The organism is Nisaea sp. (genome assembly GCF_039990255.1).
Classification (GTDB): domain Bacteria; phylum Pseudomonadota; class Alphaproteobacteria; order Thalassobaculales; family Thalassobaculaceae; genus Nisaea.
This window is the reverse complement of record NZ_JBDXGG010000018.1, coordinates 1-56,420: the sequence shown is the minus strand read 5'-3', so window position 1 is coordinate 56,420 and position 56,420 is coordinate 1. Positions and strand designations below refer to the sequence as shown.

Here is a 56,420-nt window from a genome sequence, read left to right as displayed (position 1 = left end):
CCCGGCCATATAGCAGAGGTAGAACGGGACGATCGGAAGAATGCAGGGGGTCAGGAAAGATGCGAGCCCAGCAAGGAACGCGCCGCCAATCCCTATGTCGAAGCCCATTTTGAGCCCACTTTCTTATATTTTCGGTACGTTTCCCCGACCGTACTTGCGGCCAACACATTCTCACATTAGAATTTGTTATTATGTTCCATGCTCCACGGCGACAAAGCAAGAAATTGTTGGCGGCTGCCGCAATGTTGGCGATCACCTGGATTACTGCGGGTGGGGTCGGACAAGTCAAAGCCGCGACCGAGCTGCTGATGGTTGAGCAGGCAGGGTGTGAATGGTGTGCGATCTGGAATGAGGAGATCGGCGGCATCTATCACCTGACGGATGAGGGCAAGCGCGCGCCGCTGCGCCGGCAGGATCTGTTCGATGCCTGGCCGACCAACATCTTGATCAAGGGACAAGTGCATTTCACGCCGACTTTCATCCTGCTCGAAGACGGAACGGAGACCGGCCGTATCGAAGGCTATCCGGGCGAAGATTTCTTCTGGCCGATGCTCGTCCGGCTGCTCGACAAAAACAGGCGGACAAAACCGCCAAAGGAAGGAAACAACTGATGAAAAAGACCATTCTTGCATGTGCCGCCCTAGCCACCTTGCTGGCGCTTACCCCCTTCCATCCGTCAAAAGCACAGAATGCCGAAGCGCTCGTCACCTACGTATCGATGAAGCCAGAGGTCGCGCTTGACCTTGCTAAGTCTGCGCTGAAGATCTGCCGTGAGGCTGGTTATCAGGTAGCCGTCACGGTTGTTGATCGCGCGGGAATGACCCAGGTTGTCTTGCGCGACCGTTTCGCCGGGCCACATACAGTCTCGACCGCGACCCGCAAAGCTTGGACCGCTGTGAGTTTCCGTTCCTCGACCCTGGAATTGTCTTCGCTGGTACAGACCGATGCCGTCATGGCGCAGCTGCCGAACATCACCAACGCCCTCGTCCTCGGCGGCGGCGTCCCGGTTCTGGCCGCTGGCAAAATAGTCGGAGGGATCGGGATCTCCGGTGCACCCGGCGCCGATCTGGATGATGACTGTGCTCAAAAGGCTATTGAAACCATCCAGGAATTCCTAGATTTCTAACGCTGCCGACACTGGAGCCAACCTATGCCTTTGCCTGTTTTGGACAAAACCGCTACCGACGCTGAGATCGACGCGATGATCGAGAATGCGACGCGTGCGACCGAGTTCATGAAAGCACTGGCGCATGAAGGCCGACTCCTCATTCTTTGCCAGCTGGCCACGGGTGAAAAAACTGTGACTGAGCTGGAGGAACTGCTCTCCTCTCGGCAGGCCGCCGTTTCTCAGCAATTAGCCCGTCTCCGTCTGGAAGGCATGGTCAATCACCGCCGTGAAGGCAAAACGATCTATTACAGCCTTAAAGACGACCGGGCCATCCGTATGCTGGAACTCCTCTACGACATGTTCTGCAAGGAAGAGCTCGCCACCGAAGCCTAGGCATTCGGGCTCGGTACACCGCAGCAAAAGCTCAGGTCGACACCGGAAACGCGAAGCGCCACACTCACCACATGTTTGCTCTTTCCGATACGGTCGCCGTAACCCTGGTCGGCTTTGCAACCGGCGCAATTCTGGGCCTTGCCGCCCGGATCCCGCGCTTTTGCACACTGGGTGCGATCGAAGACGCGCTCTATGGCGGGAACCGCGACCGGATAATGATGTGGCCGATGGCTATCGGAATTGCTGTCGCGGCAACAGCCATATTCGCGGCACTCGGGTGGGCAAGGATTGAAGATTCCGCTTATCTCAGGTTCGAGTTCAGCCTCACCGCATCCATCGTCGGCGGCCTGATGTTCGGGGTCGGCATGGCGCTAGCGGGAAATTGCGGTTTCGGTGCTTTGGCGCGGGTGGGAGGCGGCGATATCCGCTCGGTTCTCATCGTCCTGGTCATTGGCATTGCCGCCTATCTGGCCGCAGTCGGCCCTCTGTCGGAACTCCGGACAGCACTGTTCCCGAGGGTCGAAGCGGAGAACCCCGGCGCAGTTTCCATTGCCGGTTTCATCGCGGAACATACTGGCATTCCCGTGCTCTACGCCGCGTTGGCCCTCGCCGTTTTGCTAATTGCGCCCGCACTCATCGACCCGCATTTCATCGGCAATCGCTCTACCGTCATCTGGTCCGTTCTGATCGGGCTGTCCTGCAGCGCGGCCTGGCTGGGCACCAGCTACATTGCACAAACCGGGTTCGATCACGTTCCTGTTGAGTCCCACAGCTTCACCATGCCGCTCGGCGAAATCGTCTTGCAGGCCATGGGGGTCGGCGGTCCGCTCGGCGGGTTCTCTGTCGGATCAGTAACCGGTGTCCTGTGCGGCGCCCTGCTCGGCGCCCGCATACGACACCAGTTCCACTGGGAAGCCTGCGACGATGCGGGCGAGCTACGCCGCCAGATCTTCGGCGCAATCCTTATGGGCTTCGGCGGTGTGATCGCACTCGGCTGTTCAGTCGGACAAGGCATTTCCGCATTTTCAGTCCTGGCATGGAGCGCACCGATAACCATCGTGTCGATCGGGATCGGAGCGGTGATCGGCCTTCGCTATCTGATCGAGGGTCAACGGCCCTTGGACGTTGCTCTCGGCTCTCTCAACTCACTATCCCGCATGGTCACGCGGCGACCGGGATCACACTAGAACGATAGGCTGACCGGTTCCGAAAAAGCGGATCAAACTGCCAACACATCACCAGCGACAAATCCGGACGATTGTCGAGCCCAGAGTTCCGCATAGAGTCCACCATTGGCAATCAGCTCATCGTGCCTGCCTGACTCGATGACCTGGCCTTGGTCCAAGACCAGCAACCGGTCCATTGCGGCAATGGTCGAAAGCCGGTGGGCAATCGCGATCACCGTCTTTCCGGTCATAAGATTGAACAATTGCTCCTGGATCGCCCCCTCCACGGCGCTGTCCAGAGCCGAGGTCGCCTCGTCGAGGATTAGGATCGGCGCATTTTTGAGCAGCACGCGGGCGATGGCGATCCGTTGCCGCTGACCGCCACTGAGTTTAACACCGCGCTCGCCGACATGGGCCTCAAACCCGCGCCGTCCCTCCGGGTCTTCCAAATCGAGGATGAACTCATCGGCATGCGCCCGTCGAGCCGCCTCCATCGCATCCTCAAGACTGGCTTCGGGCCGCCCGTAACGAATATTGTCAAGAACAGAGCGGTGCAGCAGGGAAGTATCCTGCGTCACCATGCCAATGGCCGATCGCAGGCTCTCCTGCCGCACCTGGGCTATGTCCTGACCGTCAATCAGGATCCGCCCTGCCCCCACGTCATGGAAGCGCAGCAGGAGATTGACCAACGTCGACTTCCCCGCACCGGAGCGACCAACAAGCCCGACCTTTTCACCCGGTGCGACAGTCAGTGTAAGATCGCGGATGACGGGTCCGGCCATATTCTTGCGGTCGTAGTTGAAAGCCGTGTGCTCGAATTGGATCTCGCCGCGATCAACGGCAAGCTCCGGCGCGTCCGGCACATCGGTGACGGCATGCCTGACCGCAATCGTGTCCGCTCCGTCTCGAACCTGTCCGGCATTTTCCGCGATCTCCGAGGCAACGAACATCACCCAGTGCGACATGGTGATCACGCGCATCACCAGCGCGAGCGAGGCGGCCGCGGCACCGACGCTGACCTCGCCAAGGCTCCAGAGCCAGAGCGCGAGAGCGCCGTGCCCAAGCAACAGGCCGGCGTTCATCAGAGTGATCAGAACCTCCATGTTGGAGACCTCGGCCATAACCCGGAAACTCGCCTCACGGTGCTCCTCAATACCAGCGCGGGCAAAATCGTCCTCGCGCGCGGCATGACCGAACAGCTTCACCGTCTGGATGTTGGTATAGCTATCGACTATGCGGCCGGTGAGACGCGAATGCGCTTCCGAAGCGGCAGATGCACGTGTCTTGATTCGCGGCACGATGAAGCGCAACGCGATGCCGTACAGGATCAGCCAGATCAGCAAAGGCGGCACCAGCCGGGCATCGAAACTGGCGAGGATGCCGAGACCGGAGACCCAGAACACAGTGACATACCAGACTGCATCAATCATCTCGCCAACAGAGCGGCGCAGCGACATGCCGGTCTGCATCACCTTCTGGCTCAGCCGTCCGGCGAAGTCATTGCTGAAAAACCCCATGCTCTGGCGCAGCATGTACCGGTGGCTCTGGAAGCGGATCAGGTTGGTGAAAGCCGGCACGATCGACTGATTGAGGATCGCCAGATGCAGGCCGAGCAGCAACGGCTCCAACACCAGGGTTGCAATACCCGCGAGCGCCATCAGCCAACCATACTCAGCAAAGAAAGCGGCCGGTTCCGCAGCAGTCTGCATGCCATCGATCAGAATGCCGATGACAAGGAAAAGCGCGGCGCTGATCATCGCCAAAAAGCCGCCGGTGACCGCTACGCAGGCGAAGAGCGGCCAAACCTGACGCAAGAAATGCCAGTAGAAGGCGAACAACTCTCGGGGAGGCTGTTCCAGACGATCCGAACGGCAGGGATCGATCAGGCTAGGGGTTTGGTGATACACGGGTCAGCTCCACGCGAAACGGTTCGGGACGTCGAAGGGACGGTACCGAAAACGCGTAAAAGCCGGGATTTAGTGGAGACAGTTCTCCGGGGACCGGGAGGTTGTGCGATTCGGCAATCAGGCCAAATAGGCCGATGGATTTATCGACATTCGCATATGACGCTCCATAGTTCCCAATACCGCTTCGGATGAATTCCGCAAGCGCGCCACAACCTGCCATCGCAGCCCGAATTTGTGGAGTCGGAATCCATGCCGCTGCTCATAAATCGTCCTGTTGTGCTATTTTTACCACGCGGTCACGTCGCTGCTGCATGGGCTCAGTATTAAAAAAAGAGGGCGAGCCGCATCATCTCGCTGCTTCATATTTGAATTGTTAAAGATTTCCTCGTACCTATGCAGATCGGCTCGATAAAGCCCGCTCGCATCCCGAACCTGGACGGTCCGGATCGGAGGGCCGGGTGAAGCAAAACGCACTTTGCGAAAGTTAGTTACCTCAAGCCGCCGGAAAACAGAGACGGGTTGGAATGAGCCGGACAGCACTGGCCACCCATTTTCTAGAGAGAGAATAGTTTTAAATCATGAAGCTCCGCCGCTGGCAGCAAAGTGTTATCGACGACTTCCAGTCCATACGCCAAAGCTACAAACGATTTGTTCTCAAAGCGCCGACCGGGGCCGGAAAAACGGTCCTTGCACGCGAAATTATCGACCGGTTCTACGAAGGCAAAAAGGTCATCATCCTATGCCACCGGTTGGTTTTGCTGGACCAACTTCAAGCCGCATTGACGAAAGGGCGTCGCGTAAAAACGCTGAAGGTCTCGGATAAGGGGGAGGCTTTCACAGATTACGATGTCCTGCTGTCAACCAGCATGCGTGCGCGCGACGTACTCGAAGACGCGATCCCGAAAGCAGACCTGATCATCGTGGATGAGGCACATCGAGTCTCTCCGAACGGAAGCGGATACAAACGCATCATCGATCTGTTCCGCGACAAGGGAAAGGCCAGCGCTCACTTTATGGGCCTGACGGCTTCGCCAGAGCGGCGGACCGGAGACCAGCGAGACCAACTGAGCGCGGCGTTCGATGCGATCATCGACTGCGCCGATATTCAGGACCTGATTGCGGAAGGCATCTTGGTGCAGCCGAGATACCGGCCGCATTTCGTTCATGATCTCAATCTCGATGGTATCGAGGTCAGTTCCGGCGAGTACCCCGTGTCCCGGCTGACAGACGAGATCATCAGGTCATCAATGCTCGACTACGCAACGCAGGCCTATCTGGAAGAGCGTGAGAACATTCAGCCGCTCCCGATTTCAGCCTGGTTTTGCCCTGACATAAAGGTTGCCGAATTCACCGAGGGACGGCTTCGCGCCATCGGGATCAATACGGCGATTATAACCGCCGGCACGCCTATGGGAGAACGGCGCCGCATCCTTGCAGCGCATGACAAGGGTGATATCGAGGCGCTTATCTCTGTCGGCGTACTGATCGAAGGATGGGATAACCCCGAGTGTAATATCATCGTCCATATGCGGCCCACGCTCTCAAAAGTGTTGTGGGGCCAGTCGATTGGGCGCGGCCTTCGCTCTTCGCCGAACAAAGCCGAGTGTGTCGTCATTGATGTCAGCTCAAACTGGACGACATTTGGCCCCGTCGAGAAATTGAAATGGACGCTCTGGAGCCCTCCCCGCTCGTTCCTGCAGTTTCAAAACCGGTTCAACTGGATTGGTCAGCAACAGGACGACGAGGACAATCCCGAGACCTATCTGCTCTGCAAAAACGAGACGGACCGTGGGAAATCATGCTCCCACATCTACAAGAAAGGCCATTTCGAGGGCGATACATGCCCTGTCTGCAATAAGTATGCGGCCGTCGATATCTATAAAGCGCAGAAACTGGATTTAACGCTTAACGACAACAAGCTGCATCGCATTTTCTTCTCCAGAGTGCCGGAGATTTTTGCCAGCCTGAATACCTCGATCTGGGGAACCCTCGAGGGCAGCGCATGGCGCACGGCAAATGAGAGGGAATTGGTTTATCTCGTCTTCTGCCTGGCTTTCGTAAAGTCATCCTCCGACGTTGCCAGCACCGAAGGGCTCTATTGGGAAGACACTCTCAGGACAGAAGCGGAGATACGCCGCGAGCTGATCGACAATAAGCGCTTTGTTACCAAAAAAATGGAGTTCGAACTCGGCTGGCTTGCAGATGGTCTGGATACACGTCGTCAGGTGCGCACGCTGCAAGCTGATTATGGCGTCTCGATCATGGGCCCGCTCCTGAACGACCTCTCCCGCGCCGAATGCGAGGCTAAATACCAACGTGCCATCAAAATAACAGAACGGATCGTCACGCTGGGATGTTCGGCCAAGGACGATCTGCCGTACTTCGTTGCTTAGTGATTCGTATTGCCCGAAGCGCTCCGATAGAGCCGGACCATCAGCTCGCCAAAATACCAAAATAGACGTTGGTAGCGGAGACCTGCGACCGAAAGGACACACATTCGTAGGAATTGCCTGCTGACCATGATCATGGTGGCAATGCGGCACCTAGAGAATTTGTAAAAAAATGGTAGCGGAGGAGGGACTTGAACCCCCGACACGCGGATTATGATTCCGCTGCTCTAACCAGCTGAGCTACTCCGCCCCATGAGGCTCGCGAGGGGATGGCCGAGACCGTCTTGTCCGCGCGGAAGCACGCATATAGGCGAGCCGGGCGGGGCTTGTCAACAGAGGGGTGCCCTGCCCGGCTGAATTCTTTACCGGCTCTCCCCCCCGGCGATCAGCTGGCGCCGCAGCCAGCTTGAGGCACCGTCCATCATGAACACCATAATGATGATCAGGCTGATGATATAGAAGGTATTTTCCCAGTCCCGCGAGGTCCGCATGGTCTCCACAAGGACAAGGCCGATGCCGCCGGCGCCGAGCGCGCCGATCACCGTGGCCGAGCGGGTGTTGGATTCCACGTAATAGAGGAACTGGGAGGTGAAGACCGGAAGGATCTGCGGGATCACGCCAAAACGATACCGCTGCCAACGGTTCGCGCCCGTGGCGCCGACACCTTCTACCTGCTTGCGATCGATATTCTCCAGTGCCTCCGAAAACAGCTTGCCGAGCGACCCGGTGTCGGTAAAGGCGATGGCCAGTGAGCCGGTCAGCGGGCCCAGACCGAAGGCTCGAATGAAGATCAGAGACCAGATCAACATGTCGATGCCGCGGACGAAATCGAACACCCGGCGCACAACGAAGCGGACGGTGCTGTTCGGATTGAAGTTCGAAGCCGCCAGGAAGGCCAGCGGCAGGCCGCAGGCCGCAGCCGTGACGGTGCCCAGGACAGCCATCAGAATGGTCTCGAACAAGGCCACGGCGACATGGCCGTGCTGCCACTCCGGATTGCCCCAAAAAGTACTCAGGATGTACTGCAGGTTCGACTGATCCGGGTTGAGCCGGTCACCGGATGTGACGAGCGACGTCAGCTCACCGAAGCTCTTGCCGTGCAGCTCCGAGGTGAAGGGGAACCAGAAGTTCTCCCAGCCATACTGGAATTTGTGGATCTCCAGCTTGGCCCGGGTGAATTGCATCCTGCGGTCGAATGTCGGCCGGGCATCGAGCTTCACATCGCGGATTTTAAGCCAATCCGGCACCGGACCGTCAGGCAGCGTGGTGACGATCTTCCCGCCCACCAGTTCCGACCGGATGATACCATAGTCCGGCACCTCGAAAGCAACATTCCCGCCATCGACCCGGACGACATAGCCCTCATTGAGATCGACGGTAAATTTATCTGCATCACCCGTCACCCAGTCCGGCAACGTCTTGAAGGTCGCATGCCGCTCCCCCTCAATGGCAACTTCGAAATCGCCCCGGCGGAAGTTCTTGGTTACGTGGGTCTTGTAGGCGACCGCGTCGGAAATCAGCAGCGCCCCCTTGGAGAGCTGGGCACGGGCAAGCAGAGCCGTGATATCGAACGCAGTCCAAGCATAGAACATGTAGAGCACGACGCCGACCAGCAACAGCATGGGGACGGCAGAGGCCTTCTTCACCGAGATACGAACCGGCTCAGCCATGACAGCAGCGCCCTGATCGGAAATAACAGCCATACTCGCCTCCTCTAGCTGAAATTCTCTGAGCCGACGAAATGCCGGCGCAAAAATGTTGACAGCTGGTCAATGGCGACGATCGACAGGAACAGCATGAGGAACAGCGCAGCAGTCTCGGAACCGGCTCCCCAGCCGATGGCCCGGGAAAGTTCGGTACCGATGCCGCCAGCGCCGACGAAGCCAAGAATTGCAGAGGCGCGCACATTGATCTCGAAACGCAGCAGGAAGTAGCTGCTGTAGTTCGGCAGAACCTGCGGGATGACCCCAAAGCGGACACGCTGCAGCCAGTTACCTCCGACTGCCTTCAGGCCCTCAAGCGGCTTCACGTCGATATTCTCGTTCACCTCGGAGAACAATTTGCCGAGCGCACCGGATGTATGAAACGCGACCGCGATAGCTGCCGGTACCGGGCTGGCCCCGAGGACAAAGATCAGGAACAGGGCGATGATCAGCTCTGGGAAGGCGCGCATAATGTCCATGATGCGGCGGACAAAGGGTATGACAGCCGGAGGAACTTCCAGATTGCGGCTGGACAGCAGCGACAGGATCATGGCGAAGACAGCGCCTATAATCGTTGCGACAGCGGCGATGTTCAGTGTCTCGATCAGGGCTGGCAGGAACTTCGGGAACAGAGCCCAAAAGGCCCATCCCTGATCCCAGGCCTGAGAGACGATCTGCGCCGGGTAATCAAAGAACTTGGACAAACCTTGCAGGAAACCACCGGAATTGAGAGCCGATGCCTCGCTGTATCCGGAGAGCACGACGGCGAGCAGCAGCGCCAGGGAAAGCCCGGTATAAAGACGCCGGCGCCCTTCGAGCGCGAGCACTTCCTGGCGCATCACTTCGACCATGGGGAATGTCCTGAAATTTGGAAACTGGAAATTTTGGGGCTGGGGCCCGGAACGTGGCCGGGACCGCGCATTGGCGATCCCGGCTAACGTTTTGTCAGTAAGGCTGGGCCTTACTTCATCTTCCGCTTGCGCGCTTCGATGATGACTTCGTAGGTCTCGTGGGAAACCGGTGCCATGCCCTTAATTTCACCGGCCATGAAGCTGTAGGCGCATTCCGGATCAAGGGAAGAGAGACCGGCGATCAGGCCCGTCACCTTCAGTTTAACATCGGACGGCAGATCCTTGCGGAGCACGACCGGGCCTTCCGGAATGACCTTGGATTTCCAGATCTGGACGAGCTCTGTCATGTCGACGAGACCGGCATCCGCAGCTTTGCGCAGGGCACCACTGTTGTAGCCTTCTTCCCAGGCGCCGAGGCCGTCGGCCCAGGTCACGCCGGCATCGATGTCGCCATTGGCAACAGCGACGATGGTCTGCTCGTGGCCGCCGGTGAAGACGACTTCACCGAAATACTTGCCGCTTTCCATCGGAAAACCGGCAGCCGGGATTTCGATGGACGGGATCAGATAGCCGGAGGTCGAGTTCGGATCGCCGAAACCGAATTTCTTGCCCTGCATGTCGTCGAGGGACTTGATGTTGCTGTCGACGCGGGCGAAACCGATGGAGTGATAGCCCATGGACCCGTCGACATTGATCTTAACCAGAACCGGCTCAACAGCATCCGGGTCCGTGATGTAGGTCTTGGCGTAACCGGACGCACCGAGCCATGCCATGTCAAGGTTCCGGCCGATAAGGCCTTCGATGACACCGTTATAGTCGGCCGGCGCGAAGATCTTCGTGGGCACGCCAAGCAGCGCTTCAACCTTGCTCCGGACGCACTCGTTGGAGCGCATGCGGTCGGACTGGTTCTCACCACCGAGCACGCCAATGCGGAACTCGGAGATCTTGTCTTCGGCATGGACGGAAGCGGCGCCAAACGCCGTCATAGCGACAGCTGCGGCCACCGCGAAATTGCGAACAAAATTCATCCCTAACTACTCCCTAGGTTGGAATTGCTTCCACGGAAAATCGGCGGTAGCCGTACTTCAGGCCGTGGCTGCATTCGCCTCAGCGACAGGAGCCACGTGGCCCGGCACTGAGGGATTGGACTTGGCCTGCGCGGATGCGCCGGCTGAAATGCTTGTCGAGGTCACTGCCTCGTTCAGGGCCTCGTCGGCGCCATAAATCTCGCGTGCGGCTTCCGGGGTCAGCTCATCGGCCGTGCCGTCGAAAACCACCTTGCCCTGGCTCATGCCGATAACCCGGTCGCAATAGCTGCGCGCCGTATCCAGCGTGTGCAGATTGCACATCACAGTGATGCCGTCCCTGTCGTGGATTTCACGAAGCGAGCCCATCACAACTTCAGCGCTCAACGGATCAAGCGAGGCGATCGGCTCGTCGGCAAGAATGATCTTCGGCGCCTGCATCAGACCGCGGGCGATAGCCACACGCTGCTGCTGACCGCCAGACATGGTCTCCACGCGCTGCAAAGCCCGCTCGGCCAAGCCGAGCCGGTCGAGTGCGGCCAGAGCATCGTCGATATCCTGCTGTGAGAAGATCTTGAACATGGAGCGCAGCGTGCCCTGCTGGTTCAACCGGCCGAGCATCACGTTGGTGACGACATCGAGGCGCGGGACCAGGTTGAACTGCTGGAAAATCATCGCGCAGTCCTTCTGCCAACGCCGCTTGGCGTTGCCTTTCAGACTGAGCACGTCGGTGCCATCGACGAGGATCTGCCCGGACGTGGCCGAGGTCAGACGGTTGAACAGGCGCAGGAAGGTCGACTTCCCGGCGCCGGAACGGCCGATAACCCCGATCATCTGTGGTTTGTCGACAGTGAAAGTCACGGAATTGACCGCAACCATGTTGCCGAAAGCCTTGGTAACGTTTTTGAATTCGATCATGCCCCACCTCTGAGTCTCGCGCCGTGCAGGGCTGTGAACAGCCCTCCTGGACCGGTCACAAGGGTGACCGGCAGTTCGGACAACACGGTTTGAACGGGTCACACCGCGCGAGATCCGACTGCAGCGTTGGTATCAATCGAGAGGGTCGTTCTCGTGACGCTTTTGCTTCACTTTCATGAAGCCCTTAGAACGAGGTTGGGGTCAGTTGCTGGCGACGGACAGGGAAATGCGCTTTTGGTCGGCTGCGATGAAGGCCTCGTAATCCGCATGGGTGACGGGGAACAGGCCTGTAACCGGCAGACCGAAAGCCATTGCGAGGCAATCTGGTACGGTCGCACCGACAGTAGCGATCCGGTTGATCACTAGCTTCTTCGCCTCTTCTGAAAGCGCCCTACGCAGAACAACAGGGCCGTTCGGCATCAGCGACGAGCGCCAGAATTCAACAAAATTCGCATGCGAGGTGACGCGGAAAAGCTGCAGCGGGCTATCCCCTGACACGGAATCGGAACCGGCATCAGAGCGCCATGTCAGCGCCGCATCAACGGCACCGCTTTCCAGCGCTGTGAGCGTGGCGTGATAGCCACCACCAAACTGAATTGAATTCAGATCCCGCTCGGTATTCAGTCCGGCCCGTTCCAGAGCAACGAATGGCACGAAATAGCCTGGCATGGACCGCCGGTCCGCGAATCCGATATTCTTGCCTTTCAGGTTCTCGACCCCGGCGATCACCGCATCGGAACGGGACAGCGCCACGGCGCGGTATCCCATCGAGCCATCGCGACCGATCGTGGCCAGTACCGGCTGTGCCGCACCCGGGCTAGACTGCCAGAGCGCGCTGTACGCCCGCGTTGACAGCACAGCCAAATCGACCGCGCCGACGCTCAGCGCCTGCCGCAGCGCGCTGTCGGATGGCAGGGCAAGGATCTGCACAGGCATTTCAAGACCGTCGGCGAGTTCTTGCGCGAGGCATTTCTGAGCCGCGAAATCATCGGAAACGGCCTGACCGCCGAGCACCCCAAACCGAAAGGGGTCGGCTGAAGCTGCCGAAATCGAGAACGTAACGCTGGCAAATACAGCAATGCCAACCGCCGCAGAAACTCGTCGCAAATCAATCAGCCGCATCGTTCAATCCGTTCCGTTCACAAGCCCACATATATCGCCGGCTATTCGAAACACACCTCGCACACGCCGATCATTCTATAGAGGGAGCTTGACCGTTTGATGACGGCCAAAGATCTGCCGCGTCAGACCGCGTTCCAGTCGTCCACAGCAGCGATCTCGCTTTCGATGACTTCAATAAACGACCGGGCTTTTCGAGACAGGTGACGGTTGGCGAGATAGAGCAGAGAAACCGGCAAGCGGCGCTCCTCAAAAGACTCAAGAATCGCCTCAAGCCTACCGCTCCGCAAATCGTCAGTGATCACGTAACTCGGCACGATTCCGACCCCCAGCCCAGACAGAAGGAGAGTCCTGACAGCAGGAGCACTGTTTACACGAACGCTCGGCCGAATGGTCACTGTCAGTAATTTATCACCATCCAGAAATGTCCACTGCCCAGAGCTTCGTCTGTTGGTATCGAACACACAGCGATGGGACATGAGATCTTTCGGGTGTGCAGGACGTCCGGCCTCATCAAGATATGACGGAGCTGCGCAGGTGATCAGGCGAATCTCACCCAGCCGTTTTGCGATCAGTGTAGAATCTTGCAGAAAACCTATACGAACAGAGAGATCGACACCCTCGTCGATCAGTGACAGATACCGGTCGCTCAGCCGGAGGTCGATGGTGACGCGCGGATTTGCATCCAGAAATTTCTCAACAACTGGCATCAGGTATGTTTCGCCGAAGAGCACCGGCGCCGTTACGACAAGGTTTCCGCTAGCATCCTCGCCCTCGTCTCGCATCACGGAACGCAGATCGTCGAAATCATCGATCAGGCGGTTGCACCGCGGCAGATAGGCCCGCCCGCTTTCGGTCAGTGTAACGACCCTAGTCGTCCGATGAAGCAACAGAAGGCCGAGCGAGTCTTCCAGTGACCGGATGTTTTTACTGACATTCTGAGCACTGGTGCCCAACCGCTCTGCAGCTTTCGAAAAGGAATTTGTCGCAGCAACCGCCGCAAAAATCCGCATTTGCTCTATGGAATCCATATTATCAACATAACGTTTACATTCATTAAATTGAAGGCCCTCTTATGTTTCTAATAGAGCGAAATTAGGTTTCCCGGTCAGGCGGCGCGACGTGCCGTAAATAATCCGGAATGAAAGGATAAAACGGATGGTCAACGAATCGACGGCGCCTTATGCCGCGCTCATCCTCCGCATATCGCTCGGCGTGATGTTCATCGCCCATGGCGCTCTCAAGGTTTTCGTATTCACGCCCGCCGGCACAGTCGGCTTTTTTGGCAGCATCGGACTGCCGGCCATCTTCGCCTACCTGACAATTATCGCTGAAATCGGCGGCGGTGCCGCGCTTATCGCAGGTTTCGCCACCCGGCTGGTCTCAATCGCCACCCTGCCAATCCTGCTCGGCGCAATCTTCCTTGTGCATGGCGCAAACGGCTGGCTCTACTCAAACCCGAATGGCGGTTGGGAATTCCCGGCATTCTGGGCAGCCGCCCTCGTTGTTCAGGCCCTGCTCGGTGACGGCGCCTATGCTATACGGACTCCGAAAATCCTTTCCCTGACACCGGGAAGCTTTGCCCGGGAAAGCTAAGTCAGGACGCCGGGTACAAAGGCCCGGTGCCTTCTGATTCTGAACTAAGCTCGCCCGGAAGCCCGTTTCAGGGCCTTTCGGGCGAGCGACCAACGGTGCACCTCGGACGGTCCGTCATAGATCCGGAAGCCGCGCACCTCGCGGAAGATCCGTTCGACCGGCAAATGGGCGCTGGTGCCCGCTCCGCCGAGGATCTGCACCGCATTGTCGACAATGCGCCAGATCGCCTCCGAGCATTGCACCTTGGCCATGGAACTTTCTTCGGCCGCAGTCTCCCCCTGATCAAGCAGCCAGGCCGCCTGCATCAGGGACAGCCGTGCAGTGCGGATATCCATCTCGTTATCCGCCAGCATGAAGCCGACACCCTCGTGGCGTCCGAGCTTCTGGCCAAAAACTTCCCGGCGGTTCGCATAGTCGAGCGCCGTGTCATGCGCCCGCCGGGCGGAGCCGAGCCAGCGCATGCAATGTGTGAGACGGGCCGGCGCAAGCCGGACCTGGGCCTGCCTGAACCCTCCACCGGGTTCCCCCAACACATCGTCCTGATCGACCTTGAGATCCTCGAAGCGCATTTCCCAGTGTCCACCGGCAAAAGAGCTGTCGAGTGTATCCATCTGCTTTTCCAAGCGGATACCTGCCCGGTCGCTCGGCACAATGAACATCGTCGCACCACCGTCAGCCGGGCCGCCGTCGATTTTCGCCATGATGATAACGAAAGCGGCGCCCTCAGCCCCGGTGATGAACCATTTCCGGCCGTTGATCACATAGCCGTTGCCATCCACCTTCGCCGTGGTGGCGAGCAGAGAGGGATCAGCCCCGGCGCCGTCCGGCTCCGTCATCGCGAAACACGACCGCGCGCCCTTTGCGAGCGGCGCAAGAAACTGTTCCCGCTGGGCCGGGCTGGCCGCAACATCCAGCAAATGGGTGTTGCCCTCGTCCGGTGCGCCACAATGAATAGCGGTCGGACCGAGCAACGAATAACCGGCTTCCTCAAAGACAAAAGCACGCTCCAGATGCCCGAGGCCAAGGCCGCCGAATTCCTCGGGCGCATGCGGGGCAAACAGTCCCGATGCCTTGCCGAGATCCGTCAACTCCCCGCGCAACGCCTCGGTCGGGCCGTGACCGGTCCAGCGCGGATCACTTTCGAACGGGATAATTTTCCCGGCGATAAAGGCGCGTGTCCTGTCCGCCAGATCTGCGATATGCGGCGGTGTCGAAAATTCCATGGCTCTTGTTCGTCCTCCCCGGGTGCCTCAACTGGCGGGCCACTTAGCAATTTAAGTACGCTTCACCGTAAATGCCTGACTGTGCGGCATGCTCGAATCCGCAGCACTATAGCGTGAGAAAACCGGACAGCGCGCCGCAGATTTCATCCGCAGCTTCCTCCGGGATGAAGTGCCCGCTGGGCATAGGCGCGAAGTAAGGTTTTGTGCACCAGCGGCGCCAAACAGCCTGCATGTCGAAATGCCGATTGGCCGGGCCTTTCTCACCCCACGCGATGAGCGTCGGGCAGTCAATCGTACGCCCAGTCTCCCTGTCCGAGCGATCATGCTCCAAATCAGTGTAATAACCGGCTCGAAAGCAGTCGCACGTCGCTCGTATCGCTTCAGGTGTGCTTGCAGCAGCGAGATAGACGTCGAGAATCCGGGGCTCGTAAAAATCTGTCTCATCGGAAAGCCCAAGCAAAATCTGACGCATGAACCGGTGCGGGTCTCCCTCGATTAGTCTTTCCGGCAACGGGGCCGGCTGAGTCAGGAAATTGAAGTAGAAATAGTCCTGAGCAAAAGCAGCCGTGTATCCCTCATAGAGGTCCAGTGTCGGAACGATATCGAGAATAGCCAGCCTTGAGACGGCCTGTGGATAATCCAATGCCAGGCGCTGTGCGACACGAGCACCCCGATCATGTCCGACAAGATCGAACCGGGAGAAACTGAGATACTCCATAACCTCACACTGCTCGGCGGCCATTGCCCGCTTCGAATAGGCCTCGGGATTTGTCAAAACCTCAGGCTTGTGGCTTTCGCCACGGCCTCGAAGGTCAGTGATTACAACCGTGCGGGTCTTGGCAAGATGCGGTGCAACATGGTGCCAGCAGAGGTGGGTCTGCGGATCGCCGTGCAGCAGTAGAACAGGTGGCCCCTCACCGCCAACGAGCGTCCGCACCGGATTTCCATCAACCTCGACGAACATGCGTTCAAAGCCTGGCAGGAATTCAGCATCGAGCGCTTCAAAGGGTATCATGCAGCCATTCCTTATAGTCCCGAATTCCGTCTTCATTTCTGGTGAAGTAAGACCAGCGCCCGATGTTGCGAACAGAGAGAAAACCTGCGCGTTTCAGCAGTTCCAGATGGCGGCTGACCGTAGGCTGGCTCAGCCCCAGTTTTGCTGTCAGCAAGGTGACGCAGACGCCGATCTCCGCCGGGTCCCCCGCCTCCTGGTGCGCGAAATGAGGACGTGGCTCTTTCAGTAAATCCAGGATCGACAACCGTGCCGCGCTCGCCAGCGCTTTTGCTTGTTCAAGACGATCATTCATGATTTTATTAAATAGTTAAATAGCTATTAGTCAATATGATATTCAACAAACACCTGGAAAGGCAGTGGAGAAACAAAAAGAAAGGCGGCCCGAAGACCGCCTTTTCAAGAAGTCGTAAGTGGGCCGATCACCCCGGCCCCTTACGCATGTTCTCCGGCAGCCAGGTCGCGATTTCCGGGAACCCGATCAGCACAAACACCATCAGCACCATGATCAGGAACATCGGGATCGCGCAGCGGGCGATGAAACCCATCTCGTGCTTTGTCATACCTTGCAGCACGAAGAGGTTGAAGCCGATCGGCGGCGTGATCTGCGCCATCTCGACCACTACGACGATGAAAATACCAAACCAGAGCAGGTCGATGCCTGCCTGCCGGATCATCGGCTCCACCACCGCCATTGTCAGCACCACCGACGAGATACCGTCGAGGAAGCACCCGAGCACAACGTAGAAAACCAGCAAGGCCATCAGCAACTCGAACCGGCTGAGATTCATGTCCGCTATCAAATTGGCCAGCCCGCGCGGCAAGCCGGTGAACCCCATCGCCAGAGACAGGAAAGATGCACCTGCCAGGATCAGCGCGATCATGGCAGAGGTCCGGGTTGCCCCCATCAGACTTTCAAGGAAAGTCTTCCAGCTGAGAGACCCCTGGCTTGCCGCCAGGATGAGCGAGCCGATGACACCGAAGGCCGCTGCTTCAGTGGCCGTCGCGAGGCCGAGATACATCGAGCCGATAACCACAGCGATCAAGCAGAAAACCGGGATCAGGAAGCGCGAGTTCTTCACCTTGTCGACGAAGCTCATCCCCTTCTCTTCGTCAGGGTTATAGTCCTTCGCGACTTTCGAATAGATCGCGACATAGGCCATGAACATGCCAGCCAGCACGATGCCCGGAACAATTCCCGCGATGAACAGCTTGGTGATCGATTCGTTGATCGTCACGCCATAGACGATCAGGGTCAGCGAGGGCGGAATCATCAGGCCGAGCGTCGCCGCACCGGCCAGCGTGCCGATCACCACCTTCTCGGGGTAGTTCCGTTTGCGCAGCTCAGGGATCGACATCTTACCGACCGTGGTCAGCGTGGCGGCTGAGGAGCCGGAAACAGCCGCGAAGACAGTACAGCCGACGATATTGGTATGGATAAGCCCGCCAGGCAGCTTCGCCAGCCAAGGGGCCAGCCCCTTAAACATGTCCTCCGACAAGCGCGTGCGGTAGAGCACCTCCCCCATCCAGATGAACAAAGGCAAGGCAGCCAGTGTCCAGGACGACGAGTGCGTCCAGACGGTTGTGATCATCACATCACCGACCGGACGCGTGGTGAACAGCTCCATGCCGACGAAGGCGACCCCAAGCAAGGCCAGCCCGATCCAGACGCCCGAGCCCAGAAGCAGAAACAGAACGAACAGGAACAGGGCGATTACCGAGATATCTTCCATGTGCCCTACTCCGGGTGGGATTCGACCGCTTCATGCACAATCCTGTGCCGACCGGTGAAGACCATGTGAATGAGAAAATCTGTCAGCGAGATCGCCAGAATGATCGCGCCGATGACCATGGATGTCTGCGGTATCCAGAGCAGCGTGGCATCCTGCCCCTGACTGATATCTTTGAACTTCCAGGACCAGTAAACAAACTTCACCGCATACCAGACGAAGTACCAGCCGAGCGCCGTTCCGATTGCAAAGCACCAGACTTCAAGCACGCGCCGGACACCGGCCGGAATCGCATTCAGCAGCATCGAGACGCGGATATGCGCACCACGCTGCAAGGTATGCGCAAAAGCGAAGAACGATGCGGCGGCCATGCAGTAGCCGACATATTCGGTCGCACCCGGAAACACCTCACCGGTCCAGCGCGCCAGCATCTGCAGGACAATCAGACTCAGAATGGCGATCAGGAACAGCGCGCCGAGAGCGCCGGAGACGAGATAAAGCCGGTCCAGCCCGGCCCTGAGTTTTGCCAGAAAAACCATAAGGTCTCCTCGGGAGGTGACGCACCACCCGTCCGGTTTGAACGGGCTGAGGCATCAGATCGACAGACAATCCGGGGGCGGAATGACACCGCCCCCGGCCGCTCAGAGAGGAGTTACTGCATCGCCTTGAAAGAATCGACGATGGCTTTGCCTTCAGCACCGGCGGCATCCAGCCACTCTTTGGTCATTGTCTCACCGATCGCGCGCAGCTCGTCCTTGAGGCCGTCACCTGCCGGTCCGACGGTCATGCCGCCTGCCTTGAGGCCATTCAGGGTGAACTGGGTATATTCAACAGCACGCCATGTGCCGGCATATTCGGCAAGCTCCGCACAGCCACGCAGGACACTTTTCTTCGCATCGTCGAGACCGTTCCATACGTCGCCGTTCACCATCACATAGTTGCGCGGGAGCCAGGCATCGACTTCGTAGAAATGGGTCAGGCTTTCCCAGACCTTGCGGTCATAGCCGGTCGCGCCGGAGGAAATCATGGAGTCGGCGACGCCGGTGGCGAAAGCCTGGCTGATTTCGGCCGCTTCGATCTGCACCGGCAGCATTCCGGTCAGTTCCGCCAGACGCGCGGTGGCATTATTGTAGGAGCGGAACTTGATCCCCTTCATATCGGCGACCGCGTTCACTTCCTTCTTGAAGTAAAGCCCCTGTGGCGGCCACGGAACGGCATAGAGCAGAACCAGGTTTTGCTCGGTCAGGATCTTCTCAAGGGTCGGCTTCGCGGCCTTGTAAAGCTTCGCCGCATCGTCAAAAGACGTGGCGAGGAACGGAATGGAATCGTAACCGAAGATCGCGTTCTCATTCTGGTGACCGGACAGCAGCCGCTCGCCGATCGGCGCCTGGCCAGTCTGGATGGCGCGCTTTATATCCCCGCCCTTGAACAGCGATCCGGACGGGTGCGTCACGATTTCAATGTCACCGCCGGTACCTGTCGTCACGCATTTCGCGAACTCGGCGCCGGTGGCGGAATGGAAGTTGGAAGCGGAATAAGCCATCGGCATATCCCATTTTTCCGCCATCGCACCGGCGGACCCTGCAACCGCGAACGCCGCAGCGGCAATAACTGTCGAAAGTTTCTTCATCTCAAGTCTCCCAGTTTGTGACCCTGTTCGGCCAATCACCCCCCTCACCCCGCGAAGCGTGAAGCGTGAAGGAGAGTAACGCGTTAAATCTATGTTCGGCTTTTTTCCGCCGATGAGTTGGGCAAGGATACGCCCTGTTTTCGGTCCTCCCGTAAGACCGACATGCTGGTGTCCATAGCCAAGGAAAGCCCCCTTGGTCCCGGGAACTTCCCCGATCACCGGAATAGAGTCCGTTGTCGCCGGCCGGTGCCCCATCCATTCTGTTTCTTCTTTGAATGTAAGGTCTGGCATTGCATTGCGCACCGCGCGCCGCAGCAACGCAAACGGTGCTTTGGACGGTCCGGCCTCAAGTCCGCCAAACTCGACCACTCCGGCGGCCCGCAGGCGGCCTTCCATCGGCGTCAGCACGAACTTGCCAGACGCGACCATGATCGGCGTCTTCGGCATCGCCGACGGCTCCCAGAACTCAAGATGATAGCCACGCTCGGATTCAAGGGGGATATCCATCCCAAGCAACTTAGAAAGCTTCCCGGACCAAGCCCCCATGGCAACCACCACCGCATCGCCCGATATAGTCTCGCCACCGGCGCGCACACCCGTCGCCACACCGTTCTCGCGGACAATGTCAGTCACGTCAGCCTGCACCAGCTTTCCGCCACCGGCCACGACGTGAGCCGCGAGCGCTTTCACGTAAGCCCCCGGATCTGAGATCCGCCCGTGGTTCAAGACCCGGACACCAAACTTGATCTCGTCGCTCAGGGTCGTTTCCTGCTCAAGCAGAGCTGCACCCTCCAGTTCCTCGAACTGGATGCCGTGCTCGCGCCGGATCGACCAGGCGAAGGCGTCGCCCGCGTAATGCGCCCGGTCATTGTAGGCGACCAGGTATTCCTGTGGTTTGATCCACTGCTCCGCGCCCGTACCGGCTGCCAGAGCCTGATGATCTGCCACGCTGTCACCGATAATGTCGAACAGAGCGCTGGCGATCCGCTTGGTATCCGCAGCATTCGCGTGACTCAGATACTTGAACAGCCAGGGCAGAAGTTTCGGCAGGTAGGACCAGCGCAGAAACAGCGGCTGGTCCGGATTGAACAACATCTTCGGCGCCTTACCGATCAACCCGGGCCCGGTCACTGGAACGATGGAACCGGAGGCCAGTAGCCCTGCATTACCATAGCTCGTTCCGGCCGCCGGCCCCTCCCGGTCAACCAGCGTGACCTGATGACCATCGCGCTGCAGCCAGATCGCGGTCGAGACACCGACGATACCGGCTCCAACAACAATCACATGTTTCTTCTCGTCACTCACTTATCCGCCCCCACGGTCGACCGAACTGCATAGTGCGCCAGCTTTTCGGTATCCGGAAGTATTCCAAGACCGGGTGTGTCGGGAATTGTGACAACACCGCCCTGGCTCGGGAAGCTTTCGGCCAGAATGTCGTCCTTCAGGTAATATTGCGCCTGATAAAACTCACAGCCGAACCGGATTTCCGGTGTCGCCGCAATCATGTGCGCACCGGCCAGATGGGCGAGCCCGCTCTCGAACATATCCCCGCCATAGGCGGACAGACCTGCCGCCGCCGCCATGCGGGCAACCGTCTGCCCCCGGCGCAATCCACCGGCCTTCATGATCTTAATGGAAACCCCGTCGCAGATCCCTTCGGCAACGGCCCGGCTCATGTCCTCAGGGCCAAAGACGCTTTCGTCGGCGATCAGAGGCACTTCGATAGAGGCGCGGATCTCCGCCATCAGGTCGAAATGGTGATAGGCCACCGGCTGCTCGATAAAAGTTGGCTCAAAGCTCGCGACATCCCGCACCTTGGCGACAGCGCCCTCGACGGCGAGGCCCTGGTTGAAATCAACGCGAATGTCGAGATCCGGCCAGCCCGCGCGGATCTTCTCCAGCCGCATGATGTCGAATGCATGGTCCTTGAAACCCGCCTTCATCTTGACGATCCCGACACCGTCCCCGGCGAGCCGTTCAAGCAGCGCCAGGTCGGCATCGAAGTCCGGATCGGCAAGCGAGACGGAGAGCGGAATCGTGTCCCGAGCCTTGCCGCCGAGCAGCGCCCAGACCGGCACGCCCGCAATCCTCCCGTTGAGATCCAGCAGCGCGCTTTCGAGCGCAGCCTTCGCTTCCGTGCAATGGGCCACCGCCTTGGCGGCAACCTCCATGATCGCCGCGACGTCACCAACCCTTTTGCCGACGACATGCGGGCGGATATACCGGTCGAGCGCGGCATAGCTCGCCTCGGGCGAGCCGGTGAAGACGGACCAGGGCGATGCCTCGCCATAGCCGACAGCCCCGTTTTCAGAAGTCAGCCGGACGACGACGATTTCGATAGCACCTTCCACTGACCCGATGCCGTGATCCCGGCGGGAAAGCACCGGCAACGCGAGATGCCATAGGTCGAGACCAGTGATTTTTTCGTCAGCGCTGAACATGATCAGGCAATCCACTCCGAGACCGGTGCTGCGGCTTCGTGCAGCGGCTGGGAGATGACATCGACCAGTGTCGGACCATCATGCTCCAGCGCCTGTTTCATTACCGATTTGAATTCCGCCGGGTCTTCCACCGTCCAGCATTTCACGCCGAAGGCACTGGCGACGGCGGCATGGTTGGTGCGGGAGAAATCGACATTATAGAAACGCTTGCCGAAACCGGAATCCTGCCCGGCCTTGATCCAGCCGAAGACCGAGTTGGAGAAGACGATACTCTTGATCGGCATTTTCTCCCGCACGATGGTCTCGAACTCGCCACAGCAGAAATTGAACGAGCCGTCTCCCATGACCGCGAGGGTCTGGGAAGACGGACGGCCGATATAGGCGCCCATCGCGGCAGCCAGCGAATAGCCAAGCGCACCGTGCGCCCGGTTGGTGATGAAATGTCGGCCTGCTTGGGGCCAGCGATAATGGGCGGAGAAGTAAGGGCACGGCGTACCCGGATCGGCGACAATGGTGGCATCGTCATCCAGCAGGTCCATCAGGTCGCCGATCACCCGTTCGGGCCGTATCGGACGTTCCATTGTTGTCGCAAGCGGCAGGAAGTTCTTCAGCTTGCCTTCCCAGGCGGACGCGGCGCGGGCTTTGCCGTTTTGCATGTTGCGACCGTCAATCGCCGCGACTTCCACATTCAGCGCCTCAAGCGCCAGCCGCGCGTCGGAAACGATGGAAACGGCGGTGTTGTAATTGGCACCGATCACCATCGGGTCGCTGTCGATATGGATGATGGTCTTATCCTGCGCGGGCGAGCGCCAGCGTTCCGTGGTCACGGACCCGGCCCGGCAGCCGATGAAGAGTATCACATCCGCCTCGTCCGTCACCGCGCGGGAGGTTGGCACGCCTCCGTTGGAGCCAACGACACCGATTGCGTTCGGGTCGGTCTCGGCAATGGCGCCCTGACCGGAAACACTGGTCGCAATAGGCAGGTCGAGCAATGCAGCCAACTGCCCGAGGGCTTCGGTCGCCCCCGCAATCACCGGCCCACCGCCGCAGACGGCCACCGCAGACTTAGCCGAGGCAAGGATCTTCGCCGCTTCTTTCACAGCCACCATGTCAGGTCCGGAGGGCTCCGCCGGATAGGTGCGATGCCCCGGATCGGCCCAGATCTCGGCATCGTCTACCGCCCCCTTCTGGGTGTCGAACGGCAGCGCCAGGTGAACCGCACCGGGACGGCCCGTCGTCATGGCCCGGAACGCGGTGCGCATCATCGCCGGGAGACGCGATGCATCGTCCAGCGAGGTGTTCCATTTGGTCAGCGGCCGGAACATCGCCACCTGATCAAGCTCGGTCAGCGGATAGCGCCCCCGCGCCGTCGTCGAGACGTCAGTGGTGATCGCCATGATCGGCACGGAGCTTTCATTCGCCTCGACCACGCCCGGAAGAATATAGGTCGCCCCACCACCGGACGGCCCCTCGCAGACACCCGGGCGCCCGGTCACGCGGGCATAGGCGTCGGCCATATAGGCTGCATGACGCTCGTCACGGGTCAGAATGTGCTCGATCCCGTGATCGAGCCGCGCCATCGCGTCATAGAAGGGCAGCGTGGTATCGCCGCAAAGCCCGAACATGTGCTTCACACCATGGGCTTCAAGCATACGGACCATAGCTTCTGCCCCGGTCATCCGGTTGCCCATCGACTTGTCCATCTTATCAATTTCCTCGGGTGACGCGCGGAATGCGCTGGTGGGATATACTTGAACACAGTACTGTATACAGGCCTGCATGTTGTAAAAGGGCAACGCTGGAGTCAAGGCGCATCGGTAAGAAACTGTTCGGATGAAACACCATGAGTGAAGGCCGTGTGGAAGAGGCCTATGTGCGGCTGAAGGAACGTGCGGTGAATTTCCAGTTCCGGCCGGGAGAGCGGATCAACGAGATCGGCCTTTCGCGCGAGCTGGCGGTCAGCCGCACGCCGCTGCGTGAAGCGCTGAACCGCCTCGTCACGGAACAGCTGATCGATTTCAAACCAGGGCTCGGGTTTTTCTGCAGGGAGCTGGACCCGCGCTCGGTTTATGAGCTTTACGAGCTGCGCGAAATTCTGGAGCTGGCCGCCGTCCGCAAGGCCTGCGAAAGCGCTAGCGATGCGGAACTGAAAGCCCTGAACGACGACCTTCTGGCGAACGGCCTTACCTATGTCGGCAACACTGTGCGCGAAGTAACCGAACGGGACGAGGCCTTTCACGTCGCCATCGCAGAGCTTTCCGGCAATCACGAACTCGCGCTGCACCTCCGGCAGATAAATCAGCGCATCCGATTTATCCGCTGGCTCGACATGTCATCACGGGTCAAAGAGACCAAGGGTGAGCACAAGGCGATCATGGAAGCGATGCTGGACCGCAATGCGGACCGGGCCGCCGAGATCCTCGGCAAGCATATCCGCCGCCGGATGGATCAGATCGTTGCGTCGGTGAAGGAAAGCTTCTCGAACATCTACATGGCAGGCCCCGAAGAGCTGTTCGACCGGCAGTTCGAGCCCCATGAAGACTAAAGACCAGGAAGACTGACGATCAGGAGAACGGACATGAAAGCACGCGGCGGGAAGGCGATTTACGGCGCCTCAGTCGGCATTCTCATGCTGGAAGCACAATTCCCGCGCATTCCGGGCGACATGGGCAATGCGCTGACCTGGGATTTTCCAGTGCATTACCGCGTGGTCCGCGACGCTTCTCCGGACCGGGTGGTGCGGCGCGGCGCCAAAGGCCTGCTAGATAATTTCATCGACGCAGCCAAAGGTCTGGTCGCCGACGGTGTAGACGGCATCACCACCAATTGCGGCTTTCTTTCGCTCTTTCAGGAAGAACTGGCGAGCGCAGTCGGCGTTCCGGTCGCAACATCCTCGCTGATGCAGGTGGATATGGTGAACCGGCTGCTGCCCGCCGGAAAGCGGGCTGGCGTCCTCACCATCTCGGCCTCGACCCTGACCCCAGCGCACCTTGAAAAAGCCGGCGTGCCCGAAGGCACACCAATCGGCAGCACCGAAGGCGGCCGGGAATTCACCCGCGCAATCCTGAACAACGAGCTTGAACTCGATGTCGAAGCCGCGCGCGCGGACAATGTGGAAGCAGCCCTGAAGATGCAGAGAGACCATCCGGAAATCGGCGCGCTCGTTCTCGAATGCACCAACATGCTGCCCTATGCCGCCGATATCCGGGACGCCACCGGCCTGCCCGTCTACTCGATGCTGAGCTTTGTTTCCTGGTTCCAGTCGGGCCTCGTCCCGCGCCGGTTCTAGATCCGCCCCTGGGCCAGGCGTCATTCACCGCGGCAGCCGCAACCGGGCCTACTCGACGATAATCACTTGCCCCGTGATCGCGCCTTCGACGCTCTTTGCATAAGCCCTTCCCACACGCTCCGATGAAACCGGATCGTGACCGGGAAACCACTTTCCATACCGCGGCACGGAGACTTCCAGCAGACCGGGGCTGACGACGTTGATCCTTTGTTGGCGAGGCATCTCAATGGCCGCTCCAACAACAAAACCTCCCAGCGCGCCATTTGCCGTCGCAGCACCCGCCCCCATACGAATTGGATCGCGATCGAGCACGCCGCTTGTCAACGTGAAAGATCCGCCAGGACCAACTGAATTGAACCCGGCAAGGACAAGATTGATCTGCCCCATAACTTTCTGCCCCAAACCGAGCATGAATGTTTCGTCTGTATGATCCTCCAGTGGCCCGAAATGCACATCCCCCGCTGTCGAGACCACAGCATCAACCGGACCTACAAGCGCATACATCTCGTCGATCGAGGCGCGGTCAGAAATGTCGACCCGGATATCACCACATGATCTGCCAACCCGGACCAAATCGTGGCGCCTGCCCAGTTCTTCGCAGACCGCCTTACCGATATCCCCAGCGGCTCCGACAACGATGATCTTCATAATTTCCCGCCAAGTATCTCGTCATAGAGCCCAAGCTTGTGGTCGAGCAGCGTTCGGCATCTGGACAACCGCGACTGTTGCAATTCCAAATGCTTCTGATGATCCCGAAGCATCTCTTTACGCTCGCAAACGGTTGCGTCTCCGCGCTGATAGAGATCGGCAAAATGCTTCATCTTCCTGTTCGGCATTCCGGTCTCGCGAAGCGATGCGAGCAAGATCAGCCAGTCCAGATTTTCCTGAGAAAAGCGGCGCTTTCCATCCGACCCACGCTGGATCGCGGTGCAAATGCCTGCCTTCTCATAATATCGTATTGTGTCGATGCTCAGACCGCACCTGGCGGCTACTTCTGCAATTTTCATTGAAACACAGCCCCCAAATCTCTCTTGCTCAGGAGCCTAAAGATCTGGAGTGACTCCAGGTCAAGGAGATAATCTCCCAGCAACCGGCTGTTTCAACTCATTAGGATTGAGTGGGTTCGAGCGCGCGCGCAACCGCATCTTCGTTTCGTCTTCAATCATTCCCGGAAGTTTCACATGGCGGTGACAGCAGCGTTCGAACGATGGTGATACCCAACCCTCCTCACGTAACGAGGAGGGTTGAGAGCCGTGAACAAGTCTGCCCGGGAAGCGCCAAACCCCTTCAGATCGGCGCGCCCATATCTTCTTTTGCTACCGGCGTTTCTCTGTCTCGCCGCCTTCACTTATTGGCCGATGCTGCAAGTCCTGCTGGCCTCGCTCTCGGACAAGAAGCGGGTCGGTGACAGCGGCGCATTCGTTGGTGCAGAAAACTATTTCCGGATATTCCAGGACGCGCATTTTCTCGGCGCCTTGGCGAACAACGCGCTCTATGCCGCTGGCACGGTAATCCCGAGTGTGCTGTTCGGCTTTCTGTTCGCGCTGGCGCTCCGCGAGACGACGAACTTGTCCGCCATCCTCCGCTCCATCCTGTTCTTCCCGACATTGGTGCCGCTGGTCGGTGCCGCGGCGATCTTCATCTTCGTCTTCATGCCGGATATCGGCCTGCTGGACTATTACCTCGCCAAGCTCGGCATCTCCGCCACCAACTGGCTCGGCAATCCCGATCTCGCTCTCGTCTCCCTGATGGCGCTGACCACCTGGAAGAATGCCGGCTATTACATGCTGTTCTTCCTTGCCGGCTTGCAGGGCGTACCTCAGGACGCAGAGGAAGCGGCGAAGATCGAGGGCGCGAACTGGCTGCAGCGGCTCTACTTCGTGATCATCCCGATGCTCGGGCCGACCTTCGCCTTCGTTTTGGTCATCGCTTTGATCAGCGCGGTCAGCCAGATCGACCATGTTATCGTCATGACCGATGGCGGGCCGAACAATTCGACCAACCTGCTGCTCTATTACATCTATCAGCAGGCCCATGAATTCTACGATCTGGGCAAGGCGACCGCGGCCACCGTCGTCACCCTGATCGCCCTGCTGACACTCTCCTTCCTGTCCATGCGCACCGTCGAACGCAAGGTGCATTATGAAACCTGATTTTAAACAATGGTTCGCTCCCGGCGCGCTGGTCGCCGCCGTCATGTGTGCCGTGGTCTTCCTCTGGTCGACGCCGTTTCTCTGGATGCTGATCGCCAGCTTCCGCCCGGACGCAGGCGGCGGGCTGGGCATGGCCTCGCTCATCCCGGATTTCGTGCCGACGCTGCAGAGCTACCGGTACGCCATCGAGGATGGCTACTGGCCGCTCTGGTTCCTGAACTCGACGATCCTGGTCATCGGCACGCTGGTGGTGCAACTGGTGACCATCAGCCTCGCCGGTTATGCGTTCGCGCGGATCAACTTTCCCGGCAAGGAAGTGATCTTCTACATCTTCCTGCTGCAGCTGATGCTGGCGCCGCCGGTGCTGATCGTGCCGAACCTGACGACGCTGGTGCATCTCGGCCTCTACGACAGCCTGATCGGCGTTATGGCGCCCTATTGGGGCTCGGCCTTCGGCACCTTCCTGATGCGTCAGACCTTCCGCACCATCCCGAAGGATTTCGAGGAAGCCGCGATCATCGACGGCGCCTCCTGGTGGCAGGTGCTGCGCCACGTCCTGATCCCGCTCTCGCTGCCCGGGCTCACCGCCTTTTCCATCGTTTCGGTGGTCTATCACTGGAACGAATTTCTCTGGCCCCTGATGGTCATCAACGATCCGGACAAGATGGTTCTGACCGTGGGCCTCGTCAGCTTCGCGCAAGGCGCGGAGGGAGCGTCGGACTGGGGGCTGATCGCCGCCGGGACGCTCTTCATCATGGCGCCGCTGTTCATCGCTTTCACGGCGTTCCAGCGGCAATTCGTCAATAGTTTCATGTCATCCGGCGTGAAATAAGGAGCTTAGCAATGTTCTTCAGATCTGCGATTGGCGCTCTCTGCGCCGGTCTGATCGCCTCGTCCGCCGGTGCGGCCGAGCGTATCGAATTCATGTTCCCGGCCCCGGTACAGGGCAAGCTGTCCCGCGAGATGCAGAAGCTGGTAAAGGAATTCAACTCCTCCCAGGACGGCGTCGAAGTGGTCGGCGTCTTTACCGGCAGCTATGACGACACCAAAGTGAAATCCCAGGCGGCCGCCGAAGCGGGCAGGCCGCCGGCAGTGGTGCTGATGAGCGCCAACTTCGCCACCGAACTGGCGATGAACGACCTGATCGTTCCGATGAAGGAGCTGGCGGGCGACACCGATCTCGACGGCCTGATGCAGGAATTCTGGCCGGCCGTGCGCCCGAACGCCTATTTCAACGGCGACGTCTATTCCATCCCGTTCCAGAACTCGACCCCGATCCTTTACTACAACAAGGAACATTTCAAAGAAGCCGGCATCACCAAGGCTCCGGAAACCTGGGCCGAGTGGGTCGATGCAGCAAAGAAGCTGACCAAGCCGGACGGAGAGCGTTGGGGTATCATGATGCCGTCCAACTATGACTATAACGGCTGGCTGGTGCAGGCCCTGACCATGGCCAATGGTGGTCAGTTCTACAATTCGGTTTATCCGGGCGAGATCTATTACAATCACGCTTCCACCCAGGGCGCGCTGAAGTTCTGGCGCGATTTCGCGCATCAGCACAAAGCGATGCCGACGGGCGTGACCAACTCCAAGCAGGTATCCACCTCCTTCTTCTCCGGCAAGGCCTCGATGATCGTGCTCTCCACCGGAGCGCTCACCTTCGTCCGCGAGAACGCGAAGTTCGACTATGACGTCGCCTTCATGCCGCGCAATATCCGTAACTCGGTTCCGATCGGCGGCGCCTCCCTGGTCTCCTTCAAAGGCACGACAGACGCCCAGAAAAAAGGCGCCTGGGAATTCATCTCCTGGCTGACATCCCCGGAGAAAATCGGCCATTGGTCCCGCTTCACAGGTTACTTCGCCCCGCGCCAGACCGCCTACGACCTGCCGGAAATGAAGAAATTCACCGCCGAGCACCCGGACGCTTTGCGCGCCGTCGAACAGCTCGCCTATGCCGGTCCGTGGATCGCGACCTACAACACCGTCGCCGTCCGCAAAGCCGTGGAAGACGAGATGCAGGCCCTGCTCTCCGATCCGGAGCTGACCTTCCGTGAAGCAGCCGCACGGGCCCAGAAGAACGCCGATGCCGTGCTGGCGCCTTATGCCGAACAGACTGCTCTGACACTGAAATAAACAGCGCCGACATACTCGAAGAGAAAGCCCCGCCGGGACTCTGGCGGGGCTTTCCATATCCAGCACATGCAGCAGCATCTGGCCGGCACACACCTCATCTGAAACAGAAGATCCCAGCTAAAGACAAACATGGTCCCCAGTTGGGGATATTTCCGTTGAAGCCTGTCCCGTATCTTTTCGCCAACAAGAGAAAAGGAGGACATCATGCTTCGAACAATTGCGCTATCACTGCTGATCCTGCTGTCACAAGCAGAACTATCGCGGGCGGAAACGATGACCTTCGGGGTTGTTCCGCAACAGTCTGCGAGCCGCCTTGCGAGGGTCTGGCTCCCGGTCCTGGCCGATCTGGCAAAAGACACGGGTATTCAGTTCAAGTTTGCTACGGCAAAAGACATTCCTACATTCGAGGCCTGTCTCTCCAAGGGCGTGTACGACATCGCATACATGAACCCTTACCATTATGTCGTATTCCACGAACTCAGCGGCTATCAGGCGATCGCCAAGCAGAGCAAAAAGAAGCTAAAGGGAATCCTCGTCACCCGGAAAGATTCCCCCATAAAAGGGCTCAAGGATCTGGACTCGCAGCGTCTCGCCTTCCCCTCGCCAGCGGCTTTCGGTGCCAGCGTTCTGCCGCGGGCGGAGATGAGCAAAAGAGGCATCGCGTTCACGCCGGTCTATGTGAAGTCCCATGACTCTGTCTATCGGGCGGTCGCGGACGGCTTGCTCCCCGCTGGTGGCGGCGTGCTCCGTACCTGGAACACCGTGGCACCGGATGTGAGGGCAAACTTGCGCATTTTCTATGAGACCGACGGCTATACCCCGCATGCTTTTGCAGTCAAAGGCAGCCTGTCCGACGAAGCACGTGCCAAAGTCAGCGCGTCCCTGCATACTCTGTCCCAGCGCAATCCGAAGGCCTTCAAAGCTCTGGGGATGACCGGTATAGATATAAGCTCGGACAAGGATTGGGACGACGTCCGCTCCTTGGGCCTTTCGAAATCCCAGACCAAGGTCGTTAATGCGGCGGCGGGCACATGTCATTCAGACTGAAGACAGTCCTTGGCATTGCTGCTATCGAGATACTGCTCCTCGCGGTTCTGGTACTAAGCGGTCTGTACTATATCCAGACGTCAAACGAAGAGCGGATCTTCCGCGAAGCTCATACGGCCGCCGATCTGCTCGCGACGATGACCACGGATGCCACCGTCGCTCTCGATCTGGCGACGCTGGATGAGTTGGTCCAGCAAGCGGCCCGAAACCCCGGCATCGTATATGCCCGTATTAGATCTGCGGAAGGGCAGGTCCTTTCCGAGAACGGGGTTCCTGCCGCACTGGCCCGCGACTTCAAGGAAGATAGCTCGACCGAGAGTGCGCTTGAAGATACCGTCCTCGATGTGGCGGCGAAGATCAGGATTGGGGACCACATCTTCGGACAGGTCGAGATCGGCTTGTCGACCGAAGAACTTTCCGCGACCCTGAAACAGGCACGGGACTGGATGCTGAGTATCGCCGCAACGGAGATCGTCCTGGTGGCGATCTTCGGCCTGATACTCGGCCAAATTCTCACTCGTCAGCTGGTCAGGCTGCAAACAGCCGCACATCGCGTCGCCAGTGGCGACTTCGGATTTCAGACTGTCGTCTACGGCAAGGATGAACTTGCGCAAACGGCCTCAAGCTTCAACGAGATGTCGAATGCTCTCAGTTCCTACAAACAGAAATTCGAAGAGGCTCTCGAGCGCGCTGAAGACAAGCGCGCGAAAGCGGAATCCCGGCTCTATGCGGCGATAGAAGCTCTGCCACTCGGTATCGCCTTAGTCGACTCCGAAGACCGAATTCTGCACGTGAACCAAGGTTATCGCCAACTGCATCAGCTTTCCGACGCAACGACCGCAGAGGGGCAAAATTTCGAGGCCGTTATCGCCGAACAATCTGGCCACATTCTAGAGCTTTCGCATGCGGCGACATCCATTCCGGACAGCGATAGCGCACTATCCACCACCGACATGTTGGCGGCCCGCCTGCACATCCACAGAAGCCAGGCGCCCTACGAGACGAGCGAAGTTAAACTCGCAAATGGCCGCATCATTCTCTCGACACAACAAAGAACCCCTGACAGCAGTCTTATCCTGGTCGATACGGACGTCAGTGAACTACATGAGAGCGCAGAGCGCACACGGCGCCTGGAAGCAAATCTTCTGCAAAAACAGAAGCTCGAGTCACTGGGAACACTCGCCGGCGGAGTCGCACACGAGATCAATACCCCGGCTCAATTCGTCAACGACAATCTGCGTTTCCTTCAAGAAGCCATAGCCGATCTCTTCACTTACGCGAAGACTCTGGCCGATGACCTCTCGGGCACCGACAAGAGTGATAATCTCGCAGTATATCACCAGCAGTACGATATCGATTTCCTTGAAGAGGAACTCCCGACCTCAATCCGTCAAGCTCTTGAAGGAACGACAAGAATCCGGGACATCGTTTCCGCAGTGCAGACCTATGCCCGCCCGGAAGACACAATGCAAACGGATGTGAATATCAACGCGACCATCCGCAACGCCATCGCGATAACAGAGAGTGAATGGAAGTGCGTCGCATCTTTAGACGAGGATCTGGACGAAACCCTTCCCCAGACAGTGGCAAATTCCGGTCAGTTGGGGCAGGTGATCGTCAATCTTATTGTCAACGCGACAGATGCGATTTCCGAGATTTGGAAGCCGTCTGAGTCAGACGTTCAGGGAAGAATTGGTGTTCGGTCTCGTGCGGACAAAAACTCCGGTATCTGGATTGAGGTCTCCGACAACGGACCAGGAATTCCTCCGGAAATCCGGGACAGGATCTTCGATCCATTCTTCACGACCAAAGAGGTTGGCAAAGGGACAGGTCAGGGGCTCTCTTTGTGCCAGTCGATCATTTGCGACACGCACAAAGGCAAGCTGATCGTCGAAGATAAAGCCGATGGCGGGACGAAAATCCGGATCTGGCTGCCTGTCTCGGAGACCGGATGATCGGATTGACCGGGTCTGAACCGGTAATTTTCCGTCCTCATGGTGCCCGCCGACCAATCCGGAGTCTTAGAGTATCAATGCCGTAATAGCTCCGCGTGCCTGTCAAACCGCGTTGACACTAAAACAGGCGCAGTCATACCCAAAGGAAAGCCCCGCCGGTCATGGCGGGGCTTTCCTCGTAGGAACAATCAGCGACCTTTAATTCAGATGCCCGTCTGGTCCGAACAAATCGTCCAGCAAGCCGTCCCGCGCCAATAAACCGGCTGGGCGCAACGGTCGCTTGGCTTCCTGAATCAAGCGCGCAAAAACTACGCTCCCATCGGAATGTTCAGCCCAGCCAACGAACCAGCCAAAAGGCTTCCCACGCAGCAACCGGTCTGCCTTATCCCTCGGTAATCCGGTTCCGGTCTTACCAAAAACAAGCCAACCGCCTGGCTGTGGCTCATGCTTCAGGAGCGTCGCCGTATTGCGCACCGCACCGTCGCTGACCGGTAACTCGCGGCGTACCAGCTTCCGCAGAAACCCGACTTGCTCCAGCGGGGAAATTCTCAAAGAGGAACTGAGCCAGGCTTCCGTCAAACCATTACCGTTACCCGGACCCCCGGAGACGTCCCGATTGCCGTAGCTGAAACAATCCACATATTTTGCATAACGCTCGGCGCCGAGGCGCAGTGTCACCTGCTGCGAATACCAGACAACAGACTCCCTCATCCAGCGGGTCGGGTTGGCGGGTGCCCGCCAGGCCTTCCGCCAGTCGATATAGCCTTCTTCAAAGGGCCATTCAGGCTGTTCTGGCGTCTGCAAAATTCCTGCATCATATCCCATCAGGCTGATGGCGATCTTGAAGGTCGAGGCCGGGGATTGGCGAGTCTCGCATGCTCCCTCATCGATGAGACGCTCGCCGGTATTTGCATCCAGAACGATGGTGCAGATCGTCGCGCCATTAGCAGGAACCGACACAATCACTGCCAACAGGAAGAGTGCTGTCATCGGATGTAAAAATGAACGCGTCATATCGTTTCCATCCCGCGCAACGACCTTCCTATTGCGCGTCTTGCGCCCGTCATAAAGAACAGCGTGAAATCGACATCAATTGGGCGTAGTTTAGTTATCCGGATCGATATCGATGCTCGCGACCGCACGGATCTCGATAACCGCGCCTTCCCGCCTCAGCCCGGCAACCTCAACAGCTGTCCATGCCGGATAAGGGGCCTCCAGATACTCCAGTCGGACTGCATCGAAAGTCTCGAAATGGCCCCGCAACCCGACATGATAAGTAGTCATCTCCACCATGGACTGGAGCGACAGCCCCGCCTCTTCAAGAATGAGTTGTATCTTCTGAAAAGCGTTCCGCATCTGCGCGGCAGGATCATCCGGCATGTGTCCTTGCAAATCGCCTCCGGTGGCACCGGTCAGGAAAACATGACCACCGGAAAGAATGGCTGGAGACATGTTGAGCTTTTCAGACGCCGCTCGAAGCGCGGGCGGCACAATTGCGCGCTTGGCCATTCATATCACCTCAGGTCTGGAATTTGAGCTGCAGGACGGCGGGAATTGACGCCGCATATTCACACCAGCCTAGCAGCCCGAAGCCGATTCAGGCCAGATAACGGGATTAGGGAGCCAATATTCAGCCCGCAGCCGCAACTCGTGCCACTCCATCCGCCGCAAACAAATGCGCGTCGCCAATATCAAAGCCGATCTCGATCTCCTCCCCCGCAGCAGGGCGGATGTTGTCGCGCTGTTTCAGACAGGCTTTCTGACCATCAAAAGCGACATGAACCAGGGCCTCTCCGCCGAGCGGCTCCACCAGCTCAACCCGGGCCCGCCATTGCACCGGCAGCGGCCCTTCGCTCTGGCAGAGGCGCAGACGGTCCGGGCGGATGCCGATTTCCGACGCGCCGTAGGCAAGCCGTGCCGCGTCGGATTTCCACAGCCAGTCCGCCGGGAAGAAATTCATCACCGGAGCGCCGATGAAACCGGCGACGAACTTGTTCGCCGGGTTTGAGTAAAGCTCGTCCGGGGTGCCGACCTGCTGGATCTCGCCACCATTCAGCACGACAATCCGGTCAGCCATGGTCATGGCCTCGACCTGATCGTGCGTCACATAGATCGTGGTCACGCCGAGCCGGCTTTGCAGCGCCTTGATCTCGGTCCGCATGTGGTTACGGAGCTGTGCATCAAGGTTGGACAGCGGCTCGTCCATAAGGAAGACTTCCGGATGCCGGATGATCGCCCGGCCCATCGCCACCCGCTGGCGCTGGCCACCGGAAAGGGCTCGGGGTTTGCGCTCGAGCAGGGCGCCAAGGCCGAGCAACTCTGCCGTCTCGCGCACGGCCACATCCCGCTCCGCGCGCGGCACGCCTTTCAGGCGCAGGCCGAAACCGATATTATCGGCCACACTCATATGCGGATAGAGGGCGTAATTCTGGAACACCATGGAGATGTTCCGGTCTTTCGGCGGCACATCGGTGACGTCAGCCTCACCGATGAAGATCCGGCCATCGGAGACCGTCTCAAGTCCCGCCATCATCCGGAGCAGGGTCGTCTTGCCGCAGCCGGACGGGCCGACATAGACCACGAACTCGCCGTCAGCGATTTCCAGATCGAGGCTCTTGATCACCTCGACATCACCAAAACTCTTGGACACACCCTGATAGCGAATTCCGCTCATCGACCACTCCTGCTTTCGAAGCGGTCTTTCTAGCGAAAACAGACTACAGACGTGTGAACGTACAAAGGCCGGCCCGTATTCTAGGCCGACCTTTGCTGTAAATTAATTATCCGGGGTTTTCAGGCAGCGGCGCGTTCGGTTGCCGTTTCCGTATCACTCTCGACCAGAGCCGCATGCAGCGCCGAGATTGCCGCCTCGAACTGGCTCTCTTCCAGGATGAACATCATGTCCACCTTGCGGGACAGACGGTGCACACCAAGCAGCTCGATTCCCGCGTCCCTCAATGCCACGAGCGCCGTGGCGTCGAGACCCGGCACAGACATGTCGCTGCCGATGGCGGAGACGATGGCGACGTTCCGGGTGGAAATTTCCGCCGTGGGGAAGGCCGCGCCGAGATCCGCGATCACCCGCTTCACCGCCTTGCGCGAGCCGGCCAGATAATGCGTGATCGTGTTGGCGTTCGAGGTCTTGGTGACAATGCGGACGTGATGCCGCTTCAGCGCCTCCAGAATGCCGGTGTCGTAGCCTTTGACGCCGACCATTTCCTGCTCGAAAAACTCCAGCGCATGCACATCCTTAAGACCGGTAACGATCTCGACACGCGGCTCCTCGGAAACGTAATCGCCTTCGAACATGGTGCCCGGATCGGCCGGATCGAACGTGTTCCGGACCCTGAGCGGGATACCTGCCTGACGCAGCCCCTTCGCCGCGTTCGGATGCACCGCTTCCATGCCCATGTTGGAGAGCTGATCCGCCACATCATAGTTCGTGTGCCCGATGGTCCGGACCTTGCCTTCGCCGACCAGCTTCGGATCCGCGCTGGAAAGATGAAATTCCTTGTGGATTACCGCTTCCCCGGCCTCGGTCACGACGGCAAGCCGGGAGAACGTCACTTCGGTATACCCCCGGTCAAACCGGCGCACCATGCCTTCACGGCAATGGGCATAGCCCGTCACGATCGGCAACTCGCAGGCAAAGTCGATCCCTTCCAGCGCGCCGGAAATCCGCTCATCCAGGGTCGGATCGCTTTCGTCCCGCCAACCGGTCAGGTCGACAAAGACGGCATTCAGACCGTTATCCTTCAACAGCAGGCTGGTGTTGAAGGCGCTGTGCGCCTCACCAAGTCCTGCCAGCATTTCCCGAACCGTTTCCATATGATGGTCCAGCCGGAAATGGCCATGGGTGCAAAGCCGTTGCAGATCGAGCAGGCAGGTGCGCACGCCTTCGACCCGGTCTCGAACGAAGCCGTCGGCCAGGCGGCGCGAAGCCGGGTCGCCCAGCACATTGGCGTTCTTGGCGATCATTGCGTCACCGAGTTCGGTCAGGGAATCGCCCCAGGCCCAGTCGGAGTCAGAGCCCGCATAATGCGCGAACACGCCCGGCGCCCCTGTCTTTTTGTGTTCCAGCAGCAGGTCGGTCATTCCTGCATAGGCCGAGACCACGAAGATACGGCCATAAGGTTCCGTATCTGCGTGCGTGCGCAGAAAAACGTTTTTCAGAACCGCTTCTGTGTTGGCAATCGACGTTCCGCCGATTTTCTCCACCGTATGGTTATGACGCGGCTCAATTGGCTCTAGCATGATGACTCCAATGGAGTTGTATCAGCGATGTGACGCGCCCTGATCAGGCTGCGTCATCGACATCGGCTGCATAAGCTCCTGTCTCGTCATGCACTTCGCGCCCGGACACCGGGGGATTGAAGCAGCAGGCCACGACCATGCCTTCCGGGCCGCCCTTCAGGACATGCCGGTCATGCTCGTCCAGCGCGTACATGGTGCCAACGCCGATCTGATGCTCCTCGCCGGTCGCCACATCCTTAATCGAGCCGCCGCCGGAGACGCAATAGACTGATTCGAAATGGTTTTTGTACTCGAACTCGTGCTCGCTGTTCGGGAAGATGGTCGTGATATGGAAGCTGAAGCCCATCTTGTCGTCCTTCAGCAGCATGCGCACGCTTTCCCAGCCTTCCGTCACGACATGGCGGTCGGTATCGCGGCATTCATCATAGGTACGGACAATCATCTCTAACTCTCATCTATACAGGTAATTTGAAATCGGCTCGCCGGTCAGGCTGCTTTAGAATGTCGAGCCTTGATAACTCTATCGACGGCCTTCGCCACGATGTCGAGCCCTTGTTCGAACAGGCTCACATCTATGCTGAGCGGCGCCAGCACCTTGACCACTTCGCCAAAGGCGCCAGAGGTCTCGATGATCAGGCCGTCCTCGAAACACTCCCGGCAGATCTCATCCGCCAGCTCACCGGAGCCAACATCGACGCCGCAGAACATCCCCCGTCCCTTGACCTTGCCGCCGGTCTTAATGGCGATCTTCTTAAGCCGCTCTTCCAGCAACTCGGCTTTTGCCTCGACCTTCTTGGCGAAGCTCGGATCGGACCAGAATTTTTCCAGAGCAACGCGGGCCGTTACGAAGGCGTGATTGTTGCCACGGAACGTGCCGTTATGTTCTGCGGGAGACCATATATCGAGCTCCGGGCGCAGCAGCACCATGGCAAAGGGAAGACCCATGCCAGAAAGCGATTTCGCCATGGTCACGACATCCGGCGCGATGCCCATTTTCTCGAAGGAGAAGAAGGTGCCTGTCCGCCCGCAACCGGCCTGGATATCGTCGATAATGAGCAATGAGCCGAGTTCGCGGGCCAGCCGTTCGACACCCTGCAGCCAATCGGCGCTGGCGTGGTTCAGCCCGCCCTCGCCCTGAACCGTTTCCAGGATAAAGGCCGCCGGCGCTTCGAAGCCGCTGGACGGATTACGATACATCTCCTCAAGCACCTTGAGGGAATCGATGTCCTGACCCAGCGCGCCTTCATACGGCATCCGGTCAACACCATCGAGAGGACGGGCGGCACCCCTGCGGTGATAACCGTTACCGGTGCAAGCGAGCGCCCCCTGCGTCACGCCATGGAAGCCGTTGGTAAAAGCGACGACCCGATCGCGACCCGTGACTTTGCGCGCCAATTTCAGCGCGGCCTCCACGGCATTGGCGCCGGTCGGGCCGGTAAACTGCAGACGATAATCCATCTCGCGCGGCTGCAGGATGATCCGGTCGAACGCTTCCAGAAAAGCGCCTTTGGCTTCCGTGTGGAAGTCGAGGCCATGGGCGATTCCGTCGCTGGTTATGTAATCCAGCAGCGCCTGCTTCATATCCTCGTCGTTATGTCCGTAGTTGAGCGACGAGCAACCGGCCAGGAAGTCAATATAGGTCTTGCCGTCCTCACCCGTGATCTCGGCACCGGAGGCGCTGGTGAAGCTGACCGGAAAGCTGCGGCAATAGCTGCGCACATTTGATTCAACATTCTCGTAAACGGAAAGATCGGTCGTCATTTTCAGCTCCTTATGGCCTGAATTTTATGACTGGGGCGAACGAACAATTAGTGGCACGGCGGCGGCGCTCAGGCCGCACTGGCGTAGCGATCGCGCTCGATTGGCCCAATGCGGACGAGGTGTTCCGTTGCGTGCTCACCATCGAAATGTTGGTCACGCCGGAAATGCGGATTGTGATTGAGATCACCTTCGACCTCTCCGGCAATCGACCGGAAGAGAGCCCAGGACGCTTCGTTGTCCTTGGTAATCGTGCTCTCCATATACGTGACATCCTCGCAGGCGCCCCGCGTCAGCAGGTCGCGCAGCATAGCCTTGGCAAGCCCGCGTCCCCGTGCCTCGGGAGCAACAGCGACCTGCCAGACAAACAGGGTTCCGGACTTGGCCGGCGGAAGATATGCCGACACCCAGCCGATCACGTCCCCGTCCAACTCCGCAACCACGCAGGTCTCTGCGAAATGCGTGCACTGCAGGAGGTTGCAGTACATGGAATTATCGTCGAGCGCGTCCAGATCGCAGATCAGATTCCAAACGGACGCGCCGTCCGTGGATGTAGGACGACGAAAGCTCACGCCACCCTTCCGGCCTGCCTTCTTACGAGATCGGTCTTTAGATATCTCGATCTTCATAGCCACCCCTTTTGATTAAGTGGCATTTATTTAGTTAGACTAACTAATTTTGTCAATAACGACCACATGTCGCAAATGAGACATTTTTATTTCCATTGCTTTGCCAATCAATTTTTTTCATGATTCTCACCACAACCCAAGATGTCGTAATCAGACTTTTTATGCCGACAATCCGAAACAAATGGCGCAATTAGGGGAAATTATTATTTAGCTCATAAAACTAAAATAATTTCTCGCTATCCCTCCATCGGTTCATAGTCGGGCCGCGAATTTTCGGAGACATTATGGACCATCAGTCACAACACGCCCTTGTGGTGCTCCGCCGTATATTGCGGGCAACGGAGAACCGGGCCCGGGCGCTCTCCCGTGTATCAGGCATCACCGCCTCTCAGCTGCTTTTGCTGCAAACCCTCGCCGATGAGGTCGAGTGCACGGCGGGAACAATTGCGTCCAGGCTGGGCATAACCCAGGCCACAACCACGTCTCTGGTCCACAAGCTGGAAGCCAAGGGGCTCGTGGTGAAACAACGCGGCCATGCTGATCGCCGACAGGTTTGGCTTAGCCTGAGCGATAGCGGCCGAAACACTCTCGAAAAGGCTCCCGACGATCTGCAGGAAGTCTTCCGGCAGCGTTTCGACAAGCTGGAGGACTGGGAGCAAATGATGCTGGTGGCCAGCCTGGAGCGGATCGCCACGATGCTCGACGCCGAGGAAATAGATGCAGCGCCGGTACTGGATATCGGTGAACTCGACCGCGAAGCCTGATCTGACCGAGCCCCCACTGCTAGATTGGCAACGGCGATTCGGCCGACACTGAAGACAGCGTAAATCTCGAAGAGAGGCTTTCCGACGAGCGAAAGCCTTCGGGCCGCGCGTTATGCACTCTGATTTTTCTCAGCGTGCCCTACGGTTCCGCTCGACAATTTACTCATTCTGGCGAAAGGTTCGCTTTCGAATGAACTTCTACATCTTCAAATGAAAGCGCCCTTCCGCTAAAGGAAGGGCCCAATCGGAAAAACAGGGAGGTTACCCGTTATGAATAGACGCGGGATTATCGGTTTCGCAGCCGCAGCTTTCGGGGCCGTGACCATGGGATGGTCGGGCATGTCTTATGCCCTTGATGCACGGTTCCAGGACAAGAATGGCGATCTAGTCGCCGATACGCCGACCGATCCGAGCCAGCAGGTCGACCCAAGCACGCTCATCTTCGCCTATACGCCGGTCGAAGACCCGGCGGTCTATGCCAAGGTCTGGGACGGGTTCCTGCGCCACATGGAAGGCGTGACCGGCAAAAAGGTACAGTTCTTCCCGGTTCAGTCCAACGCCGCCCAGATCGAAGCCATGCGCGCCGGCCGTCTGCATGTCGCAGGCTTCAACACCGGCTCCAACCCGTTGGCCGTGAACTGCGCCGGTTTCGTCTCCTTCGCCATCATGGCATCGCAGGACGGAAGCTTCGGTTACAACATGGAAATCATCACCTATCCGGGCAGTGGCATCGAGAAGGTCGAGGATATCAAAGGCAAGAAGATGGCCTTTACCTCGCAGACCTCGAACTCCGGCTTTAAAGCCCCGTCCGCGATCCTGAAAGCCGACTACAACATGATACCGGAGCGCGATTTCGAGCCGGTCTTCTCCGGCAAGCACGACAACTCCATCCTTGGCGTTGCCAACAAGGATTATCCGGCCGCGGCCATTGCCAACTCCGTCTGGCACCGCATGGTCGCACGCGACGTGATCAAGCAGGATCAGGTCATCTCGATCTACAAATCCCAGACCTTCCCGACCACCGGCTTTGGCTATGCCTACAATCTGAAGCCGGAACTGCAGGAGAAGATCAAGGAAGCGTTCTTCACTTTCAACTGGGAAGGCTCCGCACTGAAAGAAGAGTTTGCCCGGTCCGGCGAAGAACAGTTCCTCCCGATCACCTACAAGGAATATTGGGAAGTGATCCGCAAAATCGACACCGCCAACGGTGTTTCCTACAACTGTAAATAACCAACAAACTTAAACCTGTAAGATGAATCGCGCGACGCGATCCATGAAACGAGTTGAGGAGCGCCCTTAATGTTGCGACTTGAAGGTCTGTCAAAAGTCTACGGGACAGGCGATCGGGCGCTCACCGACGTGAGTCTCACGGTCGAGCCCGGTCAGGTCATTGGCCTGATCGGGCCGTCGGGAGCCGGTAAATCCACGCTTATCCGGTGCATCAACCGGCTTGTCGAACCTTCGTCCGGCACGGTCTTTCTGGGCGACACGGATATCACGCGACTGAGCCGTGGCAGTCTGCGCCAGGCCCGACGGCGGATCGGCATGATCTTCCAGGAATATGCTCTGGTCGAACGGCTTACCGTTATGGAGAACGTCCTTTCAGGACGGCTCGGCTATGTCGGCTTCTGGCGCAGCTTCTTTCGCAAATTTCCGCCGGAATCCGTCGAAAACGCCTACCGACTGCTCGACCGTGTCGGTCTCAGTGCACACGTAAACAAGCGGGCCGATGCCCTGTCCGGCGGCCAGCGCCAGCGCGTCGGCATTGCCCGCGCACTTGAGCAGGACCCGGACCTGCTGCTTATCGACGAGCCGACAGCCTCGCTTGATCCGAAAACCTCGCGCCAGATCATGCGTCTCATCATCGAGATCTGCAATGAGCGCGGCCTGCCGGCGATCATCAACATCCACGACGTGGCCCTCGCCCAGCAGTTCGTTCAGCGCATCATCGGCCTGCAGGGCGGCAAGGTCGTCTTCGACGGCAGCCCGGATGAGCTGGATGCGGACGTGCTGACCCGGATCTACGGTGAAGAAGACTGGTCCGCAACGATCCGCAAGGTGGATGAAGACGCGGACGACACAGAGGAAAGCGCCGAGGCAATCGCCGCCGCACTCGACCGCGAACGCCTGGCAGGGCTGACATGACGACAGCCAGCTCACCCGCCTTTCCGACCACCTGGTCGCGTCCACCCTTCATCAAGCGGTCCTGGCTGCGCTGGACGCTCTATCTCGGCGCACTGCTCTATATGGTCCTCGCCGTTGGCTCGGTCGAGGTCAACTGGACACGCGTGTGGGAAGGCCTTGATCGTGGCCTGCGTTTCATCCAGGGCTTCCTCGTACCCGACTTCACCAGCCGCTGGGAAGACATCCTGATCGGCATGGAAGAGAGCCTGACGATGGCCGTCGCCTCGACCGTGGTCGGGGTCGCCATCTCGGTCCCGATCGGGATCGGTGCCGCCCGGAACATTGCTCCGTTGCCAGTCTATGCCGTCTGCCGGGCCATCATTGCCCTGTCCAGGAGCTTTCAGGAAATCATCGTCGCCATTCTGTTCGTCGCAATGTTCGGCTTCGGGCCCTTTGCCGGGTTCCTGACCCTGTCCTTCTGCACCATCGGTTTTCTCGCCAAACTGCTGGCCGAAGACATCGAGGATATCGACGAAAGTCAGGCTGAAGCGGTTCGGGCGACCGGCGCCGGCTGGTGGCAGATCGTAACTTACGCGATCCAGCCGCAAGTCATGCCGCGCCTGATCGGGCTGAGCCTCTATCGCCTGGACATCAATTTCCGTGAATCGGCAGTGATCGGCATCGTCGGCGCCGGCGGCATCGGCGCCACGCTGAATACGGCCATGGACCGATACGAATACGACTCCGCAGCGGCAATCCTGATCCTGATTATCCTGATCGTGATGGCTGCGGAATATTCTTCAGGCTACGTGCGGAAATGGCTTCAGTGATGACAAATACTTCCTCCGAACAGGCCACGTCCGGGCCAATCTGGCGCAAACGCACAACCAGGCAGGAACTCGCCCTGTGGCTGGGCTGGCTGGTGCTGGCCGCTTTCTTCATCTTCTGCTGGCAGGTGATGACGAAGACCACGATCTGGGCCTTCGTCTATGACGCCCCGCGTCAGGCGCTGGATATCGGATCGCGTATGGTCCCGCCGCGCTGGGAATATCTTCCGAACCTGCTGGAGCCGCTCTGGGACACCATTGCCATCGCAACGCTCGGCACCTTTCTTGCGCTTTTCATGGCCGTCCCCGTTGCCTTTATGGCTGCTCGCAACACCACCCCGAGCACACGGTTCCTCCGGCCGGTCGCCCTGTTGATCATTGTCTCCAGCCGATCGATCAATTCCCTGATCTGGGCGCTGCTGCTGGTGGCCATCATCGGTCCCGGCGTGATGGCCGGGATCGTGGCTATCGCCTTCCGCTCCATCGGGTTTGTCGCAAAGCTTCTGTATGAAGCCATCGAGGAAATCGACGCGGTTCAGGTCGAAGCTGTTTCCGCTACCGGGGCCAGCAAGGCACAGATCATGGATTATGCGGTCGTGCCGCAGATCCTGCCCGCTTTCGCCGGGATCACCGTTTTTCGCTGGGACATCAATATCCGGGAATCCACGGTGCTGGGCCTGGTCGGTGCCGGAGGCCTGGGTCTCCGCCTGCAGGAATCTCTTAATGTTCTCGCTTGGCCGCAGGTGACCCTGATCTTCATCCTGATCCTGATCACCGTGCTCGTCAGCGAGTGGGTGTCCGCCAAAGTGCGGCACGCTATTATCTAACAACGGCGTCTAACAGCGCCCGACCGAGGGCGCGGACAGGTCCATGGAACTACTGATCAACATCGCCGGCGGAGTCGCCCTGCTTCTGTGGGGCGTCCGCATGGTGCGTACGGGAGTAACACGGGCCTTCGGCTCCGGTATTCGCCGGGGCGTTGCCGCAGCTACACGGAACCGGTTCAGCTCGTTCCTGACCGGCCTCGGCGTCACCACAATCCTGCAGAGCAGCACGGCAACGGCTCTGATCGTAGGGTCGTTCGGCGGCCGCAGAATGATTGCCGTTCCGGCCGGTCTGGCACTCATGCTCGGCGCGGATGTCGGCAGCACCATCGTTGTTCAGGTCCTGGCTTTCGACGTCTCCTGGATGTCGCCGGTCTTCCTGTTCATCGGCGTTACCGCTTTTCTGTCGTCGGAGAATTCCCGCCGTCGGGCGATTGCGCGGTTCTTCATTGGTCTCGGCCTGATGCTGCTGGCGATCAAGATGGTCATGCTTGCATCGGTTCCGCTGCGCGAAGGGCCGACTGTCTCGCTCCTGCTGGCACCGCTGCAAAGCGAGCCTATGCTGGCAATCCTGTTCGCTGCCCTGCTCACCTGGCTTGCCCATTCGAGCCTGACAGTTATCGTTTTGATCATGACGCTGGTATCGCTTGGCGTGATGGAAATACATCTCGCCATCGCGATGGTACTCGGGGCGAATATCGGCAGTGCCATTACCCCCGTTGCGATGAACTGGGGCTCTGATCCGGCGGCGCGGAGGGTGCCTGTCGGCAACCTTCTGATGCGCACAACCGGGGTCATTCTGGCCTTCGGCTTCATACCCTGGATCGTACCGTATTTCGCGAATTTTTCGGCTGATTCAGCGCACATGGTTGCCAACGTCCATACCGGCTTCAATCTTGCGGTCGCCGTAATTTTCCTGCCTTTCGTCAGCTGGGTTGCGCGTCTCGTCACGCGCATATTGCCGGATCGGGCCGGGCCGGACGACATCCTCGCCCCGAAACATCTGGAAGAAGAAAGCCTCGACACCCCGTCAGTCGCCCTTTCCGCCGCAGCGCGGGAAACCCTGCGCATGGGCGATACAGTCGAAATCATGCTCTCCCGGACCATGGACGTGCTGCGCGACGGCACCCTCGACCAGATCAAGGAGATCGAGCGCGAGGATGACGTGGTCGATTCCCTGCATGAAGCTGTCAAGATCTACCTGACCAAGCTGTCGCGCCAGGAACTGGACCCAACCGAAAGCCGCCGTGTTGTCGAGATCCTCACCTTCACCACGAATCTCGAGCATATCGGCGACATCATCGACAAGAATCTGCTGGAACTCGCGACCAAGAAACTGAAAGACGGCTCAACCTTCTCCAAGGACGGGCTGGAGGAACTCGAAGCACTGCACAGCGATGTGTTGGCCAACCTCAAGCTGTCACTCAGTATCTTCATGACAGGCGATCCGCGCCTGGCCAGACGCCTGATGGAACAGAAAGTCCATATCCGAGAGCTGGAGCAGAAGTTTTCCGAAGCGCACTACAATCGTATCCGGGACGGCAAGATGGAGTCCCTGAACAGCTCCTCCCTGCATCTTGACGTGCTGCGTGACCTCAAGCGGATCAATAGCCACATCACCTCGGTCGCTTATCCAATCCTGGAATCGACAGGCCAGATTTCAGAGAGCCGGCTACGGGACGAGTAGCTCTGCCTCAGCGGCCCGTCCAGACCGGATCTCGCCCTTCGGCGAAGGCGGTATAGCCTTCCCGGTTGTCTTCCGATGAATAGAGCCGGTCGACCGTCTCGAATTGGCGCTTGGTGATCCGGTTCATGGCATCCCGGAAGGTCATGTCCTCGGCCTCGCGGACAATTTCCTTAATGGCGGAGAAGACCAGCGGCGGCCCATCGGCCAGATGTTTCGCCAGCTTCCGCGCCTCGTCCATCAGGGACGCTCCGGGATAGACATGGTTCACCATGCCCCAGCGCGCGGCTTCGTCGACCTCGATCCAGCGCCCGGTGAACAGCATCTCCATGGCGATGTGATAGGGGATGCGCTTCGGCAGCTTGACGGTCGCCGCGTCGGCCACGGTACCCGAACGAATCTCCGGCAGCGCGAAACTCGCATGATCGGCGGCGAGGATGATGTCGGCGGAGAGTGCAAGCTCCAGCCCGCCACCGCAGCAGATCCCATTCACAGCCGCGATCACCGGCTTGTTCAACCCGCGCAATTCCTGCAAACCGCCAAAGCCGCCAACACCGTAATCCCCGTCGACTTCATCCCCGGCGGCGGCCGCTTTCAGATCCCAGCCCGGGCAGAAGAACTTCTCGCCCGCTCCGGTGACGATGCAGACGCGCAGTTCCGGATCGTCACGGAAGGTGGCGAAAGTGTCCCCCATGATCCGGCTGGTCGCGAGATCGATGGCGTTCGCCTTGGGCCGGTCCAGTGTGACTTCAAGCACATGGCCATCGCGCCGGGTCTTGATCGGGCCTTCAGTCATTGTCGTCTCCCATCCTGATCAGGGCATCCACTGCAACCGCGCCCTGGGGCAAACAGAGCAGCGGGTTGATTTCCACTTCACTGACTCGCCCGTCCTGGGCAGCCACAAATTCCTGTACTGCCTGCACGGCAGCGACAATCGCAGCACTATCAGCGGGCGGAGCGCCGCGATAACCAGCGAGCAACGGCGCGATCCGGAGCCTGTCCAGCGCAGCCTCAATCTCCACATCGGACGCGGGCAGCAGAAGCGTTGCGCTGTCCTTCAGGATCTCCGTCTGCACGCCGCCGGCGGCAAGCGTCAGAACATAACCATGCGCCGGATCCAGCGTCACGCCGACCAGTAATTCCGCAACCGCGCCTTGGACCATCCGCTCGACCAGAAAACTCTCCGTCGGCATGGCGTGCGCGGCCGCGCGCACCTCTTCCGCGCTTGCGAGCCCGACCCTTACAGCCCCCGCCTCGGTTTTGTGCGCGATCCCGATACCTTTCAGCGCCAGCGGAAAACCGATTTCGCCAACGGCCGCCGCTGCACTTTCTGCATTGGATGCTTCGATACTCTTCGGCACTGAAAGGCCATGACGGGCCAGTGCCTCTTTCGCCTCCCTCTCTGAATGAGTGCCGAGATTTCCCGGTGTCCCCGGAAGAAGCAGCGGCTCGGAAGGCGAGCGATCCATCCCAAGCCAGGCCGCAGCCGCAATCGCAGTCAGAGCTTCATCCATGCCCGTGAAAGGGACTATGCCGAGACCAAACAGCGTCTCCGCCACCTTTTCGGGAAGGTTCTCCGGCAGAGACGCCAGGATCGCCATCGGCTTTCCACTGTTCGCCATAGTCTTGTGCACGGCGCGGATCACCTGATCCCACTCGGCGGCCCCGCCGAGCTCCACCTTCGGAAAGTCCAGCACCACGATCCCGAGCGCAAGACCGCTGCCCTGCATCATGGCGGTAAAGGTCTGTTCGATAGCCGCTTCATCGCCCCAGATATAGGTGTGGTAGTCGAGCGGATTGGCGAGCGTCACTTTCGGGCCAAGTGCACCGGCAAGATCCGCGCGCTGCGCGTCTTCCAGCGGCGGATAGACAACGCCGCGCGACAAGCCAGTGTCGGCCATCAGGCTGGCCTCGCCGCCAGAGCAGGACATGGAAGCGATCCTGTTCGACGGCAGTGGGCCGGTCACATGCAATAGCTTCAAGGTCTCAAGCAAGGCCGGAAGGCTTCGGGTTTCCGCAATGCCAAGCCGCTCAAGCAGCGCCGACGCACCCGCATCGCTCCCTGCAAGAGAGGCGGTGTGAGATACAGCCCCCGTCCGCGCTTCGTCAGACCGGCCGACTTTCAGCGCGACGATGGATTTGCCTAGTCTGCGGGCCTTTTCCGCAAGCGCCTCGAAGGCGCGAAGGTCGCCGACACCCTCGATATAAAGGCCAAGCGCCGTTACACGCGGATCGTCCAGCAGGCACATGCCGACTTCCGCGAAACCGGTCTGGGCCTGGTTGCCGACGGTCACCACATAGGCCAGCGGTAGGCCACGGCGTTGCATGGTCAGATTGATCGCGATGTTGGATGATTGGGCGACGATAGCCACACCGCGTTCAACCGGTCTCCCGCCATGCAGGTCCGGCCAGAGTGCCGCGCCGTCGAGATAGTTGATCAGCCCGTAACAGTTCGGGCCGAGCAGAACCATGTCGCCAGCCACTTCCAGCAAACGGTCCTGCAGCGCAGCACCGTCGCCGGTTTCCCGGTCCGCCTCTCGGAAACCACTGGCGAAACAGACGGCACCGCCCGCGCCCATCTCCGCCAGTTCAGCCACAGCCTCCACTGTGGCATGGCGGTTGATACCGATAAAGGTGGCGTCCGGCGCATCCGGCAAACTGGCAATCGAGTCATAAGTCGGGACGCCGGCGACCTCATCCCGTTTCGGGTGGATTGGCCAAAGCGCGCCCTCGAAGCCGATCTTGCGGCATTCAGCGACAACATTCGCACACCAAGCGCCGCCCCCGATCACCGCAATGGATCGGGGCCGGAGCAGTCGTTCAAGAGCTGATGACATGGAGCGTCAGGCGCCCAACGGCCGGAGCAATTCCCGGCTGATGATGTGACGCTGGATTTCCGAGGTGCCGTCCCAGATCCGCTCGACCCTGGCATCCCGCCAGAACCGCTCGATCGGGAAATCGTCCATCAGCCCCATGCCGCCGTAGATCTGCAACGTGGCATCCGTCACCCGGGCCAACATCTCCGAGGCATAGACTTTCGCGCTCGCGATCTCCCGGTTGGCAGGCAAACCCTGATCGAGCCGCCAGGCGGATGCCAGGGTCAGCCAGTCGGCGGCATCGATCTCCGTGATCATGTCTGCAAGCTGGAAGCTGATGCCCTGGAACTTGCCTATAGCCTGTCCGAACTGCTTGCGCTCGGCGGCATAGGCGAGCCCCATATCGAAACAGCGCCGGGCCCTCCCGACGGCCATGGTGGCGACCGTGATGCGGGTGGCGTAAAGCCATTCGTTCATCACCTCGAAGCCGCCATCGACCTCACCCAGCACCTGGGCATCCGGTAGACGGCAATCGTCAAATTCGAGGATCATGTTCTTGTATCCGCGATGGCTGACGGATTTGTAGCCGTCGCGGATGGTGAAGCCGGGCGTGCCCCGGTCCACCAGAAACGTGGTGATCCGCTTCTTTGGGCCGCGCGGGGTGTCGTCCTCGCCGGTCGCAACAAAAACAATGATGAAATCGGCATGATCGGCGCCGGAGATGAAGTGTTTGCTGCCGTTCAGCACCCAGTCGCCGCCGTCGCGCTTCGCCGCACAGGTCATGCCGCGCACGTCCGAGCCCGCCCCCGGTTCCGTCATGGCCAGCGCATCCATACGCTCACCCTTGACCGCCGGGGTCAGGTACCGCTCGATCTGGTCGTCTTTGCAGGCCATCAGGATGTTCTGCGGACGGCCGAAGAAATGGGTCAGCGCCATGGAACCGCGTCCAAGCTCACGCTCGACCAGTGCGAACTCAAGATGGCTCAGCCCGCCGCCGCCGACACTTTCGGGAAAGTTCGAGGCGTAGAAGCCAAGATCGAGGGTCTTCTGCTTGATCGCCTCAGCTAGCTCGGGTCGCACCTCGCCTGTCCGCTCGACCTCGGCCTCATGCGGGTAGATTTCGTTCTCAACGAAATCCCGCACCGTGGAGACGACCATCTCCTGCTCTTCGCTCAGTCCGAAATGCATCAGAGCACCTCCGAAGGATCCGGTTGCGGCAGCGTGGCGTGGGCCGCCGCGAGGGCTTCCAGCTTTTCCAGAACGGAGGCATCCGGCACAGAGGAGCTTCGAGTGGTCAGGTCCACATGGATCATGAGCTGCTCGCCCGTCGCCAGTTCCTCCCCCGCCTCGTTCTTCATCCGGTGGAAGACGCGGTACTTCTTGCCTTTGCCTTCCAGCACCTGGCTGTCGACTGTGATCCGCTGCCCCGCCAGTGTCTCGTTCAGGTAGCGGATCCGAGAGTCCACGGTGAAGTAGCTTTTACCGCTGTCAATATAGGCGGCATCTGCACCGACCAGCTTCATCATCGCGTCGGCCGCATCCGAGAAGACCTGGCCATAACGGCTCTCGTTCATGTGCCCATTATAATCGGTCCAGTCGACTGGCACGATACGGTCCACTGAGCGCACCAGAGCTCCGTCTGCCGACGGTTTGGCCAGAGTGCCCTCATGCTCCGCGATTAGCTTGCCAACAGCAGCGCCCTGGCCTTTCAGGGACCGCATCATGGCGACAAGGTTATTGTCCCGCAGCCGCTCCAGTTCACGGATCGACAAAGCACCGGACTGCGCGTCGGACTGGTCTGCGATCTGCTTGATCAGATCGTCGGTTAGCTCCGGCACGTCCATCAGTTTTGTCCAGGGCCATTTGAGGCATGGGCCGAATTGGGCGATGAAATGCTCCATGCCCGCTTCCCCGCCAGCGATCCGGTAGGTCTCGAAAAGCCCCATCTGCGCCCAGCGCAGGCCGAAGCCATAGCGGATCGCATTATCGATCTCTTCGGTGGTCGCGACCCCGTCTTTCACCAGCCAGAGCGCCTCGCGCCAGACCGCTTCCAGGAACCTGTCGGCAATATGCGCATCTATCTCGGCCCGAACCCGCAGCGGGTAGCAGCCGACAGAGCGTAACAATTCCTCGGCCTTCCCGATAACCGCCAAGTCTGCGTTCGGTCCCGGGACCACTTCGATGAGCGGCAGCAGATAGACCGGGTTGAAGGGGTGAGCGACAAAAATACGGCCCGGATGCTCGGCGCCTTCGGAAAGCTCCGACGGCTTGAAACCGGAAGTGGAGGACCCAATCGGGGTATTGGCCGCCGCTGCGGCTTCAATGTCGGCAAAGACCTTGTGCTTCAGCTCGAGCCGCTCCGGCACGCTCTCCTGGATCCAGTCGGCACCCGTGACCGCATCCGCAATGGTCGCGACATGGCTCAGCGTGCCTTCCGCCGGAAGCGCCGTTTCATACAGCATTGGCAGGGCGTGACGGGCGTTGCCCAGGACCTCCGCCATCTTTCGCTCGGCTTCCGCATCCGGGTCGAACAGCCGAACGTCCCAGCCGTTCAGCAGGAAGCGGGCCGCCCAGGCGCCGCCGATGACGCCGCCGCCGATAATCGCGGCTGTTTTCCCTGCTCCGCTCATTTCGGTGCCCGTTTCACAAGACCGAGTTTCTTGCGAACGGCATCCGGTCCGATCACGGTCGCACCAAGATTCTCGATGATGGTGACGGCTTTCTCGACCAGTTGCGCGTTCGTCGCAAGCTGTCCCTTGGCAAGCCAGAGATTGTCTTCAAGCCCAACGCGGACATTGCCGCCGGCCAGAACCGAGGCGGCGACGTAAGGCATCTGGTGCCGACCGAGAGCGAAAGCAGACCAGTTCCAGTCCTCCGGTACATTGTTGACCATTGCCATCAGCGTATTCAGGTCGTCAGGCGCCCCCCACGGCACGCCCATGCAGAGCTGCACCAGGGCCGGGCTTTCCAACACACCGTCATCGACCAGCTTCTTGGCGAGCCATAGATGCCCCGTATCGAAAGCCTCGATCTCCGGTTTCACGCCGAGCTTCGTCATCATCGAGCCCATCGCCTCGAGCATGCCCGGGGTGTTGGTCATGACGTAGTCTTTTTCGGCGAAGTTCATCGTGCCGCAATCCAGCGTACAAAGCTCCGGCAGGCACTCGGCGATATGGGCGACCCGCTCCTCGGCGCCGATCATGTCGGTGCCCTCGATCAACGGCAGCGGTTTGGACGGGCTGCCAAACACCAGATCGCCACCCATGCCGGAGGTCAGGTTGAGGACAACATCCACCTCGGCATCGCGCACCCGGTCTGTCAGTTCTCGGTAGAGCTTCAGGTCACGGGCCGGTGCGCCGGTTTCGGGATCGCGCACATGGCAATGAACCACAGCCGCGCCGGCCTTGGCGGCGGCGATGGCACTGTCGGCGATCTGCTGCGGGCTGCGGGGAACATGCGGGCTGCGATCCTGCGTGCCTCCGGAACCGGTGACGGCACAGGTGATGAAAACCTCGCGGTTCATTTCGAGCGGCATCGTGATCTCCCAGCATCAGTCTTTAAGTTGCCGCCAGCCTAGGATGCGTTGACAAGAGTCATCATGCCGTTTTAGCTCCTAATCATGCCTATTTGGATAAATCAGAGCGACGGAATTCAGGAGATCTCGGTCCTGCTTTTCGACCGCTTTTCAAACTACTGCCTCGCCAACACAGTCGAGCCGATGCGTGCTGCCAATGATGCGCTTGGACGCACCGCCTATCGCTGGCGGTTGCTGAGTCTCGATGGCGGGCCGGTAACCTCCTCAAGCGGCATGCAGTTGATGCCCGACAGCAAGTTGTCGGACATGCCTGGCGGCGATGCGCTGTTCATATTGCCGAGCTACGCCTACCGGACCTACGGCACTCCAGCCTGCCTTGATGCGCTCCGGGCGGCTGCACACCGGTTCGAGACCCTCGCCGGTCTCGATGCGGGAAGCTGGCTGCTGGCAGAGGCAGGTCTATTGAACGGCTATAACGCGACGATCCATTTCGACGAGTTCGACCGCTTTTCTGAGCGCTTCCCTGACGTAATGGCGCATCGCGAACGCTGGATCATTGACCGCAACCGGATGAGCGCGGGAGGAGCAACAACAGCTTTCGAGCTCATGCAGCACCTGATCGCCAGCACCCACGGTGCTGCGGTATCAATCGAGATCGCCGGGCTCTTCATGCAAGGAGGAGACGGTGCCGGCGCCCAGAGCAGCCGCACACCGGGAGATCGCCGGGTGCAGCGCGCTCTGGCGCTGATGCGAGATAATCTGGAGGCGCCTCTCACCATTGCTGTGCTGGCGAGAGCCGCCGGATGCCGCCAACGGGATCTGGAAGATCGGTTCAGGAGAACCTTCGGCGCCACGCCCAGAACCGTCTACCGGCAACTCCGTATGGCGGAAGCCCTCAGACTGGTGCGTGACGGAGACCTCTCAATAGCCGAAATAGCCTTGCGTTGCGGCTATTCAGATCCCAGCGCCTTCACGCGCGCCTTCCGCACCACACATGGCCACGCACCCCGCAATATAAAAGTTTAAGGCAGTCTGCCTGCTGCCAGGGGACGGTTCCCCATCGAAAAAATTGCGACATATTATCGCCATCCTTCATGCGCCTTCCAATTTGTGGCATCTCCAGCTATGCATACCTACTAGGTTCTGACCTTCTGCCTCACAACTTGTTTCCTTGCGTTACTGCCGCCGCCCCGGAAAAGGGGCGCGGTTAGCATCAGTACTGACAGGTGTTAAATGCATAATAAAAAAGTGCCTCTAACGGGCGTCGAGCGATCGCTGGCTTCGGACGAATTGATCGTCACCAAGACAGACGTCGCCGGAAAAATCCGTTACGCTAACAGGACATTCTACAAGTTCGCGGGCTACACGCCCGCCGAATGCATCGGCGTGCAACACAACATCATCCGTCATCCAGAGATGCCGCGCACCGTGTTTAAGCTGTTTTGGGACACTATCAAGGGTGGAGACGAGATCTTCGCTTATGTAAACAATCGGGCAAAGAACGGTGATCACTACTGGGTCTTCGCCCATGTGACGCCGAACTGGGGTGCGAACAAGTCAATCATCGGCTACCACAGCAACCGACGCGCACCGAACCGCGACGTAATCCGCGCGCATATCCAGCCGCTTTACACTGAGTTACTCAAGATAGAACGCTCTGCCGGGAGCCCGAAGGATGCCCTGGCTGCTGGTGAAAAGCATGTCCTCGATTTGCTTCACTCGAAGAACATGTCATTCAACGAACTTATGTTTGCATTGGGGGTTTAGATGTTCGGATCAGCCAGCAGCAAGGACATCAAGGCCGCCATTCCCGTCCTGAAGAAACTCGTGAAAGGTGATTTCGATCAGCGGGTCACGCAGATTTCCGGCAATTCGGAGACTGCGGAACTCCTTCACCTGGTCAACGACCTCGTCGACCGTTGCGACTCCTATGTGCGGGAATCCGCAGCCTGCATGTCTCATGTCAGTGAGAACAAGTATTACCGCAAGATCATCGAGACCGGGATGCAGGGAGACTTCCTGAACGCATCCCGCTCCGTCAATAGCGCCCTTTCCTCAATCGACCAACGGGTTCAGGAATTTTCCGGCGCAACAAACGCGTTCGAGAACACTGTGCAGAGCATCGTCGAAACGGTTGCATCGGCGTCGACGGAGCTGATGTCATCTTCGGAGAGCATGCAGAACATCGCCGAGGATACGAGTCAGCGAGCAACCTCCGTCGCTGCCGCCGCAGAGGAGGCCTCGGTCAATGTTCAGTCCGTTGCCTTGGCATCGGAACAGCTCTCCTCGTCGATCACTGAAATCAGCCAGCAGGTATCGCACGCATCCGGTGTCGCCAATGACGCGGCCGCGCTCACGGGCCAGGTAACCCAACGCGTCGATAGTCTTGAGCAGGCAACAGCCAATATCGTCGGTGCGCTCAAGATCATCAGCGAGATCGCCGAGCAGACAAACCTTCTCGCACTAAACGCCACCATCGAGGCCGCGCGGGCAGGTGAAGCCGGGAAAGGGTTTGCCGTGGTCGCGAACGAGGTCAAGGCACTGGCCAACCAGACCAGCGGGGCGACTGAAGAGATCAATGGCTTCGTGCGGAGCATCGAGGAGGCAAGCAAACATACTATCACCGGTATTCGCGACATCTCCACCCAGGTGAGCACAATCAACGAAGCGAACGCCGCCGTCTCCGCCGCAGTGGAAGAACAGTCCGCCGCCACACGGGAGATAGCCGGCAATATCGAGCAGGCGTCGGCGGGAACATCCGAAGTGACGGAAAACATAACGGCTGTCACAGCATCCGCTCAGGAGACCAATCGTACGGCGCATGAGGTTAATGGTGCCGCGAGCGAACTGTCCGTGCAGGCGGAATCTCTACGTTCAGTAGTCGGAGACTTCCTTAGCAGGGTCCGCTCCGTAGTCTGATTTGCAACGTTCGGGGTTGAAGGAAAGCTTCAGCCCAATGCGGCAAGAACGGCTCTGATAAAGTCTGTCTTGCCTTCAGCATAGCCAGCACGCGTCCCGCCAAGCTCATCTACGAGATCGCGCTTCAGAACGTTGCCGCTGTCAGCACTGTCGATACGGTTATAACGGCCTTGAGATAGGAGACGCCTCAGGTCAGCCTCTGGCCTTAAGGCCAGAGGCTGAATACGGGTCAGGTAAACAGGCCGCGTTCCTGAAGAATGTCTTTAACATTGCCGAGCATGTCCTGGTCGTTGCCCAGAGACTCGAGCAGGTGGACCGTATTTTCCTCAACCGACGCCAAATCGTCATAATGTAAATCGGTCGATGTCAGCATGATATAGCTCTGGTCTGCATGACTGTAGGTGAGCTTCACATCCTCTCCGTATTCTTCCTTCAGTTGTCGCTCGATATCGACCATTTCAAAGAAGTCAGTAACAATCTTTCGGTCCTGCGCGACTTTTTCCTCATGGTCGTTCGCTATTTTCTGAGGTTTGATCTCTCCCTTCAGCGCCCCGGACGAGATCGACATATAGATGGAACTTCCGGCCGGTAGCGGCTCATACGGTCTGGATTCAAACACTTCCATCACGGCCTGAACAAAGTCCTCCGAATTGCTTTCCAGATTGATGTAGCTGTCATTCAGACGCAGATTTTCCTCATCGCCTACCGTCCGGAACAGAGACCGTCCTTCCATGTCGTCAACCGAATGGCCGGAAACGATAACCTCAATGCCGTCAATCGTGACCCTGCTCGGCTCGACCTTCGCCTCGTCTGGCCCAGGGGCGCCTCCGGATGGAGCCGCCGCCGTCCCTGAGGCGACACCCCCGCCGTTGTCGGCGCCGGAGTCCGCTGCCATATCCCCGGCGTTCTGATCATCTTCCTGTAGAGAAACAAGCAGACGGTTCAGGAACTCGGCAAACTGAGTCTCAAGTTCACCTTTGCCTCCCAGGGCTCCCTCGTCGGCCAGTTTTTCTTCAATTCTGGCAACAGCCTTCTCGACGTCTTCCGCCTTGAAGTCGCCCTCTCCCTTGATTTCTTTTGAGAAATCCTCGACAGCGCTCCCTGTCGCGGCGGCTACCTCGCCTGTCTTGATAGAACGCAGCCAGTCGTCATAGAGGCCACCACTCGGTCCATCGATCTTCATCATCTGCTTCCGACAATTTGTGCCGGTCACAAACAAGCAAGACACATGCCAAATCCGGTTATTTTTTAGGGAACTATATCGGAAAAATGCAGTGTCCATTTTCCCGATAAACTGAAAAACCCCGCCATAAAAGCGGGGTTCCTAGATGCGTAATTGTGTGAGGTTAAGAATTATTCTTGTTCGTAGATGACCTGGCGGCGACCTACTCTCCCACGCCTTAAGACGCAGTACCATTGGCGCGGAGGGTTTTCACGGCCGAGTTCGGAATGGGATCGGGTGCGGGCCCCTCGCCATGACCACCAGGTCATCTACGA

Annotated in this window: 53 protein-coding genes, 1 tRNA gene and 1 rRNA gene (1 of these 55 running past the window's edge); 22 read left to right on the top strand and 33 right to left on the bottom strand. The window is 59.0% G+C overall.

The window, feature by feature from the left end; all coding sequences use genetic code 11:
- Window positions 1-108, bottom strand: partial view of a cytochrome c biogenesis protein CcdA gene (locus ABJ076_RS10505; protein ID WP_348189898.1) — the 5' portion only. The gene continues 627 nt to the left of window position 1, outside the view; only the first 108 of its 735 coding nucleotides appear in the window; it begins with the start codon at window positions 106-108; its stop codon lies beyond the left edge, outside the window.
- 134 nt (window positions 109-242) lie between these two features.
- Between ABJ076_RS10505 and ABJ076_RS10500 the strand changes: the two genes are divergently transcribed.
- The 4 genes from ABJ076_RS10500 (at window position 243) to ABJ076_RS10485 (ending at window position 2,688) form a co-directional block, all read left to right on the top strand.
- Window positions 243-611, top strand: a complete 369-nt coding sequence (locus tag ABJ076_RS10500) for a transcriptional regulator (RefSeq protein WP_348189896.1) — start codon at window positions 243-245, stop codon at window positions 609-611.
- Entirely contained in the window at window positions 611-1,126 is a 516-nt protein-coding gene (locus tag ABJ076_RS10495; protein WP_348189894.1) for a heme-binding protein, read from the top strand. Before ABJ076_RS10500 ends, ABJ076_RS10495 begins: the two co-directional genes overlap by 1 nt.
- 24 nt (window positions 1,127-1,150) lie before the next feature.
- On the top strand, window positions 1,151-1,501 hold the full coding sequence (locus ABJ076_RS10490) for a metalloregulator ArsR/SmtB family transcription factor (RefSeq protein ID WP_348189892.1): 351 nt from the start codon (window positions 1,151-1,153) through the stop codon (window positions 1,499-1,501).
- 71 nt (window positions 1,502-1,572) lie between these two features.
- Window positions 1,573-2,688: a YeeE/YedE family protein gene (locus tag ABJ076_RS10485; RefSeq protein WP_348189890.1), complete on the top strand. Its 1,116-nt coding sequence runs from the start codon at window positions 1,573-1,575 to the stop codon at window positions 2,686-2,688.
- A 32-nt stretch (window positions 2,689-2,720) separates the two neighbouring features.
- On the opposite strand, the gene ABJ076_RS10480 is transcribed toward ABJ076_RS10485, so the two are convergent.
- Complete coding sequence (locus ABJ076_RS10480; RefSeq protein WP_348189888.1) at window positions 2,721-4,574, bottom strand: ABC transporter ATP-binding protein; 1,854 nt, start codon at window positions 4,572-4,574, stop codon at window positions 2,721-2,723.
- Between the two features lie 578 nt (window positions 4,575-5,152).
- Here ABJ076_RS10480 and ABJ076_RS10475 point away from each other — a divergent pair.
- On the top strand, window positions 5,153-6,967 hold the full coding sequence (locus ABJ076_RS10475) for a DEAD/DEAH box helicase (protein ID WP_348189886.1): 1,815 nt from the start codon (window positions 5,153-5,155) through the stop codon (window positions 6,965-6,967).
- 170 nt (window positions 6,968-7,137) lie between these two features.
- Here ABJ076_RS10475 and ABJ076_RS10470 read toward each other — a convergent pair.
- From ABJ076_RS10470 to ABJ076_RS10440, 7 genes are all read right to left on the bottom strand, one after another.
- A tRNA-Met gene (locus ABJ076_RS10470) sits at window positions 7,138-7,214 on the bottom strand.
- A gap of 112 nt (window positions 7,215-7,326) precedes the next feature.
- Window positions 7,327-8,667, bottom strand: coding sequence for a phosphonate ABC transporter, permease protein PhnE (gene phnE / locus ABJ076_RS10465; protein ID WP_348189885.1), 1,341 nt, complete (start codon window positions 8,665-8,667; stop codon window positions 7,327-7,329).
- Between the two features lie 11 nt (window positions 8,668-8,678).
- On the bottom strand, window positions 8,679-9,518 hold the full coding sequence (gene phnE, locus ABJ076_RS10460; RefSeq protein WP_348189883.1) for a phosphonate ABC transporter, permease protein PhnE: 840 nt from the start codon (window positions 9,516-9,518) through the stop codon (window positions 8,679-8,681).
- A 110-nt stretch (window positions 9,519-9,628) separates the two neighbouring features.
- Window positions 9,629-10,546: a phosphonate ABC transporter substrate-binding protein gene (gene phnD / locus ABJ076_RS10455; RefSeq protein WP_348189881.1), complete on the bottom strand. Its 918-nt coding sequence runs from the start codon at window positions 10,544-10,546 to the stop codon at window positions 9,629-9,631.
- 57 nt (window positions 10,547-10,603) lie between these two features.
- The gene (gene phnC, locus ABJ076_RS10450) at window positions 10,604-11,461 is read right to left on the bottom strand and encodes a phosphonate ABC transporter ATP-binding protein (protein WP_348189879.1); all 858 of its coding nucleotides are present in this window, start codon (window positions 11,459-11,461) and stop codon (window positions 10,604-10,606) included.
- 201 nt (window positions 11,462-11,662) lie between these two features.
- Complete coding sequence (gene phnD / locus ABJ076_RS10445) at window positions 11,663-12,583, bottom strand: phosphate/phosphite/phosphonate ABC transporter substrate-binding protein (protein WP_348189877.1); 921 nt, start codon at window positions 12,581-12,583, stop codon at window positions 11,663-11,665.
- Between the two features lie 122 nt (window positions 12,584-12,705).
- Window positions 12,706-13,593 carry a LysR family transcriptional regulator gene (locus tag ABJ076_RS10440; RefSeq protein WP_348189875.1) on the bottom strand — a complete coding sequence of 296 codons (888 nt, stop codon included), beginning with the start codon at window positions 13,591-13,593 and terminating at the stop codon, window positions 12,706-12,708.
- 145 nt (window positions 13,594-13,738) lie between these two features.
- Between ABJ076_RS10440 and ABJ076_RS10435 the strand changes: the two genes are divergently transcribed.
- Window positions 13,739-14,176, top strand: coding sequence for a DoxX family protein (locus ABJ076_RS10435; RefSeq protein WP_348189873.1), 438 nt, complete (start codon window positions 13,739-13,741; stop codon window positions 14,174-14,176).
- 44 nt (window positions 14,177-14,220) lie between these two features.
- Here the strand turns inward: ABJ076_RS10435 and ABJ076_RS10430 are convergent, their stop codons facing one another.
- From ABJ076_RS10430 to ABJ076_RS10395, 8 genes are all read right to left on the bottom strand, one after another.
- The gene (locus tag ABJ076_RS10430) at window positions 14,221-15,399 is read right to left on the bottom strand and encodes an acyl-CoA dehydrogenase family protein (RefSeq protein ID WP_348189871.1); all 1,179 of its coding nucleotides are present in this window, start codon (window positions 15,397-15,399) and stop codon (window positions 14,221-14,223) included.
- Window positions 15,400-15,505: 106 nt separating this feature from the next.
- Window positions 15,506-16,414 carry an alpha/beta hydrolase gene (locus ABJ076_RS10425; RefSeq protein WP_348189869.1) on the bottom strand — a complete coding sequence of 303 codons (909 nt, stop codon included), beginning with the start codon at window positions 16,412-16,414 and terminating at the stop codon, window positions 15,506-15,508.
- Window positions 16,401-16,706, bottom strand: coding sequence for a metalloregulator ArsR/SmtB family transcription factor (locus ABJ076_RS10420; RefSeq protein WP_348189867.1), 306 nt, complete (start codon window positions 16,704-16,706; stop codon window positions 16,401-16,403). The genes ABJ076_RS10425 and ABJ076_RS10420 overlap by 14 nt, the downstream gene beginning before the upstream one ends.
- Before the next feature lie 127 nt (window positions 16,707-16,833).
- Window positions 16,834-18,144, bottom strand: a complete 1,311-nt coding sequence (locus ABJ076_RS10415) for a TRAP transporter large permease subunit (protein WP_348189865.1) — start codon at window positions 18,142-18,144, stop codon at window positions 16,834-16,836.
- A gap of 5 nt (window positions 18,145-18,149) precedes the next feature.
- The gene (locus tag ABJ076_RS10410) at window positions 18,150-18,680 is read right to left on the bottom strand and encodes a TRAP transporter small permease subunit (RefSeq protein WP_348189863.1); all 531 of its coding nucleotides are present in this window, start codon (window positions 18,678-18,680) and stop codon (window positions 18,150-18,152) included.
- Window positions 18,681-18,793: 113 nt separating this feature from the next.
- On the bottom strand, window positions 18,794-21,076 hold the full coding sequence (locus tag ABJ076_RS10405) for an FAD-dependent oxidoreductase (protein ID WP_348189861.1): 2,283 nt from the start codon (window positions 21,074-21,076) through the stop codon (window positions 18,794-18,796).
- A complete protein-coding gene (locus ABJ076_RS10400; protein ID WP_348189859.1) occupies window positions 21,073-22,212 on the bottom strand; it encodes an enolase C-terminal domain-like protein in 1,140 nt (379 codons plus the stop codon). The genes ABJ076_RS10405 and ABJ076_RS10400 overlap by 4 nt, the downstream gene beginning before the upstream one ends.
- A 2-nt stretch (window positions 22,213-22,214) precedes the next feature.
- Window positions 22,215-23,915 (bottom strand): thiamine pyrophosphate-binding protein, encoded by a 1,701-nt coding sequence (locus ABJ076_RS10395; protein WP_348189857.1) that lies wholly within the window; start codon window positions 23,913-23,915, stop codon window positions 22,215-22,217.
- A gap of 140 nt (window positions 23,916-24,055) precedes the next feature.
- Between ABJ076_RS10395 and ABJ076_RS10390 the strand changes: the two genes are divergently transcribed.
- Together ABJ076_RS10390 and ABJ076_RS10385 are read left to right on the top strand one after the other, a co-directional pair.
- Window positions 24,056-24,757, top strand: a complete 702-nt coding sequence (locus ABJ076_RS10390; protein ID WP_348189855.1) for a GntR family transcriptional regulator — start codon at window positions 24,056-24,058, stop codon at window positions 24,755-24,757.
- A 33-nt stretch (window positions 24,758-24,790) separates the two neighbouring features.
- Window positions 24,791-25,501 (top strand): aspartate/glutamate racemase family protein, encoded by a 711-nt coding sequence (locus tag ABJ076_RS10385; RefSeq protein WP_348199765.1) that lies wholly within the window; start codon window positions 24,791-24,793, stop codon window positions 25,499-25,501.
- 48 nt (window positions 25,502-25,549) lie between these two features.
- Here ABJ076_RS10385 and ABJ076_RS10380 read toward each other — a convergent pair whose 3' ends face one another.
- Window positions 25,550-26,149 (bottom strand): short chain dehydrogenase, encoded by a 600-nt coding sequence (locus tag ABJ076_RS10380; RefSeq protein WP_348189711.1) that lies wholly within the window; start codon window positions 26,147-26,149, stop codon window positions 25,550-25,552.
- Window positions 26,146-26,508: a MerR family transcriptional regulator gene (locus ABJ076_RS10375; RefSeq protein WP_348189709.1), complete on the bottom strand. Its 363-nt coding sequence runs from the start codon at window positions 26,506-26,508 to the stop codon at window positions 26,146-26,148. Before ABJ076_RS10375 ends, ABJ076_RS10380 begins: the two co-directional genes overlap by 4 nt.
- A 246-nt stretch (window positions 26,509-26,754) precedes the next feature.
- On the opposite strand from ABJ076_RS10375, the gene ABJ076_RS10370 reads away from it, so the two are divergent.
- The 5 genes from ABJ076_RS10370 (at window position 26,755) to ABJ076_RS10350 (ending at window position 32,789) form a co-directional block, all read left to right on the top strand.
- Window positions 26,755-27,654, top strand: coding sequence for a sugar ABC transporter permease (locus ABJ076_RS10370; protein WP_348189707.1), 900 nt, complete (start codon window positions 26,755-26,757; stop codon window positions 27,652-27,654).
- A complete protein-coding gene (locus ABJ076_RS10365) occupies window positions 27,644-28,486 on the top strand; it encodes a carbohydrate ABC transporter permease (RefSeq protein ID WP_348189705.1) in 843 nt (280 codons plus the stop codon). Before ABJ076_RS10370 ends, ABJ076_RS10365 begins: the two co-directional genes overlap by 11 nt.
- 11 nt (window positions 28,487-28,497) lie before the next feature.
- Window positions 28,498-29,787, top strand: a complete 1,290-nt coding sequence (locus ABJ076_RS10360) for an ABC transporter substrate-binding protein (RefSeq protein WP_348189703.1) — start codon at window positions 28,498-28,500, stop codon at window positions 29,785-29,787.
- Window positions 29,788-29,991: 204 nt separating this feature from the next.
- Window positions 29,992-30,834, top strand: a complete 843-nt coding sequence (locus ABJ076_RS10355) for a phosphate/phosphite/phosphonate ABC transporter substrate-binding protein (RefSeq protein ID WP_348189701.1) — start codon at window positions 29,992-29,994, stop codon at window positions 30,832-30,834.
- Window positions 30,819-32,789 carry an ATP-binding protein gene (locus tag ABJ076_RS10350; protein WP_348189699.1) on the top strand — a complete coding sequence of 657 codons (1,971 nt, stop codon included), beginning with the start codon at window positions 30,819-30,821 and terminating at the stop codon, window positions 32,787-32,789. The genes ABJ076_RS10355 and ABJ076_RS10350 overlap by 16 nt, the downstream gene beginning before the upstream one ends.
- A gap of 198 nt (window positions 32,790-32,987) precedes the next feature.
- Here the strand turns inward: ABJ076_RS10350 and blaOXA are convergent, their stop codons facing one another.
- From blaOXA to ectA, 7 genes are all read right to left on the bottom strand, one after another.
- A complete protein-coding gene (blaOXA, locus tag ABJ076_RS10345) occupies window positions 32,988-33,803 on the bottom strand; it encodes a class D beta-lactamase (protein ID WP_348189697.1) in 816 nt (271 codons plus the stop codon).
- Window positions 33,804-33,893: 90 nt separating this feature from the next.
- Window positions 33,894-34,298, bottom strand: a complete 405-nt coding sequence (locus ABJ076_RS10340) for a RidA family protein (RefSeq protein WP_348189695.1) — start codon at window positions 34,296-34,298, stop codon at window positions 33,894-33,896.
- A 121-nt stretch (window positions 34,299-34,419) separates the two neighbouring features.
- Window positions 34,420-35,463 (bottom strand): sn-glycerol-3-phosphate ABC transporter ATP-binding protein UgpC, encoded by a 1,044-nt coding sequence (ugpC, locus tag ABJ076_RS10335; RefSeq protein ID WP_348189693.1) that lies wholly within the window; start codon window positions 35,461-35,463, stop codon window positions 34,420-34,422.
- A 119-nt stretch (window positions 35,464-35,582) separates the two neighbouring features.
- Window positions 35,583-37,043 carry an aspartate kinase gene (locus tag ABJ076_RS10330; protein ID WP_348189691.1) on the bottom strand — a complete coding sequence of 487 codons (1,461 nt, stop codon included), beginning with the start codon at window positions 37,041-37,043 and terminating at the stop codon, window positions 35,583-35,585.
- Window positions 37,044-37,086: 43 nt separating this feature from the next.
- Complete coding sequence (locus tag ABJ076_RS10325; protein WP_348189687.1) at window positions 37,087-37,485, bottom strand: ectoine synthase; 399 nt, start codon at window positions 37,483-37,485, stop codon at window positions 37,087-37,089.
- 44 nt (window positions 37,486-37,529) lie between these two features.
- Entirely contained in the window at window positions 37,530-38,804 is a 1,275-nt protein-coding gene (gene ectB, locus ABJ076_RS10320; RefSeq protein ID WP_348189685.1) for a diaminobutyrate--2-oxoglutarate transaminase, read from the bottom strand.
- Between the two features lie 68 nt (window positions 38,805-38,872).
- Window positions 38,873-39,373 (bottom strand): diaminobutyrate acetyltransferase, encoded by a 501-nt coding sequence (gene ectA / locus ABJ076_RS10315; protein WP_348189683.1) that lies wholly within the window; start codon window positions 39,371-39,373, stop codon window positions 38,873-38,875.
- A gap of 341 nt (window positions 39,374-39,714) precedes the next feature.
- Here ectA and ABJ076_RS10310 point away from each other — a divergent pair, with 341 nt between their 5' ends.
- The 6 genes from ABJ076_RS10310 to ABJ076_RS10285 all read left to right on the top strand — a co-directional run bounded on the left by ABJ076_RS10310 (window position 39,715) and on the right by ABJ076_RS10285 (window position 45,656).
- Window positions 39,715-40,194, top strand: a complete 480-nt coding sequence (locus ABJ076_RS10310; RefSeq protein ID WP_348189681.1) for a MarR family transcriptional regulator — start codon at window positions 39,715-39,717, stop codon at window positions 40,192-40,194.
- Between the two features lie 270 nt (window positions 40,195-40,464).
- Window positions 40,465-41,424 carry a phosphate/phosphite/phosphonate ABC transporter substrate-binding protein gene (gene phnD, locus ABJ076_RS10305; protein WP_348189679.1) on the top strand — a complete coding sequence of 320 codons (960 nt, stop codon included), beginning with the start codon at window positions 40,465-40,467 and terminating at the stop codon, window positions 41,422-41,424.
- A 69-nt stretch (window positions 41,425-41,493) separates the two neighbouring features.
- Window positions 41,494-42,339, top strand: a complete 846-nt coding sequence (phnC, locus tag ABJ076_RS10300; RefSeq protein ID WP_348189677.1) for a phosphonate ABC transporter ATP-binding protein — start codon at window positions 41,494-41,496, stop codon at window positions 42,337-42,339.
- Window positions 42,336-43,148 carry a phosphonate ABC transporter, permease protein PhnE gene (gene phnE / locus ABJ076_RS10295; protein ID WP_348189675.1) on the top strand — a complete coding sequence of 271 codons (813 nt, stop codon included), beginning with the start codon at window positions 42,336-42,338 and terminating at the stop codon, window positions 43,146-43,148. The genes phnC (ABJ076_RS10300) and phnE (ABJ076_RS10295) overlap by 4 nt, the downstream gene beginning before the upstream one ends.
- Complete coding sequence (phnE, locus tag ABJ076_RS10290; protein ID WP_348189673.1) at window positions 43,148-43,972, top strand: phosphonate ABC transporter, permease protein PhnE; 825 nt, start codon at window positions 43,148-43,150, stop codon at window positions 43,970-43,972. Before phnE (ABJ076_RS10295) ends, phnE (ABJ076_RS10290) begins: the two co-directional genes overlap by 1 nt.
- Window positions 43,973-44,015: 43 nt before the next feature.
- Window positions 44,016-45,656: a Na/Pi cotransporter family protein gene (locus ABJ076_RS10285; RefSeq protein WP_348189671.1), complete on the top strand. Its 1,641-nt coding sequence runs from the start codon at window positions 44,016-44,018 to the stop codon at window positions 45,654-45,656.
- Window positions 45,657-45,663: 7 nt separating this feature from the next.
- Here the strand turns inward: ABJ076_RS10285 and ABJ076_RS10280 are convergent, their stop codons facing one another.
- The 5 genes from ABJ076_RS10280 to ABJ076_RS10260 are packed head-to-tail and all read right to left on the bottom strand — an operon-like array spanning window position 45,664 to window position 52,004.
- Entirely contained in the window at window positions 45,664-46,449 is a 786-nt protein-coding gene (locus tag ABJ076_RS10280) for a carnitinyl-CoA dehydratase (RefSeq protein ID WP_348189670.1), read from the bottom strand.
- Complete coding sequence (locus ABJ076_RS10275; RefSeq protein ID WP_348189668.1) at window positions 46,442-48,490, bottom strand: acetate--CoA ligase family protein; 2,049 nt, start codon at window positions 48,488-48,490, stop codon at window positions 46,442-46,444. The genes ABJ076_RS10280 and ABJ076_RS10275 overlap by 8 nt, the downstream gene beginning before the upstream one ends.
- Before the next feature lie 6 nt (window positions 48,491-48,496).
- Complete coding sequence (locus ABJ076_RS10270) at window positions 48,497-49,657, bottom strand: acyl-CoA dehydrogenase family protein (protein WP_348189666.1); 1,161 nt, start codon at window positions 49,655-49,657, stop codon at window positions 48,497-48,499.
- A complete protein-coding gene (locus ABJ076_RS10265) occupies window positions 49,657-51,099 on the bottom strand; it encodes a carnitine 3-dehydrogenase (protein WP_348189664.1) in 1,443 nt (480 codons plus the stop codon). The genes ABJ076_RS10270 and ABJ076_RS10265 overlap by 1 nt, the downstream gene beginning before the upstream one ends.
- A complete protein-coding gene (locus ABJ076_RS10260) occupies window positions 51,096-52,004 on the bottom strand; it encodes a 3-keto-5-aminohexanoate cleavage protein (protein ID WP_348189662.1) in 909 nt (302 codons plus the stop codon). The genes ABJ076_RS10265 and ABJ076_RS10260 overlap by 4 nt, the downstream gene beginning before the upstream one ends.
- Before the next feature lie 84 nt (window positions 52,005-52,088).
- Here ABJ076_RS10260 and ABJ076_RS10255 point away from each other — a divergent pair, with 84 nt between their 5' ends.
- From ABJ076_RS10255 to ABJ076_RS10245, 3 genes are all read left to right on the top strand, one after another.
- Complete coding sequence (locus tag ABJ076_RS10255) at window positions 52,089-53,030, top strand: helix-turn-helix domain-containing protein (RefSeq protein WP_348189660.1); 942 nt, start codon at window positions 52,089-52,091, stop codon at window positions 53,028-53,030.
- 207 nt (window positions 53,031-53,237) lie between these two features.
- Window positions 53,238-53,771 carry a PAS domain-containing protein gene (locus ABJ076_RS10250; protein WP_348189658.1) on the top strand — a complete coding sequence of 178 codons (534 nt, stop codon included), beginning with the start codon at window positions 53,238-53,240 and terminating at the stop codon, window positions 53,769-53,771.
- Window positions 53,772-54,923: a methyl-accepting chemotaxis protein gene (locus tag ABJ076_RS10245; RefSeq protein WP_348189657.1), complete on the top strand. Its 1,152-nt coding sequence runs from the start codon at window positions 53,772-53,774 to the stop codon at window positions 54,921-54,923.
- 229 nt (window positions 54,924-55,152) lie between these two features.
- Here the strand turns inward: ABJ076_RS10245 and ABJ076_RS10240 are convergent, their stop codons facing one another.
- On the bottom strand, window positions 55,153-56,106 hold the full coding sequence (locus ABJ076_RS10240) for a hypothetical protein (protein WP_348199097.1): 954 nt from the start codon (window positions 56,104-56,106) through the stop codon (window positions 55,153-55,155).
- A 189-nt stretch (window positions 56,107-56,295) separates the two neighbouring features.
- Window positions 56,296-56,410, bottom strand: a 5S ribosomal RNA gene (gene rrf, locus ABJ076_RS10235).
- Window positions 56,411-56,420: the final 10 nt, after the last annotated feature.

What these genes read in the sequence shown, in the direction of transcription:
- ABJ076_RS10500 (WP_348189896.1), top strand. Translation starts at nt 243, where the DNA reads ATGTTGGCGATCACCTGGATTACTGCGGGTGGGGTCGGACAAGTCAAA.
- ABJ076_RS10485 (WP_348189890.1), top strand. Translation starts at nt 1,573, where the DNA reads ATGTTTGCTCTTTCCGATACGGTCGCCGTAACCCTGGTCGGCTTTGCA.
- ectB (WP_348189685.1), bottom strand. Translation starts at nt 38,804, where the DNA reads ATGACGACCGATCTTTCCGTTTACGAGAATGTTGAATCAAATGTGCGC.
- ABJ076_RS10425 (WP_348189869.1), bottom strand. Translation starts at nt 16,414, where the DNA reads ATGATACCCTTTGAAGCGCTCGATGCTGAATTCCTGCCAGGCTTTGAA.
- ABJ076_RS10495 (WP_348189894.1), top strand. Translation starts at nt 611, where the DNA reads ATGAAAAAGACCATTCTTGCATGTGCCGCCCTAGCCACCTTGCTGGCG.
- ABJ076_RS10350 (WP_348189699.1), top strand. Translation starts at nt 30,819, where the DNA reads ATGTCATTCAGACTGAAGACAGTCCTTGGCATTGCTGCTATCGAGATA.
- phnD (WP_348189679.1), top strand. Translation starts at nt 40,465, where the DNA reads ATGAATAGACGCGGGATTATCGGTTTCGCAGCCGCAGCTTTCGGGGCC.
- ABJ076_RS10325 (WP_348189687.1), bottom strand. Translation starts at nt 37,485, where the DNA reads ATGATTGTCCGTACCTATGATGAATGCCGCGATACCGACCGCCATGTC.
- ABJ076_RS10240 (WP_348199097.1), bottom strand. Translation starts at nt 56,106, where the DNA reads ATGAAGATCGATGGACCGAGTGGTGGCCTCTATGACGACTGGCTGCGT.
- phnE (WP_348189883.1), bottom strand. Translation starts at nt 9,518, where the DNA reads ATGGTCGAAGTGATGCGCCAGGAAGTGCTCGCGCTCGAAGGGCGCCGG.
- ABJ076_RS10435 (WP_348189873.1), top strand. Translation starts at nt 13,739, where the DNA reads ATGGTCAACGAATCGACGGCGCCTTATGCCGCGCTCATCCTCCGCATA.
- ABJ076_RS10430 (WP_348189871.1), bottom strand. Translation starts at nt 15,399, where the DNA reads ATGGAATTTTCGACACCGCCGCATATCGCAGATCTGGCGGACAGGACA.
- ABJ076_RS10400 (WP_348189859.1), bottom strand. Translation starts at nt 22,212, where the DNA reads ATGTTCAGCGCTGACGAAAAAATCACTGGTCTCGACCTATGGCATCTC.
- ABJ076_RS10355 (WP_348189701.1), top strand. Translation starts at nt 29,992, where the DNA reads ATGCTTCGAACAATTGCGCTATCACTGCTGATCCTGCTGTCACAAGCA.
- ABJ076_RS10490 (WP_348189892.1), top strand. Translation starts at nt 1,151, where the DNA reads ATGCCTTTGCCTGTTTTGGACAAAACCGCTACCGACGCTGAGATCGAC.
- ABJ076_RS10255 (WP_348189660.1), top strand. Translation starts at nt 52,089, where the DNA reads ATGCCTATTTGGATAAATCAGAGCGACGGAATTCAGGAGATCTCGGTC.
- ABJ076_RS10475 (WP_348189886.1), top strand. Translation starts at nt 5,153, where the DNA reads ATGAAGCTCCGCCGCTGGCAGCAAAGTGTTATCGACGACTTCCAGTCC.
- phnC (WP_348189879.1), bottom strand. Translation starts at nt 11,461, where the DNA reads ATGATCGAATTCAAAAACGTTACCAAGGCTTTCGGCAACATGGTTGCG.
- ABJ076_RS10410 (WP_348189863.1), bottom strand. Translation starts at nt 18,680, where the DNA reads ATGGTTTTTCTGGCAAAACTCAGGGCCGGGCTGGACCGGCTTTATCTC.
- phnD (WP_348189881.1), bottom strand. Translation starts at nt 10,546, where the DNA reads ATGAATTTTGTTCGCAATTTCGCGGTGGCCGCAGCTGTCGCTATGACG.
- phnE (WP_348189885.1), bottom strand. Translation starts at nt 8,667, where the DNA reads ATGGCTGTTATTTCCGATCAGGGCGCTGCTGTCATGGCTGAGCCGGTT.
- ABJ076_RS10245 (WP_348189657.1), top strand. Translation starts at nt 53,772, where the DNA reads ATGTTCGGATCAGCCAGCAGCAAGGACATCAAGGCCGCCATTCCCGTC.
- ABJ076_RS10270 (WP_348189666.1), bottom strand. Translation starts at nt 49,657, where the DNA reads ATGCATTTCGGACTGAGCGAAGAGCAGGAGATGGTCGTCTCCACGGTG.
- ABJ076_RS10375 (WP_348189709.1), bottom strand. Translation starts at nt 26,508, where the DNA reads ATGAAAATTGCAGAAGTAGCCGCCAGGTGCGGTCTGAGCATCGACACA.
- phnE (WP_348189675.1), top strand. Translation starts at nt 42,336, where the DNA reads ATGACGACAGCCAGCTCACCCGCCTTTCCGACCACCTGGTCGCGTCCA.
- ABJ076_RS10265 (WP_348189664.1), bottom strand. Translation starts at nt 51,099, where the DNA reads ATGAGCGGAGCAGGGAAAACAGCCGCGATTATCGGCGGCGGCGTCATC.
- ABJ076_RS10420 (WP_348189867.1), bottom strand. Translation starts at nt 16,706, where the DNA reads ATGAATGATCGTCTTGAACAAGCAAAAGCGCTGGCGAGCGCGGCACGG.
- ABJ076_RS10380 (WP_348189711.1), bottom strand. Translation starts at nt 26,149, where the DNA reads ATGAAGATCATCGTTGTCGGAGCCGCTGGGGATATCGGTAAGGCGGTC.
- ABJ076_RS10285 (WP_348189671.1), top strand. Translation starts at nt 44,016, where the DNA reads ATGGAACTACTGATCAACATCGCCGGCGGAGTCGCCCTGCTTCTGTGG.
- ABJ076_RS10365 (WP_348189705.1), top strand. Translation starts at nt 27,644, where the DNA reads ATGAAACCTGATTTTAAACAATGGTTCGCTCCCGGCGCGCTGGTCGCC.
- ABJ076_RS10310 (WP_348189681.1), top strand. Translation starts at nt 39,715, where the DNA reads ATGGACCATCAGTCACAACACGCCCTTGTGGTGCTCCGCCGTATATTG.
- phnC (WP_348189677.1), top strand. Translation starts at nt 41,494, where the DNA reads ATGTTGCGACTTGAAGGTCTGTCAAAAGTCTACGGGACAGGCGATCGG.
- ABJ076_RS10415 (WP_348189865.1), bottom strand. Translation starts at nt 18,144, where the DNA reads ATGGAAGATATCTCGGTAATCGCCCTGTTCCTGTTCGTTCTGTTTCTG.
- blaOXA (WP_348189697.1), bottom strand. Translation starts at nt 33,803, where the DNA reads ATGACGCGTTCATTTTTACATCCGATGACAGCACTCTTCCTGTTGGCA.
- ABJ076_RS10250 (WP_348189658.1), top strand. Translation starts at nt 53,238, where the DNA reads ATGCATAATAAAAAAGTGCCTCTAACGGGCGTCGAGCGATCGCTGGCT.
- ABJ076_RS10385 (WP_348199765.1), top strand. Translation starts at nt 24,791, where the DNA reads ATGAAAGCACGCGGCGGGAAGGCGATTTACGGCGCCTCAGTCGGCATT.
- phnE (WP_348189673.1), top strand. Translation starts at nt 43,148, where the DNA reads ATGACAAATACTTCCTCCGAACAGGCCACGTCCGGGCCAATCTGGCGC.
- ugpC (WP_348189693.1), bottom strand. Translation starts at nt 35,463, where the DNA reads ATGAGCGGAATTCGCTATCAGGGTGTGTCCAAGAGTTTTGGTGATGTC.
- ABJ076_RS10440 (WP_348189875.1), bottom strand. Translation starts at nt 13,593, where the DNA reads ATGCGGATTTTTGCGGCGGTTGCTGCGACAAATTCCTTTTCGAAAGCT.
- ABJ076_RS10275 (WP_348189668.1), bottom strand. Translation starts at nt 48,490, where the DNA reads ATGTCATCAGCTCTTGAACGACTGCTCCGGCCCCGATCCATTGCGGTG.
- ABJ076_RS10280 (WP_348189670.1), bottom strand. Translation starts at nt 46,449, where the DNA reads ATGACTGAAGGCCCGATCAAGACCCGGCGCGATGGCCATGTGCTTGAA.
- ABJ076_RS10360 (WP_348189703.1), top strand. Translation starts at nt 28,498, where the DNA reads ATGTTCTTCAGATCTGCGATTGGCGCTCTCTGCGCCGGTCTGATCGCC.
- phnD (WP_348189877.1), bottom strand. Translation starts at nt 12,583, where the DNA reads ATGCGGCTGATTGATTTGCGACGAGTTTCTGCGGCGGTTGGCATTGCT.
- ABJ076_RS10260 (WP_348189662.1), bottom strand. Translation starts at nt 52,004, where the DNA reads ATGCCGCTCGAAATGAACCGCGAGGTTTTCATCACCTGTGCCGTCACC.
- ABJ076_RS10395 (WP_348189857.1), bottom strand. Translation starts at nt 23,915, where the DNA reads ATGGACAAGTCGATGGGCAACCGGATGACCGGGGCAGAAGCTATGGTC.
- ABJ076_RS10390 (WP_348189855.1), top strand. Translation starts at nt 24,056, where the DNA reads ATGAGTGAAGGCCGTGTGGAAGAGGCCTATGTGCGGCTGAAGGAACGT.
- ABJ076_RS10340 (WP_348189695.1), bottom strand. Translation starts at nt 34,298, where the DNA reads ATGGCCAAGCGCGCAATTGTGCCGCCCGCGCTTCGAGCGGCGTCTGAA.
- ABJ076_RS10330 (WP_348189691.1), bottom strand. Translation starts at nt 37,043, where the DNA reads ATGCTAGAGCCAATTGAGCCGCGTCATAACCATACGGTGGAGAAAATC.